The 57,454-nt window shown below is 70.4% G+C and carries 47 protein-coding genes and 1 pseudogene (2 of these 48 only partly in view); 24 read left to right on the top strand and 24 right to left on the bottom strand.

What is annotated here, in order from left to right:
- From QIY60_RS06150 to mce, 4 genes are all read right to left on the bottom strand, one after another.
- Positions 1–887, bottom strand: the 5' portion of a protein-coding gene (locus tag QIY60_RS06150; protein WP_283141522.1) for an ABC transporter ATP-binding protein. The gene continues 142 nt to the left of window position 1, outside the view; only the first 887 of its 1,029 coding nucleotides appear in the window; its start codon is at positions 885–887; its stop codon lies off the left edge, out of view.
- A gap of 104 nt (positions 888–991) precedes the next feature.
- On the bottom strand, positions 992–1,930 hold the full coding sequence (locus QIY60_RS06145; RefSeq protein WP_101390172.1) for a cellulose-binding protein: 939 nt from the start codon (positions 1,928–1,930) through the stop codon (positions 992–994).
- 114 nt (positions 1,931–2,044) lie between these two features.
- Positions 2,045–6,172 (bottom strand): polarized growth protein Scy, encoded by a 4,128-nt coding sequence (gene scy / locus QIY60_RS06140; RefSeq protein WP_283141521.1) that lies wholly within the window; start codon positions 6,170–6,172, stop codon positions 2,045–2,047.
- 169 nt (positions 6,173–6,341) lie between these two features.
- Positions 6,342–6,770 carry a methylmalonyl-CoA epimerase gene (gene mce / locus QIY60_RS06135; RefSeq protein ID WP_283141520.1) on the bottom strand — a complete coding sequence of 143 codons (429 nt, stop codon included), beginning with the start codon at positions 6,768–6,770 and terminating at the stop codon, positions 6,342–6,344.
- A 138-nt stretch (positions 6,771–6,908) separates the two neighbouring features.
- Here mce and QIY60_RS06130 point away from each other — a divergent pair, with 138 nt between their 5' ends.
- Together QIY60_RS06130 and meaB are read left to right on the top strand one after the other, a co-directional pair.
- A complete protein-coding gene (locus QIY60_RS06130; protein WP_283141519.1) occupies positions 6,909–8,111 on the top strand; it encodes an acetyl-CoA C-acetyltransferase in 1,203 nt (400 codons plus the stop codon).
- Positions 8,112–8,162: 51 nt separating this feature from the next.
- Entirely contained in the window at positions 8,163–9,119 is a 957-nt protein-coding gene (gene meaB, locus QIY60_RS06125; protein ID WP_283141518.1) for a methylmalonyl Co-A mutase-associated GTPase MeaB, read from the top strand.
- 158 nt (positions 9,120–9,277) lie between these two features.
- On the opposite strand, the gene QIY60_RS06120 is transcribed toward meaB, so the two are convergent.
- The 4 genes from QIY60_RS06120 to QIY60_RS06105 form a co-directional block, all read right to left on the bottom strand.
- The gene (locus QIY60_RS06120; protein ID WP_283141517.1) at positions 9,278–9,754 is read right to left on the bottom strand and encodes a MarR family transcriptional regulator; all 477 of its coding nucleotides are present in this window, start codon (positions 9,752–9,754) and stop codon (positions 9,278–9,280) included.
- Positions 9,755–9,911: 157 nt separating this feature from the next.
- Positions 9,912–10,694 (bottom strand): AIM24 family protein, encoded by a 783-nt coding sequence (locus tag QIY60_RS06115; protein WP_283141516.1) that lies wholly within the window; start codon positions 10,692–10,694, stop codon positions 9,912–9,914.
- Positions 10,691–11,341 (bottom strand): AIM24 family protein, encoded by a 651-nt coding sequence (locus tag QIY60_RS06110; protein ID WP_283141515.1) that lies wholly within the window; start codon positions 11,339–11,341, stop codon positions 10,691–10,693. Before QIY60_RS06110 ends, QIY60_RS06115 begins: the two co-directional genes overlap by 4 nt.
- Positions 11,341–11,979: an AIM24 family protein gene (locus tag QIY60_RS06105; RefSeq protein ID WP_283141514.1), complete on the bottom strand. Its 639-nt coding sequence runs from the start codon at positions 11,977–11,979 to the stop codon at positions 11,341–11,343. The genes QIY60_RS06110 and QIY60_RS06105 overlap by 1 nt, the downstream gene beginning before the upstream one ends.
- 167 nt (positions 11,980–12,146) lie before the next feature.
- Here QIY60_RS06105 and QIY60_RS06100 point away from each other — a divergent pair, with 167 nt between their 5' ends.
- The 4 genes and pseudogenes from QIY60_RS06100 to QIY60_RS06085 all read left to right on the top strand — a co-directional run bounded on the left by QIY60_RS06100 (position 12,147) and on the right by QIY60_RS06085 (position 16,672).
- Positions 12,147–12,491: a DUF3817 domain-containing protein gene (locus QIY60_RS06100; RefSeq protein ID WP_283141513.1), complete on the top strand. Its 345-nt coding sequence runs from the start codon at positions 12,147–12,149 to the stop codon at positions 12,489–12,491.
- Positions 12,488–12,559 (top strand): annotated as a pseudogene (locus tag QIY60_RS06095) (thiamine-binding protein); the annotation flags it as partial. The gene QIY60_RS06100 and the pseudogene QIY60_RS06095, both read left to right, overlap by 4 nt.
- Before the next feature lie 327 nt (positions 12,560–12,886).
- Positions 12,887–14,713 (top strand): cellulose synthase catalytic subunit, encoded by a 1,827-nt coding sequence (locus QIY60_RS06090; protein WP_283141512.1) that lies wholly within the window; start codon positions 12,887–12,889, stop codon positions 14,711–14,713.
- A 3-nt stretch (positions 14,714–14,716) separates the two neighbouring features.
- A complete protein-coding gene (locus QIY60_RS06085) occupies positions 14,717–16,672 on the top strand; it encodes a galactose oxidase early set domain-containing protein (RefSeq protein ID WP_283141511.1) in 1,956 nt (651 codons plus the stop codon).
- Positions 16,673–16,721: 49 nt separating this feature from the next.
- On the opposite strand, the gene QIY60_RS06080 is transcribed toward QIY60_RS06085, so the two are convergent.
- Positions 16,722–17,753 (bottom strand): glycoside hydrolase family 6 protein, encoded by a 1,032-nt coding sequence (locus QIY60_RS06080; RefSeq protein WP_283141510.1) that lies wholly within the window; start codon positions 17,751–17,753, stop codon positions 16,722–16,724.
- 135 nt (positions 17,754–17,888) lie between these two features.
- Here QIY60_RS06080 and QIY60_RS06075 point away from each other — a divergent pair, with 135 nt between their 5' ends.
- The 3 genes from QIY60_RS06075 to QIY60_RS06065 all read left to right on the top strand — a co-directional run bounded on the left by QIY60_RS06075 (position 17,889) and on the right by QIY60_RS06065 (position 20,680).
- Positions 17,889–18,398, top strand: a complete 510-nt coding sequence (locus QIY60_RS06075; RefSeq protein WP_283141509.1) for a MarR family transcriptional regulator — start codon at positions 17,889–17,891, stop codon at positions 18,396–18,398.
- A 169-nt stretch (positions 18,399–18,567) separates the two neighbouring features.
- Positions 18,568–18,906 (top strand): DUF3817 domain-containing protein, encoded by a 339-nt coding sequence (locus QIY60_RS06070; protein ID WP_283141508.1) that lies wholly within the window; start codon positions 18,568–18,570, stop codon positions 18,904–18,906.
- A gap of 73 nt (positions 18,907–18,979) precedes the next feature.
- Positions 18,980–20,680 (top strand): methylmalonyl-CoA mutase family protein, encoded by a 1,701-nt coding sequence (locus tag QIY60_RS06065; RefSeq protein WP_283141507.1) that lies wholly within the window; start codon positions 18,980–18,982, stop codon positions 20,678–20,680.
- A gap of 236 nt (positions 20,681–20,916) precedes the next feature.
- On the opposite strand, the gene QIY60_RS06060 is transcribed toward QIY60_RS06065, so the two are convergent.
- Both QIY60_RS06060 and QIY60_RS06055 read right to left on the bottom strand, forming a co-directional pair.
- The gene (locus QIY60_RS06060) at positions 20,917–22,293 is read right to left on the bottom strand and encodes a HAMP domain-containing sensor histidine kinase (RefSeq protein ID WP_283141506.1); all 1,377 of its coding nucleotides are present in this window, start codon (positions 22,291–22,293) and stop codon (positions 20,917–20,919) included.
- On the bottom strand, positions 22,290–22,997 hold the full coding sequence (locus QIY60_RS06055; RefSeq protein ID WP_283141505.1) for a response regulator transcription factor: 708 nt from the start codon (positions 22,995–22,997) through the stop codon (positions 22,290–22,292). Before QIY60_RS06055 ends, QIY60_RS06060 begins: the two co-directional genes overlap by 4 nt.
- A 63-nt stretch (positions 22,998–23,060) precedes the next feature.
- Here QIY60_RS06055 and QIY60_RS06050 point away from each other — a divergent pair, with 63 nt between their 5' ends.
- Both QIY60_RS06050 and QIY60_RS06045 read left to right on the top strand, forming a co-directional pair.
- Complete coding sequence (locus QIY60_RS06050; RefSeq protein ID WP_283141504.1) at positions 23,061–24,209, top strand: UDP-N-acetylglucosamine--N-acetylmuramyl-(pentapeptide) pyrophosphoryl-undecaprenol N-acetylglucosamine transferase; 1,149 nt, start codon at positions 23,061–23,063, stop codon at positions 24,207–24,209.
- The gene (locus tag QIY60_RS06045) at positions 24,206–25,192 is read left to right on the top strand and encodes a GDP-mannose 4,6-dehydratase (RefSeq protein WP_283141503.1); all 987 of its coding nucleotides are present in this window, start codon (positions 24,206–24,208) and stop codon (positions 25,190–25,192) included. The genes QIY60_RS06050 and QIY60_RS06045 overlap by 4 nt, the downstream gene beginning before the upstream one ends.
- Before the next feature lie 238 nt (positions 25,193–25,430).
- Here QIY60_RS06045 and QIY60_RS06040 read toward each other — a convergent pair whose 3' ends face one another.
- Entirely contained in the window at positions 25,431–26,057 is a 627-nt protein-coding gene (locus QIY60_RS06040) for a TetR/AcrR family transcriptional regulator (RefSeq protein ID WP_283141502.1), read from the bottom strand.
- A gap of 252 nt (positions 26,058–26,309) precedes the next feature.
- Here QIY60_RS06040 and QIY60_RS06035 point away from each other — a divergent pair, with 252 nt between their 5' ends.
- The 7 genes from QIY60_RS06035 to QIY60_RS06005 all read left to right on the top strand — a co-directional run bounded on the left by QIY60_RS06035 (position 26,310) and on the right by QIY60_RS06005 (position 37,065).
- Positions 26,310–27,278, top strand: coding sequence for a tetratricopeptide repeat protein (locus QIY60_RS06035; RefSeq protein WP_283141501.1), 969 nt, complete (start codon positions 26,310–26,312; stop codon positions 27,276–27,278).
- A gap of 651 nt (positions 27,279–27,929) precedes the next feature.
- Positions 27,930–28,613 (top strand): DUF6230 family protein, encoded by a 684-nt coding sequence (locus QIY60_RS06030; protein ID WP_283141500.1) that lies wholly within the window; start codon positions 27,930–27,932, stop codon positions 28,611–28,613.
- 96 nt (positions 28,614–28,709) lie between these two features.
- Positions 28,710–29,255: a DUF6114 domain-containing protein gene (locus tag QIY60_RS06025; RefSeq protein WP_283141499.1), complete on the top strand. Its 546-nt coding sequence runs from the start codon at positions 28,710–28,712 to the stop codon at positions 29,253–29,255.
- Positions 29,230–30,537 carry a hypothetical protein gene (locus QIY60_RS06020; protein ID WP_283141498.1) on the top strand — a complete coding sequence of 436 codons (1,308 nt, stop codon included), beginning with the start codon at positions 29,230–29,232 and terminating at the stop codon, positions 30,535–30,537. The genes QIY60_RS06025 and QIY60_RS06020 overlap by 26 nt, the downstream gene beginning before the upstream one ends.
- Before the next feature lie 370 nt (positions 30,538–30,907).
- Positions 30,908–32,488 (top strand): VCBS repeat-containing protein, encoded by a 1,581-nt coding sequence (locus QIY60_RS06015; RefSeq protein WP_283141497.1) that lies wholly within the window; start codon positions 30,908–30,910, stop codon positions 32,486–32,488.
- A gap of 321 nt (positions 32,489–32,809) precedes the next feature.
- The gene (locus QIY60_RS06010) at positions 32,810–36,709 is read left to right on the top strand and encodes a hypothetical protein (protein WP_283141496.1); all 3,900 of its coding nucleotides are present in this window, start codon (positions 32,810–32,812) and stop codon (positions 36,707–36,709) included.
- On the top strand, positions 36,706–37,065 hold the full coding sequence (locus tag QIY60_RS06005) for a DUF6086 family protein (protein ID WP_283141495.1): 360 nt from the start codon (positions 36,706–36,708) through the stop codon (positions 37,063–37,065). The genes QIY60_RS06010 and QIY60_RS06005 overlap by 4 nt, the downstream gene beginning before the upstream one ends.
- Positions 37,066–37,980: 915 nt before the next feature.
- Here QIY60_RS06005 and QIY60_RS05995 read toward each other — a convergent pair.
- Positions 37,981–38,454 (bottom strand): ATP-binding protein, encoded by a 474-nt coding sequence (locus QIY60_RS05995; protein WP_283141494.1) that lies wholly within the window; start codon positions 38,452–38,454, stop codon positions 37,981–37,983.
- A gap of 216 nt (positions 38,455–38,670) precedes the next feature.
- On the opposite strand from QIY60_RS05995, the gene QIY60_RS05990 reads away from it, so the two are divergent.
- Both QIY60_RS05990 and QIY60_RS05985 read left to right on the top strand, forming a co-directional pair.
- The gene (locus QIY60_RS05990; RefSeq protein ID WP_283141493.1) at positions 38,671–39,531 is read left to right on the top strand and encodes a helix-turn-helix transcriptional regulator; all 861 of its coding nucleotides are present in this window, start codon (positions 38,671–38,673) and stop codon (positions 39,529–39,531) included.
- On the top strand, positions 39,528–39,737 hold the full coding sequence (locus tag QIY60_RS05985) for a DUF397 domain-containing protein (protein WP_283141492.1): 210 nt from the start codon (positions 39,528–39,530) through the stop codon (positions 39,735–39,737). The genes QIY60_RS05990 and QIY60_RS05985 overlap by 4 nt, the downstream gene beginning before the upstream one ends.
- Positions 39,738–39,837: 100 nt before the next feature.
- Here QIY60_RS05985 and QIY60_RS05980 read toward each other — a convergent pair whose 3' ends face one another.
- The 4 genes from QIY60_RS05980 to pta all read right to left on the bottom strand — a co-directional run bounded on the left by QIY60_RS05980 (position 39,838) and on the right by pta (position 46,056).
- A complete protein-coding gene (locus QIY60_RS05980) occupies positions 39,838–41,064 on the bottom strand; it encodes a D-alanyl-D-alanine carboxypeptidase (protein WP_283141491.1) in 1,227 nt (408 codons plus the stop codon).
- Between the two features lie 153 nt (positions 41,065–41,217).
- Positions 41,218–42,648: a pyruvate kinase gene (gene pyk / locus QIY60_RS05975; protein WP_283141490.1), complete on the bottom strand. Its 1,431-nt coding sequence runs from the start codon at positions 42,646–42,648 to the stop codon at positions 41,218–41,220.
- 100 nt (positions 42,649–42,748) lie between these two features.
- Positions 42,749–43,972: an acetate kinase gene (locus QIY60_RS05970; RefSeq protein ID WP_283141489.1), complete on the bottom strand. Its 1,224-nt coding sequence runs from the start codon at positions 43,970–43,972 to the stop codon at positions 42,749–42,751.
- Positions 43,969–46,056 (bottom strand): phosphate acetyltransferase, encoded by a 2,088-nt coding sequence (gene pta, locus QIY60_RS05965; protein ID WP_283141488.1) that lies wholly within the window; start codon positions 46,054–46,056, stop codon positions 43,969–43,971. The genes QIY60_RS05970 and pta overlap by 4 nt, the downstream gene beginning before the upstream one ends.
- 350 nt (positions 46,057–46,406) lie before the next feature.
- Between pta and QIY60_RS05960 the strand changes: the two genes are divergently transcribed.
- A complete protein-coding gene (locus tag QIY60_RS05960) occupies positions 46,407–47,432 on the top strand; it encodes an ATP-dependent 6-phosphofructokinase (RefSeq protein ID WP_283141487.1) in 1,026 nt (341 codons plus the stop codon).
- A gap of 220 nt (positions 47,433–47,652) precedes the next feature.
- Here QIY60_RS05960 and QIY60_RS05955 read toward each other — a convergent pair whose 3' ends face one another.
- From QIY60_RS05955 to QIY60_RS05930, 6 genes are all read right to left on the bottom strand, one after another.
- Positions 47,653–48,297: a helix-turn-helix transcriptional regulator gene (locus QIY60_RS05955; protein ID WP_283145834.1), complete on the bottom strand. Its 645-nt coding sequence runs from the start codon at positions 48,295–48,297 to the stop codon at positions 47,653–47,655.
- A 143-nt stretch (positions 48,298–48,440) separates the two neighbouring features.
- Entirely contained in the window at positions 48,441–49,268 is an 828-nt protein-coding gene (locus tag QIY60_RS05950) for a carbohydrate ABC transporter permease (protein ID WP_283145833.1), read from the bottom strand.
- 5 nt (positions 49,269–49,273) lie between these two features.
- Positions 49,274–50,167, bottom strand: coding sequence for a sugar ABC transporter permease (locus QIY60_RS05945; RefSeq protein ID WP_283145832.1), 894 nt, complete (start codon positions 50,165–50,167; stop codon positions 49,274–49,276).
- Between the two features lie 35 nt (positions 50,168–50,202).
- Positions 50,203–51,558 (bottom strand): ABC transporter substrate-binding protein, encoded by a 1,356-nt coding sequence (locus QIY60_RS05940; RefSeq protein ID WP_283141486.1) that lies wholly within the window; start codon positions 51,556–51,558, stop codon positions 50,203–50,205.
- A 115-nt stretch (positions 51,559–51,673) separates the two neighbouring features.
- A complete protein-coding gene (locus QIY60_RS05935) occupies positions 51,674–52,366 on the bottom strand; it encodes a response regulator (protein ID WP_283141485.1) in 693 nt (230 codons plus the stop codon).
- Complete coding sequence (locus QIY60_RS05930; protein ID WP_283141484.1) at positions 52,363–53,955, bottom strand: sensor histidine kinase; 1,593 nt, start codon at positions 53,953–53,955, stop codon at positions 52,363–52,365. Before QIY60_RS05930 ends, QIY60_RS05935 begins: the two co-directional genes overlap by 4 nt.
- Before the next feature lie 163 nt (positions 53,956–54,118).
- Here QIY60_RS05930 and QIY60_RS05925 point away from each other — a divergent pair, with 163 nt between their 5' ends.
- The 3 genes from QIY60_RS05925 (at position 54,119) to QIY60_RS05915 (ending at position 56,712) form a co-directional block, all read left to right on the top strand.
- Positions 54,119–55,519 carry a cation:dicarboxylase symporter family transporter gene (locus tag QIY60_RS05925; protein ID WP_283141483.1) on the top strand — a complete coding sequence of 467 codons (1,401 nt, stop codon included), beginning with the start codon at positions 54,119–54,121 and terminating at the stop codon, positions 55,517–55,519.
- 72 nt (positions 55,520–55,591) lie between these two features.
- Positions 55,592–56,365: a DUF2127 domain-containing protein gene (locus QIY60_RS05920; protein ID WP_283141482.1), complete on the top strand. Its 774-nt coding sequence runs from the start codon at positions 55,592–55,594 to the stop codon at positions 56,363–56,365.
- A gap of 14 nt (positions 56,366–56,379) precedes the next feature.
- Positions 56,380–56,712, top strand: a complete 333-nt coding sequence (locus QIY60_RS05915; protein WP_283141481.1) for a hypothetical protein — start codon at positions 56,380–56,382, stop codon at positions 56,710–56,712.
- Positions 56,713–56,722: 10 nt separating this feature from the next.
- On the opposite strand, the gene QIY60_RS05910 is transcribed toward QIY60_RS05915, so the two are convergent.
- Positions 56,723–57,454, bottom strand: partial view of an aldo/keto reductase gene (locus QIY60_RS05910; RefSeq protein WP_283141480.1) — the 3' portion only. Its footprint extends 144 nt past the window's final position; 732 of the gene's 876 nt are visible here — the last part of the coding sequence; its start codon lies off the right edge, out of view; it ends in the stop codon at positions 56,723–56,725.

Genomic DNA, 57,454 nt, shown 5'->3' with positions numbered 1-57,454 from the left:
TCCACCGACCCCGCCGTCATCTGCATGAACGCCTCCTCCAGCGAGGCCTGCTGGCCGGAGAGCTCGTGCAGCACGATCTGGTGCTGGGCGGCCAGTTCGCCCAGCCGCTCGATCCTGCCGTTGTCGACTTCCAGGGCGCCGTCGGCGGTCTGGGTCACGGGGATCCCGTTCCGCGCCAGCACGTCGAGCAGGTGTTCCCATTGGGGTGAGCGCAGTCGTACGAAACTCCGCGAATTCTGCCTGATGAAATCCGCCATCGATGTATCGGCGAGCAGTCGGCCCTGGCCGATGACGATCAAATGATCCGCCGTCAGCGCCATTTCGCTCATCAGGTGAGACGAGACGAAGATCGTTCTGCCTTCCGCTGCGAGCGCTTTCATGAGATTGCGGATCCAGTGAATTCCCTCGGGGTCCAGACCATTGACGGGTTCGTCGAACATCAGGATCTCGGGGTCGCCGAGCAGCGCGGAGGCGATTCCGAGCCGCTGGCCCATGCCGAGCGAGAACCCCTTCGACTTCTTCTTCGCCACGGCCGTCAGACCCACCGTGTCCAGCACTTCCGCGACCCGGCGCTCCGGGATCCGGTTCGACTGCGCGAGACAGAGCAGGTTGTTGTACGCGCTGCGGCCGCCGTGCATCGACTTGGCGTCCAGGAGCGCGCCGATGTACTTCAGCGGCTCGTCGAGGTCGCGGTAGTGTCGGCCGTCGATGCGCACGGTGCCGCCGGTCGGGTTGTCGAGATCGAGCATCATGCGCATGGTGGTGGACTTGCCGGCGCCGTTGGGTCCCAGGAAGCCGGTCACCACACCCGGTCTGACCTGGAACGACAGGTCGTCGACCGCGGTCTTGGAACCGAAGCGCTTGGTGAGGCCGGCCAGCTCGATCATGTCGCCACGCTAAAGGCGGACAAAGCCCCCCGCCACCGGAGTGGCGAGGGGCTCTCGACCGTACGAACGCAGCCCACGGGGGAGGAGCTGCGGCACCTTCGGGACTAGCGGGACTGCTGCGCCGGGACGCCGCGCGAGACGGGCTCGTCGTCGACCGGGGAGCCGGCCGCCGCGACCGCCGCACCCGTCAGGGTCGCCAGCATCTCGCGGACGTTGGTCAGCTGCGCGTTGATCGAGTCGCGGCGGTTGGTGAGCGCCGCCAGCTCGCGCTCGGATTCCGAACGGATGCGGTCGGCCTTGGCGTTGGCGTCCGCCACGATGTCCTCGGCCTGGCGCTGGGCCGTCTCGACCGTCTGACGGGCCCGGCGCTCCGCGTCCGTACGCAGCTTCTCGGCCTCCAGGCGCAGCTGCTCGGCGCGGTGCTCGATCTCGGCGAGACGCTTCTCCGCCTTGGCCTGACGCGAGGCCAGGTCGCGCTCGGACTGCTCGCGGCGCTTGGCGAGGTTCGTCTCGAAGTCGGCCGCCGCCTGCGCGGCCTTGGCGCGGGTCTCCTCGAAGAGGGCGTCCGCCTCCTCGCGCTTGGACTGCGCGTCCTTCTGCGCCTCGGAGCGCAGCGTGGAGGCGTCACCCTTCGCCTTCTCGACGATCCGGACGCCCTCGTCCTCCGCCTTGGCCTTGCGCTCGGCGGCGAACGACTCGGCGTCGTTGCGCACCTGCTGGGCCGCCGACTCGGCCAGCTCGCGGTGCTGCTCGGCGGCGCGGCGGGCCTCCTCGCGCAGGTCCTTCGCCTCTTCCTCGGCGAGACGGAGGATCTTCTCGACCCGGGCACCGAGGCCCGCGTACGACGGCTCCGCGTCGTTCACCTGGGCCTGGGCGTTCTGCGTTTCGAGGTGCAGTTCCTCGATGCGCTTTTCCAGAGAAGTGATCCGTGCCAGAGCGCTGTCACGGTCGGCGACGAGCTTGGTAATGCGGTCGTCCACCTGACCGCGGTCGTAACCACGCCGCACGAGCTCGAAGCCGAAGGGGGAGGAAGTGTCGCTCATGGGGTTCCTGTCGAATGAGACCGGTGAGGTGATAGGGGGAATCCTAGGGGCCCAGGCGGCGTGTCATCGAGCGTATGCCCGTTTGATCTGGAGAATGTCCAGCCTTTTGAGTGGCTACGCCTCCGAGGACTTGCCACTCGAACGGTTGCCCCCGGCAGCCGCACCCGCCTTGGCCGCCTCCTTGCCGCCGGAGGACGGGGCCTCGAAAGATTCCAACGCCTCAAGTACGTCCTGGACACGGGAGATCTCGGCGTTGATGTCCGCACGCCGCCGGACCAGCACGTCCAGCTCGCGCTTGCCCTCGTCGACCGTGCGCCGGGCCTCCGCCGCCGCGTCGTCGCGCAGCTTCGTCGCCTCGCGGATCAGCTCGGCCTTCTTGGTCTCCGCCTCCTTGAGCAGCGCCTCGGCCTTCTTCACGGCCGCGATGCGCACCTTGCTCGCCTCGGAGTTGGCGTCCGAAAGCAGCTCCTTGGCCTTCGCCTCCGCCTGAGTCGTCTGCTCGGTGGCGGCCGTGACCAGCTTGTCGACGCGCTCGCCCGCCGTCTTCATCTGCTCGGCGCTCTCCCGCCGGGCCCGCTCGTGCAGCTCCTCGATCTCCGACTCGGTCCGCGCGCGCACCTCCTCGGTGCGCTCCCTTATGGCCGTCGCGTCCGCACGCGCCCCGGCCAGCAGCTCGTCCGCGTCCGTACGGGACTTCTCCACCAGGGAGTTGCCCTCCACGGTCGCCTCGGCGACGATCCGCTCGGCCTCCTTGCGGGCCGCGCCGACCATCGTGTCGGCCTGCTCCTCGGCCAGCGTCGCCGCGAGCAGCGCCTCCTCCTGGGCCTTGGCCATGAGCTGGTCCGCCTGCTCGGCCGCGTCCGCACGGCGCTTGGCCCCGGCCGTACGCGCCTCGTCGAGCAGCCGGTCGGCCTCCTCGCGGGCCTCCGTACGCGTCTTCTCCGCGGCCTCCTCGGTCCGGGCGCGGCTCTTCTCGGCCTCCGCGCGGATCCGCTCGGCGGCCTGCTGGGCCGAGCCCACGGTCTCGGCGGCCTCGGCGCGCAGCCGCTCCGCCTCCCCGTTCGCCTCGGTGAGCACCCGCTCGGCCTCGCCGCTCGCCTCCGCGACGAGCTTGTCGGCCTGCGCGGCCGCGTCCGCCCGGCGCTTGTCGGCGGCCTGACGGGCCTCGTCGAGCAGCCGCTCCGACTCCGCACGCGCCTCGGCGAGCGTCTGCTCGCCCTGCTCGCGGGCCTCGGCCACCGTCTGCTCGGCCTCGGCGGCCGCGGCCGCAAGGGTCGAACCGGCGTCCGCGCGCGCCTCGGTGGTGACCAGCTCCGCGTACGTGTCGGCCTCGGACGTGGTGCGCTCGGCGTGCGCGGTGGCCTCCGCGAGCAGCCGGTCGTGCTCCGACTGGCCCTCGTCGTGCAACTGCTGAGCCTCCGCCACCAGCCGCTCGGCCGTGGCCGTCGACTCGGCGGCGAGCCGCTCGGCCTCCGCGGCCGCCTCGGTGACCAAGCGGTCGGCCTGGCTCGCGGCGTCGTTGCGGATCCGGTTGGCGTCCTCCCGGGCGTCCGCCCGGGTGCGCGAGGCGTCCTGCTCGGACGAGGCCAGCGCGTCGGAGGCCTCGGTGCGCATCCGCTGCGCGTACTCCGACGCGTCCGAACGCGCCTTCTCCGCCTCGGCGATGGCGTCCGCGACGGTCCGCTCGGCCAGCTCCTTGGCGGCCTCCGACTCCTCCTGCGCCCGGGCGCGGACGCGCTGGGCGTCCTCGGCGGCGCGCTCGCGCTCGGCGTGCGCGTCGGCACGGACCCGGTCCGCCTCCTCCTGCGCCTCCGTCTTCGTACGCTCCGCCACGTGCTCGGCCGTCGAGCGCAGCCCGGCGATCTCCTGCTCGGCCTCCTCGCGCAGCCCCGACACCGAGTCCCGCACCTGCTGGGCGGTCTGCTCGGCGGCCGCCACCAGCTCGGTGGCGCGCCGGTCGGCCTCCTCGCCGAGCCGCTGCGCCTCGGCCTGCGCCTCCTCCACCCGCTTGCGGGCGGAGGCGAGCAGCTCCTCGCTCTGCTCGCGGGCCTGCGCCCGCTCCGAACCGGCCTCGGTACGCGCCGAGTCCAGCGTCTCCTCCGCCTCGCGGCGCCGGCGCGCGGCCTCCTCCTGGGCGGCGGCGAGCGCCTCGGCGGCCTCGGCGCCCACCCGCTCGGCGGCGGCCGCGGCCTCCGCGCGCATCCGGTCGGCGGTCTCCTGCGCCTCGGACTTGAGGCGCTCGGCCTCCGCGGCCGCCTCGGACCGCAGCCGTACGGCCGCGCCCTCCGCCTCGGCACGGGCGGTGGAGGCGTCGGCGGCGGCCTCGGTGCGCAGCCGCTCGGCCTCCTGCTCGGCCTGCGCCTGGAGCGTACGGACGCGCTCGGCGGCCTCGGTGCGCAGCCGCTCGGTCTCCTCGGCGGCCTCGCGCCGGATCCGCTCGCTCTCGCCGCGCGCCTCGGTCAGCGCCTGCTCGGCGGAGGCGTGCCGCTGCTCGGCCTCGGTGTGCAGCCGCGTCAACTCGTCGGCGGCGTCGGCCTGGCGGGCGGCGACGGCCCGCTCGGTCTCCTCGCGCAGCACGGCGGAGGCCTGCTCGGCGGCCGTCCTGACGGCCTCGCCCTGCTCCTCGGCCTCCGCGCGCATCCGCTCGGCCTCGGCCCGGGTGCGCTCCAGCGTCTCCTCGGCCTGCTTGCGCAGGGTCGTCGCGCGCTCCATGGCCTCGCCGCGGACCCGCTCCGACTCGGCCCCGGCCGAGGTGCGCAGCTCCTCCGCGTCGGCCTTCGCCTTGGTCAGCAGCTCCTCGGCGGTCCTGGCCGCCTCCTCGATCTGCTGGACGCCCTCGCGGCGGGCCTCGCCGCGGATGCGCTCGCCCTCGGCGACCGCCTCCGCCCGCAGCTGCTCGGCCTCGCCGCGCAGCCTGCGCGCCTCCTCCTGCAGCTCGACCGTCTTGGCCCGGTACTCCTTGGTGTCGTCCTTGGCCGCGCCCTTGAGCTGGTCGGCCTGCTCCTCGGCCTGCGAGCGCAGCCGGTCCGCCTCGGCGTCGGCCTCGCGGCGGATCCGCTCGGCCTCCTCGGACGCCTTGCGGGTGGTCTCCTGGGCGTCCGCGGACGCCTTGGTGAGCACCTCCTCGGCGGCCCGGGCGGCCTTGGCGAGCTGGGCGGCGGTGTCCTCGGCCGCGCTGGTACGGGCCTTCTCGGCGGCCTCGGAGACCGTCGCCTCAGCCTTGGCGCGCGCGTCGGCGAGCGCCTGCTCGGCCTCCGACTTGAGCGCCTCGGACTCCTTGGTCGCCTCGGCGACGAGCCGGGCGATCTCGGTCCTGGCGGTACGGGTGCGCTGCTCGTTGGCGGACTCGGCGCCCGCGAGCTGCCTGGCCGCCGAGTCCTTCGCCTCGGCCAGCACCTTCTCGGCCTCGGCCCGCGCCTCGCGCAGCGCCGACTCGGCCTCCTGCATCCGCTGCTCGGCGGCCCGGCTCAGCTCGGCCGCCTGCTGGCGTGCCTGGTCGGACTCGGCGGTGGTGGACGAGCGCAGCTGCTCGGCGTGGGAGGTGGCCTCCTGGGCCTGCGTGGAGGCGGCGTTGAGCAGCCGCTCGGCGTCCTTGCGGGCGCGCAGCAGGATCGCTTCGGCTTCCGTACGGGCCGACTCGGCCTCGGAGCCGAGCCGTTGCCGGGTCTCCTCGGCGACCCGGGCGGCCTCCGCGCGGGCGGCGGCCAGCGCCGCCTCGCTCTCGGCGCGCGACTCGTCCAGCAGGCGCCGGGCCTGCGACTCGGTCCGCGCCCGCAGCTGCTCGGCCCACGCCACGTTCTCGTTGACGTGCGACTCGACGGTCGCGCGCCGCTCGGCCAGCTCCTGGTCGAGCCGCTGGCGGCGGTTGACCGCCTCCGCGTGCAGCTCGGCCTGGAGCCGGGCCTGGTGCTCGGCGTGCTCCTGGAGGATGCGCTGGGTCTGGGCGCGGGCGTCGCGCAGCTCGCGCTCGGCGTCCGTGCGCAGCTGCTCGGCCTGCATCTGCGCGTTGCGCAGCAGCTGTTCGGCCTGGTAGCCGATGTCCGCGGCGTCGTAGGCAGGACGCGACGCGAGGTTGCGGCGCGCCTCGTGCAGCTTGGCGCGCAGCACCTCGACCTGGTAGCCGAGGTCCTCGGCGTGCTGAACGGCCTTCTCCCGCTCGGTCTTCAGCCGGTCCATCTCGGCCTCGAACCGCGAGAGGTGGTCGTCAGGCCGGTGGCTGTCCTGGCGTTCGTAGCCCCGCACTGCGCGGTCCCATCCGTCCCCTGGTCGCGAACACTGCCCGTACGAGCACCGTCCGACGACGGACGGGCCCCCGGTGAATGGTGTCAGATCGACAAGGGGGCGTGGGTCCCAGGCCCCGACCCGACCCCGGCCCGGAACCGCCCACTGTACCGGCCCCGGAATCCCGGGGTCAGTGCTCCGCTGCCGAGGTGACCAGTTCGGTCAGTACGCCGTGGCAGTCCTTGGGGTGCAGGAAGGTGATCCGGGAGCCCATGGAGCCGATCCGGGGCTCGTCGTAGAGGACCCGGACGCCCTTGCCGCGGATGGCCTCGGCGTCCCCGTCGACGTCGGCGGTGCCGAAGGCGATGTGGTGGACGCCCTCGCCGTTCTTGGCCAGCCACTTCCCGACCGCGGAGTCCTCCCGGGTGGGCTCCAGGAGCTGGAGGTAGGAGGCGCCGCCGTCCGACGTACCGTTGATCTTGAGCATGGCCTCCCGTACGCCCTGCTCCTCGTTGATCTCGGAGTGGAACACCTCGAATCCGTACGTAGCACGATAGAACTCGACGGTCCTGTCGAGGTCGAAACAGGCGATCCCGATGTGGTCGATGCGCGTCAGCATGGGACCAGTGCAGCGCTCCGGAGGTGGTTACGCAACGTGCGCGCGATCACACCGGCTGCCCGGTGACGCCGCCGGTACCGCTCAGTACATTTCCAGTAAACCCTCGTTCACTCCTCACCTCCCAAGGGGCTGTGCCTCATGTCTGGAACGACCGGTACCACTTCAGTGATCGTCGCGGGCGCCCGCACGCCCATGGGCCGACTGCTCGGCTCCCTCAAGACCTTCTCGGGCGCCGACCTCGGCGGCGTCGCCATCAAGGCCGCGCTCGACCGGGCCGGCATCGGCGGCGACCAGGTCCAGTACGTGATCATGGGCCAGGTGCTCCAGGCCGGTGCGGGCCAGATCCCGGCCCGCCAGGCCGCCGTCAAGGCCGGCATCCCGATGAACGTCCCGGCGCTCACGATCAACAAGGTCTGCCTCTCGGGCCTGGACGCGATCGCGCTCGCGGACCAGCTGATCCGCGCGGGCGAGTTCGACGTGGTGGTGGCCGGCGGCCAGGAGTCGATGACCAACGCGCCGCACCTGCTGCCGAAGTCCCGCGAGGGCTACAAGTACGGCGCGATCGAGATGCTCGACGCGATGGCGCACGACGGTCTGACCGACGCCTTCGAGAACATCGCGATGGGCGAGTCCACGGAGAAGCACAACACGCGTCTGGGTATCGAGCGCGCCCCGCAGGACGAGTTCGCCGCCGCCTCGCACCAGAAGGCCGCCGCCGCGCAGAAGAACGGCATCTTCGAGGCCGAGATCACCCCGGTCGAGATCCCGCAGCGCAAGGGCGAGCCGGTGATCTTCGCGAAGGACGAGGGCATCCGCGCGGAGACGACCACCGAGTCGCTGGGCAAGCTGCGCCCGGCGTTCGCCAAGGACGGCACGATCACGGCGGGCACCTCCTCGCAGATCTCGGACGGCGCCGCCGCGGTCGTGGTCATGTCCAAGGCGAAGGCGGAGGAGCTGGGCCTGGAGTGGATCGCGGAGATCGGCGCGCACGGCAATGTGGCGGGCCCGGACAACTCGCTCCAGTCGCAGCCGTCCAATGCGATCAAGCATGCACTGGGCAAGGAGGGTCTGGAGGTCTCGGACCTCGACCTCATCGAGATCAACGAGGCGTTCGCGGCGGTCGCGGTCCAGTCAATGAAGGACCTCGGCGTCTCCCCGGAAAAGGTGAACGTCAACGGCGGCGCGATCGCCCTGGGCCACCCCATCGGCATGTCGGGCGCGCGCGTGGTGCTCCACCTGGCCCTCGAACTCAAGCGGCGGGGCGGCGGTACGGGTGCGGCGGCGCTGTGCGGCGGCGGCGGCCAGGGTGACGCGCTGATCATCAAAGTCCCGGGCAAGTAAGCGCGGTTCCCGCTGTACGTACGTACTGACCCCGAACCGAACGGAGCGGCAATGGTGGACGTCCCCGAACTGGTGGCACAGGCGAGGGAGGGCCGGCCGCGGGCCGTGGCCCGGCTGATCTCGCTGGTCGAGGGGGCGTCCCCGCAACTGCGCGAGGTGATGGCGCAGTTGGCTCCGCTGACGGGCGGGGCGTACGTGGTGGGCCTGACGGGTTCGCCGGGTGTCGGCAAGTCGACGTCGACGTCGGCGCTGGTGACGGCGTACCGGCGGGCGGGGAAGCGGGTCGGGGTGCTTGCCGTCGACCCCTCCTCGCCGTTCTCCGGGGGTGCGCTGCTCGGCGACCGGGTCCGGATGTCGGACCACGCCTCCGACCCCGGGGTCTACATCCGCTCGATGGCGACCCGGGGGCACCTGGGCGGCCTCGCCTGGTCGGCCCCGCAGGCGATCCGCGTCCTGGACGCGGCGGGCTGCGACGTGATCCTGGTGGAGACGGTCGGCGTCGGCCAGTCCGAGGTCGAGATCGCCTCCCAGGCGGACACGTCGGTGGTCCTGCTCGCGCCCGGCATGGGCGACGGCATCCAGGCGGCGAAGGCGGGGATCCTGGAGATCGGCGACGTATACGTCGTCAACAAGGCGGACCGGGACGGCGCGGACGCGACGGCCCGGGAGCTGAACCACATGCTGGGGCTCGGCGAGGCGCGCGGTCCCGGCGACTGGCGGCCGCCGATCGTCAAGACGGTGGCGGCGCGGTCCGAGGGCATCGACGAGCTGGTCGAGGCGCTGGAGAAGCACCACGCGTGGATGGCGGAGCACGGGGTGCTGGGGGAGCGGCGCCTGGCCCGCGCGGCGCGGGAGGTCGAGACGATCGCGGTCACGGCGCTGCGGGAGCGGATCGGTGACCTGCACGGTGACCGCCGCCTGTCGGCCCTGGCGGCCCGGATCATCGGGGGCGAGCTTGATCCGTACGCGGCGGCGGACGAGCTGGTGGCGGGCCTTACGGGGGATTGAGCCAGGGGTTTGTCTGCGGGCCGGTGGGGGCTGGTCGCGCAGTTCCCCGCGCCCCTAAGAATGCCGCTGCGCGGCATCCCCTGGGCGCCCCGCAGGGGCGCTTTCAGGGGCGCGGGGAACTGCGCGAGCAACCCAGCACGGTCCGCGGACGCAAAACGTCAGAGCTTGCCGCGGTGGCCGCGCAGGTGTTCCGCCACCGGTGTCAGCGAGTCCCGCAGAGCCGACAGCGCCTCGCTCGACAGCAAGTCGATGAAGTGCTTGCGCACCGACGCCACATGGTGCGGCGCCACCTTCTCCATCGTCTCCACCCCTGTCTCGGTCAACACCGCGAACAGCCCCCGCCGGTCGGACTCGCAGTTCTCCCGGCGCACCAGACCCGCGTTCTCCATCCGCGTGATCTGGTGCGAGAGGCGGCTCTTGGACTGAAGGGTCGCGGCGGCGAGGTCGCTCATGCGCAGCCGCTGCCCCTCGGCCTCCGAGAGGTTGACCAGGATCTCGTAGTCGTTGTTGGTCAGGCCGAACGGCTGCAGGTCCTTTTCCATCTGGTGCGTCAGCATCCTGTTGACGTCCAGATAGGTACGCCAGGCGCACTGCTCGCTATCGGTCAGCCAGTTGGTGGCCGTCTCGGTCTCCATATGTGGATTCTACCTAAGAAGTTGAATTCTGAACGAAGCCTGGGAGTGTGGCGCCCCGCACGCACCGGCACAAGGGTGCGTCAGCCGCCCGGTCCAGGTCGTGGTCAGCGCCTGGCAAGGGTGCACGCGTTCGACGTCACACTCCGCAGACTACCGCTCACAGGCCGAAGCGACGCTGGAGGTCTCCGAGCTGGCCGGGAAGACGCGGTGCCGAACCCGCCGCCCCGCCCGCCCCGGCCGGCACCCCGCCGCCCGGAACGCCCGGCTCCGCGGGCACTTGCCCGGTTGTCTGCTCGGCCATCAGCACCTCGGTCGACTGGAGCAGCACCGTACCGGCGCCCACGAACTCGAACTGGTGCTCCTCGCCGGACGTTCCGCCGAGCCCCGTCAGTGACCGGATTCCGCCCAGTACGCCCGTCATGTAGCCGTGATCGTAGTGATGGCAGGGCGACGGACAGTCCGCCCAGCCGACCAGCGCCTGCGGGTCCACCCGGATCGGCGGCTCCATGAACACCACCGGTCCATTGGACGCCGCCACGAACTTCCCGGTTCCGATCAGCGTCAGGAAACCCGGCACGATCGACTGCTTGAGCGCCAGCGTCGGCTGGTAGGCGAGCAGGTTCCCGGCCCGGATGGTGAGGTTGCCGTCCTCCAGGTCGTACGAGTTGACGTCGAACGCCCGGTCCGCGAGCAGCATCTTGCCGGAGCCGTCCGCGACCACCCAGTCGCTCGCGTGCAGCGGCGAGTGGAAGCTGGTGCGCAGCAGCCGGTCGAGGCGGCCGTGGCCGATGCCGTTGAACTCGATGCGCCCGTAGTAGGCGATCATCTTGCCCTTCTGCAGGAACCACTGGCTCGACTTGAGCTCCACGCAGAAGGTGTACTTGTTGACGTTGTCGTCCGCGGGCAGGGAGTGCGGGTCGAAAACCACCGGGCCGGTCACAGCTTCTCCTCCGAGGCCTGGACGTACACCGCGCCGTTGCCGGACAGTTCGAGCTGGAAGGCCTCTCCCGAGCCCCGGCCCACCATGTCCCGCCAGCCCAGCGCCGTGGACAGCTTGTTGCGTACGTCGCCGTGGTGGGCCACGTACGCCTGCGGGTCGACGTGGACCGGGCGCTGCGGGGTGATCGGCAGCTCGATCACCCCGCCGTGCGCCATCACGGCGACCGCGCCGTGGCCCTTGAGCGTGGTGGTGAACAGGCCCTGGCCCGTCACCTGGCCCCGGACCATGCCCATGACCCCGCCCTGCGAGCCCATGAACATCGTGCCCTGCTGGAGGGTGCCGTCGAAGGCGAGCAGCCGGTCCGCCTCCACGTACAGGGTGTCCCCGGCGAGGTTGATGACCTGGATGTGGTGGCCGCCGTGGCCGAACATCACGGTGCCGCTGCCCTCGACCGTCATCAGCGGGGTCGCCTCGTTGGCCACCCGCCGGCCGATCATCGACATCAGGCCGCCCTGGCCGCCCTGCACGTTGGGCGTGAACGACACCTCGCCCTTGTACGCGAGCATCGCGCCGCGCTGGCTGAACATCTTCTGGCCGGGGGCCACCGTGGCCTCGACCATCTTGGAGTTGATCTCGCGGAAGGGCATCAGACGTCCCCTCCGATCGTGTTGCGCTCGCTGGGCTGCACGTACACCAGTCCCTCGCCCTCGAAGCGGATCTGGAACGCCTCGCCCGAGCCCTCGCCGAGCAGGGTGCGGAAGGTCACCCCGGACTGGAAGTGCTGCTGGAGGTTGCCCTGGTGGGCGATGTACGCGCCGGGGTCGACCGCCAGCGGGTACTGCGCGGAGACCCGCAGCACCACCGCGGGGCCGTCGGACACGATCGCCGCCTGGCCGTGGCCCTCGACCGTGGTCGTGAACAGGCCGTTGCCCTGGGTCGCCCCGCGCAGCCCGGTGAAGGTGGTGCCGGTGCGCAGCCCCGCGTCGGTGGCGAGCAGATTGCTCGCCTCGACCCAGAGCCTGTCGCCCTGGAGCGAGACCAGGTTGATCTCGGAGGCCCGGTCGGCGAAGTAGCAGGTGCCGTTGCCCTTCACCTCCATCACGGTCATGGATTCGCCGGTCAGGCGGCGGGTCACCATGCCGCGGATGCCCTCACCGCCGCCGGACATCTTCTTGAAGGCCATCTGGCCGTCGTAGGCGACCATCGAGCCGTTCTTCGCCTTGACGGCGTCCCCGGTCATGTCGACGGCCAGCACTTTGCTGCCTTGGAGTCGGAACGTTGCCACGGGCTGACGTTAGCGGCCCGGCCCCCACCCGACCAGGCCCCTCGGGAGCCGGGCCGGGCCCGTGGGGACCCCCGCCAAGATCCCGGCGCCACCGATGTCACAATGGAGAACGTTTGTGCTTGCGTTCACAAGCAACACCCTCCGACCCTCCCACCGAAGGTGCCCCCGTGGACATCAAGACCGCATCCGCCTTCCACCGCCTCCGGCTGGTCTCGGCCCCGGAAGCCGTCTCTTTCCTGCTGCTGCTCGTGTGCTCGGTGCTGAAGCGGACGACCGACGTCAACGCCGTCCCGGTGATGGGCGCGATCCACGGCATCCTCTTCATCCTGTACGTGATCTTCTGGGCCGACGCCTGGAACAAGGCGAAGTGGCCGGTGAAGACCGCCGCCCTGTTCTTCGTCCTGTCCGTGCTGCCGTTCGGCGGCTTCGTGGCCGAGCGCAAGCTCAAGCGCCAGGCCGAGGACGCCCTGATCGCCGCCCGCGCCCGCAAGGAAGGCGTGGTCGGAGCGTGATCGTCGCCTTCTCGGTCACCCCGCTGGGCGTCGGCGAGGACGTGGGGGAGTACGTCGCCGACGCGCTTTTCCCCTAGGGGTGCCACGTCGATGCGGTGACTTTCGGCTGCGGGCCGGCTGTGGCTGGTCGCTCCCCCAAGTTCTCGGCTTCGCTCGAACAGGGGGGACCCCCATCGCGGCGGAGCCGCACGATGTCACAGCCCCGCGCCCCTGACGGGGCACCCGGTACTGCACCGGACTTCCACGAGACCGCTGAGCCCCGAGCCGCTGTCCGAGCCCCCGGCCGCCCGCGCGGCACCGGGGGCTCTTCCATGCCGTCCCGCCCGGCAAACCGCTCGTACGAGAACCGCTCACTCGGAGTACTCCAGTCGACACGCCGAAGAATCTCCACTTTTGTGGGGATATCTACCTGGCTCGATCAGCTGGAGGGCACAGTGCGGTCGAAGAGTCCGTCGGAGCAGTACGACTACGAGACCCACAGCCGGCTCGCCGGACCGCTCACGGAACCGGACAGGGCGGCCTACCGGGTGCGGTACCGGAGTCTCCTCTCCGCCGAGCCCCGCCGAATACGCGCCGTGCTCCTGATGACGCTGGCGCCCGTGCTCACCGCGGTCCTCCTCGTCTACCTCGTCTGGCCCACCCACTGGGTGGAGCGCGAGGGCGGCGACGAGTGGCTGGTCGGCCTGGACATCGCGATGCTCGTCGCGATCGGGCTGATCGAGCTCTTCATGGTCGTCAACGTCGTCTCGATCGCCCACGCCACGATGGTCGCCCGGGACCCGATACCCGTCTTCCCCGAGCCCGGCACCCGGGTCGCCTTCCTCACCACATGGGTGCCCGGCAAGGAGCCCGTGGCCATGGTCCGGGCCACCCTGGAGGGCGCGGTCCGCCTCCACCACCCCGGCCCCCTCGACGTCTGGCTGCTCGACGAGGGCGACGACGAACGGGCCAAGGCGCTCTGCGAGGAGCTGGGGGTGCGCCACTTCACCCGCAGCGGCGTCCCCGAGTGGAACCGCAAGAAGGGCCCGCACAAGGCCCGTACCAAACACGGCAACTACAACGCCTGGCTCGCCATGCACGGCGCCGGCTACGACTTCTTCGCCTCCGTCGACACCGACCACGTGCCGCTCCCCGACTTCCTGGAGCGGATGATGGGCTACTTCCGCGACCCCGACGTCGCGTTCGTGGTCGGCCCCCAGGTCTACGGGAACTACGACTCGCCCGTCACCAAGGCCGCCGAGTCCCAGCAGTTCCTCTTCCACGCGCTGATCCAGCGGGCCGGCAACCGCTACCGCGCCCCGATGTTCGTCGGCACCAACAACATCGTCCGGATCACCGCACTGCGCCAGGTCGGCGGGCTCTACGACTCGATCACCGAGGACATGGCCACCGGCTTCGAGCTGCACCGCCGCAAGAACCCGAAGACCGGCCACTTCTGGCGGTCGGTCTACACCCCGGACGTACTGGCCGTCGGCGAGGGCCCGGAGTCCTGGACCGACTTCTTCACCCAGCAGATGCGCTGGTCGCGCGGCACGTACGAGACGCTGTTCAAGCAGTACTGGAAGGCGCTGTTCCGGGTCCCGCCCGGGCGGCTCCTCTCGTACACCCTGATGCTCGTCTACTACCCGATGACCGCCGTCAACTGGCTGCTCGGCATCGTCAGCTGCGTCCTGTTCCTCTGGTTCGGCGCCTCCGGCACCCAGGTCTCCGCCTCCGTCTGGCTGATGCTCTACAGCGACGCCGCCGCCCTCCAGATCGGGCTCTACCTCTGGAACCGCCGCCACAACGTCTCGCCCCACGAACCCGAGGGCTCCGGCGGCCTCGCCGGCATGGGGATGTCCGCGCTCTCCGCGCCCATCTACCTCAAGTCGCTCGGCTCGGCGGTGCTGCGCACCCGCGGCCGGTTCGTCGTCACCCCCAAGGGCGGCGAGGCCAGCCCCGACCGGCTGTGGACCTTCCGCATCCACCTCTTCTGGGCCGCGGTGCTCGTCGCGTCCCTCGCCGCCTCGGTCCACTACGGCCACACCCACGTGGCGATGCGGACCTGGGCGGTCCTCGCCCTCGCCATCGCGCTCGCCCCCGTCGCCGTCTGGGCCTGGACCGCCCGGCGCGAGCGCGCGGCCGCCAGGCAACGGGCCCTGGCCCGGCCGCCCGCCGAGCCCGAAGGGGCGGAGGCCGCCCTCGCCACCGCACCGGCTGCCACGACGACCGGAGGGAACTGAACCATGGCCTACCGGCCCTCGAAGCGCACCAAGAAGACGCTCCTCGGCGGCGGCGCGGTCGTGCTGCTCGCCGGGCTCAACGCCCCGGCCGCGCTCTCCTTCGCCGAGGAGCAGTACCACGCGTACCAGATCCGCCGGCCCGACTACATGCGCAAGTACGGCGCCTGGGACACCGTCGACATCCCCGCCAAGTACCGTACGAACGCGATCCACGCGGCCCTGCTGCACACCGGCAAGGTCCTGATCATCGCCGGGTCCGGCAACAAGCAGGAGAAGTTCGACGCGGGCTCCTTCGACACCGTGCTGTGGAACCCGAAGGACAACACCTTCAAGAAGGTCCCCACCCCCGAGGACTTCTTCTGCTCCGGCCACGCCCAGCTCCCCGACGGCCGCCTCCTGGTGGCGGGCGGCACCGCGCGCTACGAGGTCCTGGACGCCGAGGTGAAGCGGGCCGGCGGCGGGATGCGGGTCAAGAACGAGAACCCGGACAAGCCCGTCACCATCAAGAAGGGCACCAAGTTCCGCTCCCCGTCCGGCGTCGAGTACGTCTCCAAGTTCGACGTCACCGTGCCCCGGGCCAAGCGCGAGTTCGTGGTCAGCTACTACGCGACCGGCCAGATGAAGCCGTGGAAGACCAAGGTCACCGCGGCCGAGGCCCGCGTCTTCGTGGAGGCCACCGCCGACGGCCCCAAGTCCGTGGCCACCGACCAGGCCCAGTACGAGATCGAGGGCCTCAAGGGCGAGGACGCCGACAACACGTACGGCCTCGCCGAGAAGATCACCATGGACAAGCAGGACTTCCAGGGCATCCGGGCGGCCTACGAGTTCGACCCGAAGGCGGAGAAGTACCTACCCGTCGCCCCGATGCGGGAGGCCCGCTGGTACCCGACGCTCACCACCCTCCAGGACGGCAGGGTCCTCGCCGTCTCCGGGCTCGACGACGTGGGCACGATCCTCGCGGGCGACAACGAGATCTACGACCCCAGGACCAAGAAGTGGGGCAAGGGGCCCTTCCGGTACTTCCCCACGTACCCCTCGCTCTTCCTCACCAAGAGCGGCAAGCTCTTCTACTCCGGCGCCAACGCGGGCTACGGGCCCGCCGACAAGGGCCGCGAGCCCGGGCTCTGGGACGTCTCCACCAACACCTTCACCAAGATCAACGGCCTCGGCGACGGCGACCAGCTCGAAACCGCCAGCTCGCTGCTGCTCCCGCCCGCCCAGGACCAGCGGTTCATGCTGCTCGGCGGCGGCGGGGTCGGCGAGTCCAAGAAGTCCACGCCCCGCACCGCCCTGATCGACCTCAAGCAGGACAGCCCCGCGTTCAGGACCGGGCCCGCGCTCCCGCAGGGCACCCGCTACCTCAACAGCGTGATCCTGCCCGACGACTCCGTCTTCACCAGCGGCGGCTCCGAGGACTACCGGGGCCGCGGCGCCAGCAACATCCTCAAGGCCCAGTTCTACGACCCCGCCGCCAACGCCTTCCGCGAGGCCGCCGACCCCACGGTCGGACGCAACTACCACTCCGAGGCGCTGCTGCTGCCCGACGGCCGGGTCGCCACCTTCGGCTCCGACTCGCTCTTCGGCGACAAGGACAACACCAAGCTCGGCAAGTTCGAGCAGCGCATGGAGATCTACACCCCGCCCTACCTCTACCGGGACAAGGACAAGCGCCCCGCCCTCGGCGACGGCCCGCAGGCGGTCGGCCAGGACCGCCGCGCCACCTTCCCCACCGCCCACCCCGAGCGGATCGCCAAGGCCCGGCTGATGCGGCCGAGCGCCGTCACCCACACCACGGACGTCGAGCAGCGCTCGATCGACGTGCGCCTGACCAAGGACAAGAACGCGGTGACGGTCGAGGTGCCGCGCGACAAGGCGCTCGTCCCGCCCGGCTGGTACATGCTCTTCGTCACGGACGCCGAGGGCACGCCGTCCGAGGCGAAGTGGCTGCTGATCGACTGACCGCCCAGGCCGCTCGGGCCGCTCGGGCCGCTCAGGCCGCTCGGGCCGCTCAGGCGGTCGAGCGGCGGGCCAGGCCCAGGGCGTACTCCGGCCACCAGGCGCCCGCCGCCGGCCCGCCCCGGCAGGTCCCGTCCGAGTCGCCGGGCCGCTTGATCCACAGGTACGCGTCGAGCAGCGGGCTCCCGGTGCTGGTGGTCGGCGGGGTGCCAAGCGCCCGGCCGGGCGGGTTGCACCAGGCCTGGCCGGGGTCGTCGAGCAGCGGCCCGGCCCCGTTGCGGCTGGTGTCGATCACGAAGTGCTTGCCGCCGAGCCCCTGGGAGACCTTGGTGCCGTACGCCCGTACGGCGTCGTCGGTCTGGAAGTTGGAGACGTTCAGCGCGAACCCGTCGGCGCGGGCCACCCCGGCGCGGGTCAGCGGCGCGACCAGCTTCGTCGGGTCGGGGATCCACGCCGGGTTGCCCGCGTCCAGGTACACCTTGGTGTTCGGCAACTTCTTGAAGTGGTCGACCGCCTCGTTGAGCAGCTGGTAGCGCTCGTCCCAGTGCTCGGGGGTGGTGCAGCCGTCGATCATGTGGGCCACCGCGTCCGGCTCCAGGATCACGATCGCCTTCGCGTCCCCGATCGCCTCGGCGAACATGCCGAACCAGGTGCGGTACGCGGCCGTGTCCGCGGCCCCGCCCGCCGAGAGCCCGCCGCAGTCGCGGTGCGGGATGTTGTACGCCACCAGCAGGATCGTGCGCTGGTCCTTGGCGGCGCCCGCCACGGCCCGGCGGATCCCCGGCCCCGGGTTGTCCCACGCGGGCCAGTCCGCCATCGGCCGGTCCGCGATCCGCCGCAGCGCCTCGGCGTCGGCGGTGCGCCCCTGCGCCTCCCAGACCTTGATCTGCTTGGCGGCACTGCTGTCCGGGTCGACCCAGAAGGGCCCGCCGGGCGCCGGTTCGGCGCCCTCGCCCGTGGAGTGGTGCTGGGTGGCGGAGGTCGTGCCGGGACCCGGGTCGGGGGAGCCGGAGCAGCCGACCGCCAGGGTGAGCAGGGCGGCGGCGAGGAGGGTGCGGTGCCGGGCATTTCTGTGCCGGGACATGCGGCTCCCTGGGGTCACAGGCGTACACAGGACGCAAGCAATCGTGACATATCGGTCACTCTCCGCAAGGGAGCGCCACGGGCCGAACTGTGAGACGGGGCTGACCGGCATATGACCAGTCGGTAAGGTCGGTGCGTGCCGAAGCCGCTCAGCCTCCCGTTCGACCCCATCGCCCGCGCCGACGAACTCTGGCAGCGGCGCTGGGGGCCGGTCCCCTCCATGGGGGCGATCACCTCGATCATGCGCGCGCACCAGATCCTGCTCGCCGAGGTCGACGCGGTGGTCAAGCCGTACGGGCTGACCTTCGCGCGGTACGAGGCGCTGGTGCTGCTCACCTTCTCCAAGGCGGGTGAGCTGCCGATGTCCAAGATCGGCGAGCGGCTGATGGTCCACCCCACGTCGGTGACGAACACCGTGGACCGCCTGGTGCGGTCGGGGCTCGTCGACAAGCGGCCCAACCCCAATGACGGGCGGGGCACGCTGGCGTCCATCACGGACAAGGGTCGCGAGGTCGTCGAGAACGCGACGCGGGATCTGATGGAGATGGACTTCGGGCTCGGCGTCTACGACGCGGAGGAGTGCGGGGAGATTTTCGCCCTGCTGCGGCCGCTTCGCGTTGCCGCGCGCGACTTCGAGGATGAGTAGGGGTTGCCGGTCGGGTGCGGGTTGTCGTGGGTTGCTCGCGCAGTTCCCCGCGCCCCTAGGAGGGCCCTTCGGGCCCATTTAAGGGGCGCGGGGAACTGCGCGACCAGCCCCCACCGGCCCGCAGAGGGCGCCGCAAGATCGCGTCTGTGCGGCCGTTACGCTCGTTGTCATGAAAAAGAGCGTGCTCACCCGCTACCGGATCATGGCCTACGTCACCGGCGTCCTTCTCGTCCTGCTCACCCTCGGCGTGATCGCCAAGTATCTGCTGGACATGGACGGCGCGGCCGACTTCACCAAGATCGTGGGCATCGCGCACGGCTGGCTGTACGTGCTGTACCTCGTCTGCGCCTTCGATCTCGGCTCCAAGGCGAAGTGGCCGGTCGGCAAGCAGCTCTGGGTGCTCATCGCGGGCACGATTCCCACCGCCGCCTTCTTCGTCGAGCGCAAGGTCTCCCGCGAGGTAGAGGCCCTGGTCGCGGACCCGGCGCCGGCCGCGGCCCAGGCGTAACCCCACCGCCCACGGAGAACCGTGGGCGGTCGGCCATCGACATTTACTAGGACGTCCTAGTAAATTCGAAGGTATGGACGCTGACGCCATCGAGGAAGGCCGCCGACGCTGGCAGGCCCGTTACGACAAGGCCCGCAAGCGGGACGCGGACTTCACCACGCTCTCCGGGGACCCGGTCGACCCGGTCTACGGGCCCCGCCCCGGCGACACCTACGAGGGTTTCGAGCGGATCGGATGGCCCGGCGAGTACCCGTACACCCGGGGTCTCCACGCGACCGGCTACCGGGGCCGGACCTGGACCATCCGGCAGTTCGCCGGGTTCGGCAACGCCGAGCAGACCAACGAGCGCTACAAGATGATCCTCGCGGCGGGCGGCGGCGGCCTCTCCGTCGCCTTCGACATGCCGACCCTGATGGGCCGCGACTCCGACGACCCGCGCTCGCTGGGCGAGGTCGGCCACTGCGGCGTCGCCATCGACTCGGCCGCCGACATGGAGGTCCTGTTCAAGGACATCCCGCTCGGTGACGTCACGACGTCGATGACGATCAGCGGTCCCGCCGTGCCGGTGTTCTGCATGTACCTGGTCGCCGCCGAGCGGCAGGGCGTCGACCCGGGCATCCTCAACGGCACGCTCCAGACCGACATCTTCAAGGAGTACATCGCGCAGAAGGAGTGGCTCTTCCAGCCCGAGCCGCACCTTCGCCTCATCGGCGACCTGATGGAGCACTGCGCGGCCGGCATCCCCGCCTACAAGCCGCTGTCCGTCTCCGGCTACCACATCCGCGAGGCCGGGGCCACGGCCGCGCAGGAGCTGGCGTACACCCTGGCCGACGGCTTCGGGTACGTGGAGCTGGGCCTCTCGCGCGGTCTGGACGTGGACGTCTTCGCGCCCGGCCTCTCCTTCTTCTTCGACGCGCACCTCGACTTCTTCGAGGAGATCGCCAAGTTCCGCGCCGCGCGCCGGATCTGGGCCCGCTGGATGAAGGAGGTGTACGGGGCGAAGTCCGACAAGGCGCAGTGGCTGCGCTTCCACACCCAGACGGCCGGTGTCTCGCTGACCGCCCAGCAGCCGTACAACAACGTCGTACGGACGGCGGTGGAGGCGCTCTCCGCGATCCTCGGCGGCACCAACTCGCTGCACACCAACGCCCTGGACGAGACGCTCGCCCTGCCCAGCGAGCAGGCGGCCGAGATCGCCCTGCGCACCCAGCAGGTGATCATGGAGGAGACGGGTGTGGCCAATGTGGCCGACCCGCTCGGCGGCGCCTGGTACGTGGAGCAGCTCACCGACCGCATCGAGGCGGACGCGGAGAAGATCTTCGACCAGATCAAGGAGCGCGGGAGGCGGGCGCACCCCGACGGCAGGCACCCGATCGGGCCGATCACCTCGGGCATCCTGCGCGGGATCGAGGACGGCTGGTTCACCGGGGAGATCGCCGAGTCGGCGTTCCAGTTCCAGCAGTCGCTGGAGAAGGGTGACAAGCGGGTCGTGGGTGTCAATGTCCACCACGGCTCCGTCACCGGGGACCTGGAGATCCTGCGGGTCAGCCATGAGGTGGAGCGGGAGCAGGTCCGGGTCCTGGCGGACCGCAAGGGCGCGCGTGACTCGGCGCGGGTGAAGGCCGCGCTGGACGCGATGCTCTCCGCCGCGCGCGACGGGTCGAACATGATCGCGCCGATGCTGGACGCGGTGCGGGCGGAGGCGACCCTGGGGGAGATCTGTGGGGTGCTTCGGGACGAGTGGGGCATCTACACGGAGCCGGCGGGGTTCTAGGCGCCCCGGTGCCGTCTTTCGTCTGCGGGCTGTCTGTGGCTGAGCGCGCAGTTCCCCGCGCCCCTTAGGCAGTCGGCCACAGCCGGAGAACCCAGCTCAGCCACAGTCCTTCAGGGGCGCGGGGAACTGCGCGAGCAACCCAGCACGGTCCGCGGACGAAGACGGGTTTTGGGGGCGTGGGGAACTGTGCGCTCAGCCACCGACGGCCCGTGGGTGACGGGTCTCTCGAAGCGGGGCTAGGCGGGCCACGCCACGCGGAACTCCGCGCCCCCGCCCGGGGCGTTCCGGACTGTCAGGTCCGCCCCGTGCGCCCGCGCGATCTGGCGGGCCATGGCCAGGCCCAGGCCCGAGCCGGGGAGGGCTCGGGCGCGGTCGGCTCGGTAGAAGCGGTCGAAGACGTACGGGAGGTCCTCTTCCGCGATGCCGGGGCCGTGGTCCCGTACCGTCAACTCATGGGCGGACAGGGTCACTTCGATCTCCGCGCCCGGCGGGCTGAACTTCGCCGCGTTGTCCAGGAGGTTGGACAGCAGTCGGGCCAGCCGGGCCGGGACGCCGGGGAGGGTGGCGGACGCGTCCGCCAGGTCGAGGCGGAACGGGGTGGACGGCCAGTGCGCGCGGGCCGTGTCCACCGTGTGGGCCACCAGCGGGGCGAGGCGCACCTCCTCCAGGAGGGGGGTCGGCTCCTCGTCCCTGGCCAGGCCGATCAGGTCGTTCACCATGACCGTGACCTCCCGGATCTGGCGGCCGAGCGCCGCTGACGCCCTCGTGCGCTGAGCCTCCGTCAGGCGGTCGGCACGGGCCAGGAGTTCGGCGTTGGTGCGCAGCGCGGTGAGCGGGGTGCGCAGCTCGTGGGAGGCGTCCGCGACCAGTCGGCGCTGGGCGGTCACCGACTGCTCCAGCTCGCCCAGCATGGTGTTGAAGGACGCGGCGAGCCGGGTCACCTCGTCCTCCTTGCCCAAGGGGCCCGGCGGCAGCTCGATGCGGTGGCTGGGGTCGCGGGTGGCCGCGATGTGCTCGGCGGTCGCGGTGAGCCGGGCGACCGGGGCGAGGCCGGTGCGCGAGACCCAGTAGCCGAGCCCGGCCGCGAGCAGCACCCCGGCCGCGCCGACCCCGGTGAGCAGCCGGGCCGCCTGCCGTACGCCCTCCTCCACGGTGTCCGCGCGCAGGGCGACCTGGAGCGTCTCGCCGCGCGGCAGCGTGGTGGTGAGCATGCGGGCCGGGTGGCCGGAGACGTGGATGTTGGTGAAGTACGGGCGGCGCTGCCCGGCCGCGACCTCGCGGGCCTGGGGCGGGACCGGCAGCAGATAGGGCTTGGCCGGGTCGTCCGCCGGGTCCTTCGGGACGATCTGGGAGCAGGCCGGGGAGGAGAGGAAGCGGCACTCGCCGTTGATCACGCCGGGCGCGGCCCCCCGGTGCTGCTGGGCGGCCAGCGTCGCGGACTGGGTGAGGTTCAGATCGAGCTGGTGGAACAGCTCGTAGCGGATCACGAAGAACGCGGCCGCGCAGACGCCGAGCGCGACCAGCGCCACCGCCGCCGAGGCGGCCACGGCGAGCCGGGTGCGCAGCGGACGCCTGCGCCGCCAGCGGGCGCCGAGCCGACGGCGCGCGCTCACGCGGTGTCCAGCCGGTAGCCGACGCCGTGGACGGTGTGGACGAGCCGGGGCTCGCCGGCCGCCTCCAGTTTGCGGCGCAGATAACCCACGTACACCGCGAGGGAGTTGGAGTCGGGGCCGAAGTCGCGGCCCCAGACGAGTTCCAGGATCATCTCGCGCGGCAGGACCTGGCCGGGGTGGCGCATCAGCAGTTCGAGCAGGGCGGACTCGGTGCGGCTGAACTCCAGGGGGCGTCCGGCGCGGTGGCCGGTCCTGGTGGCGGGGTCGAGGACCAGGTCCGCGAAGACCAGCCGCTCCGGGTCCGGCTCCTCGGGCGCGGCCCTGCGCAGCAACGCCCGTACGCGCGCGATGAGTTCGTCCAGTGCGAACGGCTTGACGAGATAGTCGTCGGCGCCCGCCTCCAGACCGTCGACGCGTTCGCTCACCGAGTCGAGCGCGGTCAGGACGAGGACGGGGGTGCGGTCGCCGAGCGCCCGCAGTCGGCGGCAGACGGCCAGCCCGTCCAGGACCGGCATCATCACGTCGAGGACCACCGCGTCCGGCTGCCAGGCGGCGATCTCGGTGAGCGCCGCGAGCCCGTCGGCGGCGCCCCACACCTCGTACCCCTCGACGGCGAGGCCGTCCTCCACGGCGGCCCGCACCTCCGGCTCGTCGTCGACGACGAGGATGCGGGCCGGGGGCCGGGTGTGTGCGCTGCTGCTCATGGGCAAAGAGTGCCAAACGCCGCTCTTAGAAGCCTCTTAAGCCACCCCGCGAACCTTCGGGGCATGCGCACACCACTCTCTGTCGTGATCGGTGCGGGCGGCACCGGCGGCCACATCTACCCCGGGCTCGCGCTCGCCGAGGCGCTGCGCCGGGCCGTCCCGGACGCGGTGATCTCGTTCGTCGGTACGGAAAGAGGCCTGGAGGGCGAGCTCATCCCGGCCGCCGGATACCGGCTGCACACCGTCGACATGATCCCCTTCGACCCGGCGCTGGGCGCCCGCCGCTATCTGCTGCCCGCCGCACTGCTGAAGTCCGGCGCGCAGTGCCGGGCGATCCTGCGGGCGCAGGGCGCGCAGGTGGCGGTGGGGATGGGCGGCTATCCGAGCGCGCCCGTCATCGTCGGGGCCAGACTCGCCGGACTGCCCAGCCTGATCCACGAGTCCAACGCCGTGCCGGGGCGGGCCAACCAGTTCGCGGCCCGGCTGACCCGGAACATCGCGGTCGCCTTCGACCGCAGCCGGGCGCACCTGGCGGGCGGCGCCGACGCCGTCACCACCGGGATGCCGATCGCCTCGGCGCTTGCCGGGCTCGACCGCCCGGCGCTGCGGGCCGAGGCCCGGCGGGTGCTCGACGTGCCGCCCGGGGCGCGGCTCGTGCTCGTCAACGGCGGCAGCCTGGGCGCGGCCCGGCTCACCGAGGCGGCGGTCGGGCTCGCCCGGCGCTGGCAGGGGCGCGACGACGTGCACCTGCTGATCAAGACCGGCCCCGCGGCCCTCGATGAGACCCGGCGGCGGCTGACCGGGCTGTGGGGCGCGCGGGCCGTGCCGTACCTCGACCGGATGGACCTCGCGTACGCCGCCGCCGATCTGGTGGTGTGCCGGGCCGGTTCGGCGACGGTCGCGGAGCTGGCCAGCACGGGCGTTCCGGCGGTCCTCGTCCCGTATCCGCACGCGCCGGGCGACCACCAGACGCACAACGCGCGGGTGCTCTCGGAGGCCGGGGCGGGGCTGCTGCTCCCGGACGCCGAGACCACGGCGGACCGGCTGGCCTCGCTCGTCGAGCCGCTGCTCGCCGACCCGGCGCGGCTCGCCGCGATGGCGGGGGCGGCGGATCCGGGCCCCCACGCGCGGGCGGCGGAGCTGCTGGCGGCGCGGGTGCTGGAGCTGGCCGGGCACCACATTCATTCGTACGACAAGGAGCACGCAGCATGAACAACTGGCAGAACCGAACCGTCCTGGTCACCGGGGCCGAAGGGTTCATCGGCTCGACCCTCGTCGACCTGCTGGTCGAACAGGGCGCGCGGGTGCGGGCGTTCGTGCACTACAAGCCGTACGCCGAGAAGGGCCATCTGGCGCATCTGCTCGACCACCCGGCGGTCGAGATGATCGCGGGCGACGTGCGCGACGCCGGGCGGGTCTCGGACGCGGTCGCCGGGTGCGACACCGTCTTCCACCTCGCCGCGCTGATCGGCATCCCGTACAGCTACGACTCGCCGGGCGCGTACGTCCAGACGAACGTCGTCGGTACGGAGAACATCGCGGAGGCCTGCCGCCGGCACTCGGTGCGGCGCCTCGTGCACACCTCGACGAGCGAGGTGTACGGGACGGCGCGGACCGTGCCGATCGCGGAGGACCACCCGCTCCAGCCGCAGTCGCCGTACTCCGCGTCGAAGATCGGCGCGGACGTGCTCGCGCTGTCGCACTGGCACGCGTTCGAGCTGCCGGTGACGGTGGTGCGGCCGTTCAACACGTACGGGCCGAGGCAGTCGGCGCGGGCGGTGATCCCGACGATCCTGGCCCAACTCCACGCGGGGGTGCGGGAGATCCGGCTCGGCTCGCTCACTCCTACGCGTGACTTCACGTACGTGACGGACACCGCGCGGGGGTTCCTCGCGGTGGCCGAGTGCGAGCGGGCGCTGGGGGAGGTGGTGAACCTGGGGTCGGGCCGGGAGATCTCGATCGGGGACCTGGCGGAGTCCCTGATCGCGGCGTCCGGCCGGTCCGCGCGGATCGTGGTGGACCCGGCGCGGCTGCGGCCGTCGGGCAGCGAGGTGGAACGGCTGCTGTCCGACAACTCGCGGGCGCGGGAGTGGGCGGGGTGGGTGCCGGAGGTGTCTCTGGGGGAGGGGTTGAAGCGGACGTCCGAGTGGGTGGAGGGGAATCTGGGGCTGTTCGGGGCGGGGTACGCGGTGTGACCGCGGCTTGAGCCCCCACCCCGCCCCTTCCCGAAAGCCCTCTGGCGGGCGGCCGGATTCTTCGTCTGCGGGCCGGTGGGGGCTGGTCGCGCAGTTCCCCGCGCCCCTAAAAGCGCCCCTGCGGGGCGCCCCGAGGATGCCGCGCAGCGGCATTTGAGGGGCGCGGGGAACTGCGCGACCAGCCCCCACCGGCCCGCAGGTGAGCAGGGGTTCGGGGGCGTAGCCACCGAGGGGGCAATCAGGCCGTCGCCTGCAAGCCCGTGCAGATCAGGAGGGTGAAGTCGCGGGCCCACTCCTGGTCCACCGGCTCCGCGCTCACGAGAGCGCGATGCACCACCGCCCCCGCCACCACGTCGAAAATGAGGTCGGTGTGGCGCGCCGAGGCCGCCGCGTCGTCCTCGTACGGCAGCTCCCCCCGCACCTGCGCCCGCTCCCGGCCGATCAGTACGAGCCGTTTCTGACGGTCCACGATCGCCGAGCGGATGCGGCCGCGCAGGGCGTCGTCGCGCGTGGACTCCGCGACCACCGCCATCAGCGCCGTCTTCGTCTCGGGGCGCTCCAGGATGGACGCGAACTGGAGGACCACGCCCTCCACGTCCGCCGCGAGACTGCCGAGGTCGGGGAGTTCGAGCTCGTCGAAGAGGACCGCCACCGCGTCCACGACCAGCTCGTTCTTGCCCGCCCAGCGCCGGTACAGCGTCGTCTTGGCGACGCCCGCGCGGGTCGCCACGTCCCCCATCGTCAGCTTCGACCAGCCCAGTTCCACCAGCGCCTGCCGGGTCGCCAGCAGGATCGCCGCGTCGGCCTCGGGGCTGCGGGGGCGGCCGGGTCGCGCGGTTCTGCCGGGGCTGGATTCGGAACACATGACGTACGACCATACCGGCCGGTAAGGAATGCGCTGTGGGAGAGATCACGGCGCGTTCGAGGCCTTCTCCGGGCGCTCCCGCACCGACTCCAGTTACGCTACGACTCGTAGCGAAAGACTCGGACGGTCTTTGAGCGACAACCACAGAACAGCAATGCACGCAGGGCCGCAGGCGCCGGGTGGGGACCCGGGTGCGCCGGGATCCTGCCACCGGTTGAGCACACTCGCGCGCGGAAGGGGGAGGATGTACGCATGCAGCCTAGGAACATGTCCATGAGCGGCGTCGTCGACCTCGCCGCGGTGAAGGCGGCCGGTGAGGCCAAGGCCAAGGCGGAGCAGGCCCGAGTCGAGGCCGCCCGTCAGGGCGGGGGCACGGCCGTACCGCCGTCGGCCCTCGTGATCGATGTCGACGAGGCCGGGTTCGAGCGCGACATCCTCCAGCGCTCGGCCGAGGTGCCGGTCGTCATCGACTTCTGGGCCGAGTGGTGCGAGCCGTGCAAGCAGCTCGGCCCGCTCCTCGAGCGGCTGGCCGCGGAGTACAACGGCCGTTTCCTCCTGGCCAAGATCGATGTCGACGCCAACCAGATGCTGATGCAGCAGTTCGGGATCCAGGGGATCCCGGCGGTCTTCGCGGTGGTCGCCGGGCAGGCGCTGCCCCTCTTCCAGGGCGCGGCCCCCGAGGCGCAGATCCGCGAGACCCTCGACCAGCTGATCCAGGTCGCCGAGGAGCGCTTCGGCCTCACCGGCATCGCCGTCGACGCGGACGCGGACACCGCGCAGGCCCCCGCCGCGCCCGTGGCCGGTCCTTACGACGCCCTGCTCGAAGCGGCCGTCACGGCCCTGGACTCCGGCGATCTGGCCGGCGCGGTCCAGGCGTACAAGAACGTGCTCGCCGACGACCCCGGCCACCCGGAGGCCAAGCTCGGCCTCGCCCAGGCCGAACTGCTGCGCCGGGTCCAGGACATGGACCCGCAGCAGGTCCGCAAGGACGCGGCGGAGAAGCCGCAGGACGTCACCGCCCAGATCGCCGCGGCGGACCTGGACCTGGTGGGCGGACACGTCGAGGACGCGTTCGGCCGGCTCGTCGAGACCGCCCGGGTCACCTCGGGCGAGGACCGCAACGCGGCGCGGCTGCGACTGCTCGAACTCTTCGACGTGGTCGGTACCGATGACCCGCGGGTGACCAAGGCCCGGGGCGCGCTGGCGCGAGTTCTCTACTGAACCGGGGGCCCGGTATCCGGGCCGCTCCGGGGCCGCTGAGCTGTCATCGCGTGCGTGCGCACCGCGTATCCACCGCTGACGATTTGGCGACACGGAGACAAGCGGCGACCGCGTTTTACCAAAACTTGGTAAACGCGGTCGCTGTTACTGGCAGTAAATTGAACTGCTTCTTACGTCCGTATTGAGACGTCTATTTCCCCTTCTGTCCCGTGACTTGGGGGTACGAAGTGTGGCGGCCCGATGCCGGGCTGTCGTACCACGGTTATCCCTCCGTTACTGGCAAGTAACGAACCCCCTTGCGCCCCTCCTCCGAATGGACCACGATCGGCCACGCTCGGTCCAATAACGCACCAGCCCGACAGCCACTCGGGGCTGCGCGTTCCCTGGGTCCCCACCGAGCCGGCCGGCGGCCCTGCCGTCGACCGTGGACAGGGGGGTCTCCGCTCACCGGCGGGGCCTGTCCAGCAGGTTGTGCGTGATACGCGTCAGGCGCGACCAGTGGTTGTCGCTCGGGGGTGATCGCCGGTGATTCGGACGCGGTACGCGCCTGAAGGCTCGGGCGCTCCTTCCCGAGGACGTAGCACTTCTCCCATCCCTGGACAGCCTGCGAGGGTCCGTCCCGGAGATGTACGTCCGAGAAGGAGGAAAGTCATGGAGTCCCAAGTTCGTGGCGGGACCAGATGGAAGCGGTTCGCGCTGGTCATGGTGCCCAGCGTGGCCGCCACTGCGGCGATAGGCATCGGCCTCGCCCAGGGCGCGCTCGCGGCGTCGTTCAGTGTTTCCGGGGTTGACTTCAAGGTCACGGCGGATCAGCTGGTCGGCCACAACATGCTTCAGTACGGTTCCATCGCCAGCGGTGCGGGCCAGAACCACCCGGTGGTCGTGTCCGGCTTCAATCACGCCGAGATCACCAACATGTGCCAGTCGGTCGTGACGCCGCTTCCGATCAAGATCCCGGGCATCGGCGATCACGTCACGATGACGATCGAGGCGGGCGGCACCCCGGGGAAGCCCGTCGTGGCGGAAAACATCTACCTCGATGTGGCCCAGCTCGACACCGATGCGACGTTCAAGAACATCGACATCGGTGTCGCGGCGGGCGAGGGTCAGGGCACGGGTGACGAGCGCGTCGAGATCCAGCCCGGCAAGAAGGGCACGCCGGGCGAGAGCCCCAGCCAGTACGGCTTCGCGCAGCGCGCCAAGGAGGTCGTTCTGGACAGGGTGGAGCAGCGTGCGTGGGCGACCACGGCCGCCAGCTTCAAGCTCAACGGCCTCAAGCTGCGGCTGTCCGGTGGCGTCAACGAGTGCCAGCTCAGCAAGCCCAAGCCTCACTAGAGGCCTCACCCGGCGGTCGGCGAGAGCATGACTCTCCCGGTCGCCGGGATCCTCTTCTTTTCACACAGCAACAGCGGTACCAGGGAGCTGTTTTCCATGAGCGCCGAGACCACAGGTTCCCGAGGGTTCACCTACTGGCGGCTTCGTTTCCGGGCCTGGCGGGGCGGCCGACCGTTCTGGGCGGGCGTGTTCACGATGGCGGGCGGCGTGCCCATCATGTACTTCCCGTACGCCAACATGCACCTGGGCAACATCACGCTGGCCATGTCGACGACGGCGGGTGCGGGCTCACTGATCATCGGTGTCCTCCTGGTCACGCTCGGGCTGACCATGTGGTTCCACCACGTTGTACGGGTGTTCGCCGGTATCGCCGCCATCCTGCTCGCCCTGATCTCCCTGCCGGTCGCGAACTTCGGCGGTTTCGTCATGGGCTTCCTGTTCGCCCTGTTCGGCGGGGCGCTCGCGGTGGCGTGGGTGCCCGCGAAGCCGAGACGGCGTGATCTGCGCGCCCAGCGCTCCGGCGACCCCTCGGGCGACGAGCCGGACGGCGGGACCGTCCCCGGCCCGCGCGAGGAGGAGCCCGGAACGGCCGTCACCGAAACGACAGTTGACGCCAATGGCGGGAGGAACAGTGCGGGGTGACGAGACGCAGCTGGGCTCGACCGGAGGCGGCGACTCCCGTGAGAGAGGCGGTCCGCGCCACGCGGCCCCGAGGAAGTCGCTGCTGACCAAGCTGCACATGCCCGCGGGCAAGGCGATGGCGCTGGCCGCCATGCCGACGGCCATGTTCGTCGGGATGAGCCTCACGCCCAAGCTCGCGATGGCGGACGACAAGACGGACATCCCGTTCGCGCCCGGCCCGTGTGTGACGCGCTCCGACCAGCCGAGCGAGTCGCCCAGCCCGTCGTCGAGCAAGTCGACCACGCCGACGCCGAGCCCGTCGTCCTCCTCCTCTCCCTCGTCCTCGGACAAGGACAAGGAGCCGACCCCGACGACGACGCCGTCGGCGGACAAGGCGAAGCAGACCCAGCAGCAACCCTCGGGGAAGACGTCCACGACGCCTCCGGCACCCGCGCCCACCAAGTCCACGAACCCGCTGGACCCGTTGGGGCTCGGGGACGTGCTGGGCGACATCCTGGGTGTACACCCGAGCACGTCGTCGGCACCGGTGACCCCGAAGCCGTCCTCGACTGCGACGTCCACGCCCACGACGAAGCCGACGACCAAGGCTCCGACGCCGACGACGGCGCCGAGCAAGCCGTCGACGAAGCCGGTCACCAAGCCCGTGGACAAGACGGCCGACGCGATCCGCGAGGCGGCCAGGCAGGCGGGCCAGAAGGTCGAGGACCTGGCGGACAGCGCGAAGGGCCTGGACGCCAAGAAGGACACCGACGTCCCCGACGGCGCCAAGCAGCCCTTCCCGTGCCCCACGGCGGACCCGAAGGCCCTGGCCAACGCCAAGCTGGATGCGGGCGTCCCGCTGCTGCCGGACAAGCCCTGGATCCTCAAGACGTCGGTACTGACGCTGAAGGGGCTCAACTACGAGGGCATCGTCGAGGTCAAGACGGGCAGCGGCAAGATCAAGAAGGTCCTGAAGTTCACGGCGTCCTCGGTGACGATCAGGGACCTGCACCAGTTGGTGTACGGCCCTGAGGTGAACGGCAAGCCGACCACCGCGCACGTCAAGGCCCGCGCGGGTTCCGACTCGACGATCGACGACGGCACGGTGACGATGTACACGGAGGAGCTGAAGGGCAACCTCTTCGGCATCATCCCGGTCACGTTCAGCCCGCAGACCCCGCCCCCGCTGAACGTCCCGCTCGCCATCTTCACGAACGCGACGGTCCACCAGGCGGGCCAGTTCGGCGGCACCCTCAAGGTGCCAGGCCTGCAAAATTACATTACGGACGGCAGCCCCGAGTAGCCGTACGCCTAAAGATCCTTTTCGGGAGCCGCAGTTAGCCGTGGCCCGCACCGATATTCGGTGCGGGCCACGGCTGTTTGGTGGTCAGGGAGACATTCGCAACTGGCTCAAATGGGAGTCACAAATATTCACAACCTTCACTAGAGTAACGGGAGTTGAAGTAGTGGACCGGGTGCGGGGGCGCCATGTGTGGGTCTGCTCCGACTTTGTCTGCCGTGTTTCGTGGGGAAACGTGTCTGCTATGCGTAATAGGCCTGTCCGGCGACCTGCTGCCTGCACCGTCCTGTTTGCGGCGCTCGGTGCGCTGCTCGCAACTCCCGCGTCGGCTGACAACGGTGCTGCGCGTCCGAGGATTCCGGTCAAGCCGGTCGTGTCCAAGGTGGTGCCGCCGTCGGCGAAGCTGCCCGCGGATCAGGTTCGCCGGGTGGCGGCGGCTCGTCTTGCGGGGGCTGCGAGCGCGCCGGTGACGCCCCGGCTCGATGTGGACCGGGACGGCATCAGCGACCTCCTAGTGCGAGGGCTGGACGACAGCCTTTATCTGAAGGGGTGGAAGCAGGACAAGAACCTGCTGTACGAGACTCCGCGCGGAGGGTTCAGGGATCTCATCGAGCCCGGCGACGTCGACGGTGACGGACATCCGGAACTGCTGGTCCTTTCCCCGTCGGGAACGCTCACGCTGGAGTCGAACCTGACCGAGAGCGGCTGGGGAACCTTTGGTGTGGTGCCGTGGTCGGAGAACGGCTGGAACATCTACAACAAGCTCTTCGTGCCGGGTGATGTCACGGGGGACAATAAGAACGACCTGCTGGCGCGGACTCCCTCCGGGGACCTGTACCTCTACACGGGCACCGGAAATCTGGCGTCCCCGTACGCGTCGAGGGGCAAGGTCGGCCCCGGCTGGAACATGTTCGACCAACTGGTTGGCGTGGGTGATGTGAACGGTGATGGGCGGGGTGATGCGGTGGCCCGTATGCCGTCGGGCGACCTGTACTTCTATGCGGGCACCGGACTTGCTGCGGATCCGCTGAAGGCCCGCGTCAAGATCGGATCAGGCTGGGACGGCTATAACCAGCTGCTGGCCATGGACGACAGCACCGGCCATGTCGACCTGCTCGCGAGGGACGTCTTCGGCGCGCTGTGGCTCTACCCCTTCGACGCTACGGGTGCTTTGGGAACCCGGGTGCGGCTAGGTGAGGGCTGGGAGGGTGCGACCCTCGCCAACTCCGGTGGCAATCCCTTCTTCGGGAAGAACGAGCTGATCGGCCGGGACAGTGCGGGTCAGCTCAACTACTACCTCCCCAAGGGAGACGGCCAGCTGAACGCGCGTCAGCCGATGGACGGGGACATGTCGGCAGTGGGGCTGGAGAAGCTTTCCTCCGCCTCGTCGCTGGACAACACCTCGCGCTGGTCGACGCTGACCCTGGTGGGCCCTGACGGCCATCTCACAGTCGGGTTCCGGGATGTTGGTGGTGGCTGGAACGTCATGACCGCGTTCGCGGGTATCGGAGATGCGAGCGGCGACGGCAACGGGGACCTTTTGGCCCGCGACAGCAACGGACATCTGTGGCTGTACCCGGGTAACGGTGATAGCGCCTTCAGCGGCCGCATCGACATCGGCGGCGGCTGGAACATCTACGACAAGTTGGTCGGCGGCGGCGATGTGAACGGCGACGGCCTGCCCGACCTCTTGGCCCGTGACACCAGCGGGCATCTGTGGCTGTACCCGGGCAACGGGCGCGCTAACTTCGGCGACCGTGTGGACATCGGCGGCGGCTGGAACGCGTACAGCCTGCTGGCGGTCCCCGGCGACATCACTGGTGACGGCCGGGCAGACCTGATCGGCGTCGACGCCTCCGGTACTGCTTGGCGCTACGACGCCAACGGCATGGGCAACTTCAAGGGCCGCGTGGGTATGGGCAGCGGCTGGAACATGTACAAGGCCCTGTACTAGTCCGCCACGGCCGGGGGCTTTCCAAGAAGCGGTCCGGAGAGCCCGCGCGCTCGACGTCCAGCCCGGCCGAGATCTCGGGGCGTCATATCGCGCTGCCCGGCCTACGGGCCCAGCGCGCTGGATGTGGGAAGTGGCCTGCGTATCAGACGCAGGGGCCTGCGACGCCGCAGACAGCCCGAAGCGTGAAAGTCCTGATGGTTCATTCGTGAATGGCTTGACCAGCCATTTCCTAATCAATCCACGACAAAGGGGAGTTGTCCAGTGAAACGAAGGGCTCTGTTAGGCGGGCGGCGGGCAAGACGCGCCGCGCTAGTAAGAGGGATGAGCGGCACCGCTTTGATGACGGCCGCAGCCGTGCTCGGCGGTGTGATGGGCGCCATGCCGGCCCGGGCGGACGGCGTGGAGGGGGACTATCCCCAAGACCCGTACAAGAGGTCGCTTCGTATCAGCGTGGGCCAGGAAGCCCGCCAGGACCGGTGTCGGCTCGGCAATATCCTGCACTACACCGGGCCGACGCTGAAAGCGGTGGTCAGCACCAAGCTGGCGGGACCGGACTCCGGTATCCACGAAGCGCTCACCAGCGCCGGCGGCTGGGGAGGCGCGGAACTCTACGCCGCCCAGTCCAAGGACGACGACGCCGGCTACGTCTACAAGACCACTTTCAACCGGCGCCAGGACAAGCTCGACGAGGACAACAAGCCCTACGCCTACGCGAACTCCTCGGGCGGGCGGCCGTGGCACGCCCCGGCGTTCGGGGCCGACATCGCCGCCTTCACGGAATTGGGGCGGGGCTGGTCCATCCCCCATCTCTGGGACAACCCCACACCGCGACCCGGCGCCGCCTCGCTGGCAAAGGCCAAGGAGGTCTACGACGCCTTCGACACCCAGGGCGACGACTGGGCCACATCGTACAAGGAATGGGCTGGCGGTGGAGATGGCATCGGAGTCATCGGCAGCAAGCCCGGCTCGGCCAACGACATCGCCACATTTCTGCGGTTCGGTGGCTTTGCGACCAAGGCCCCCGAGCCGGACTCGGCCGAGTTCCGCACCGAGGTCGAGTTCCTCAAATCGGCTTGGGCCTCCTGCGACAGCCAGAATCCCATTGATCAATACCGGGTGCTGACCGGCGTTACCACCGAGGCATACACCGAATGGGAGGCCGAGTACGCCTCCCAGGCCACCCAGCGCCAGCAGATCGTCACCGCCGAGGCGGCCGCCTCCAAGGAAGCACGCACCGCCGCCGATCTCATGATCGAGGCGATCCGCCAGTCCTGGCAGGTCGACCAGATCCTGTTCTGGCAGCAATGGTGGCGCGACCACGCCGACCGCCTGGACAAGCCGTCTCTGACCGAGCAGAAGGACGCCTCACGGCGCCTGGTGACGGCCAGGGAGAAAACGACCCAGCTGGTCAAGGACGCGGATGCCGCCGTCGCCGGGGCCAAGACGGTATCCGAGCAGGCAAGTGCCTCGCAGGCAGCGGCTTGGGCGATCGCGGACCAGAACAAGGTGCCGCGCGGCCGGGGCCTGATGTACGCCCAGCAGTCCGCGCAGGTCGCCAAGGCGTCCTACGCCGCCACCCAGGCAGCCGCCAAGACCGTGCTGACCGCCTCGAAGGCCGTCCAGGCCAATATGGCCGACAGCCAGGCCCTGTACGCGCTCGCGCAGACCCAGTCGCACGCGATGAACACCGAGTTCCGCAAGGCCGCGGCCCTGGAGGCGGCAGCCCAGGCCAAGGCGGCCGCCGACTCGGCGGAGAAGCTGGCCAAGGAAGCCGCGGCCAACGCCACCACTGCGAAGAATGCCCAGGCAACTGCGGAGAAGGCGGAGAAGACCGCGCAGGCCGGCGCCGCCGAGGCCAAGAAGCAGCGCGGCATCGCCGAGGCGGAGAAGGCGAATGCCGAGCGTGAGGCGGGTACCGCGGCCAGCGAGCGCAAGAAGGCGGGGGAAGCTGAGGCGCGGGCGCAGACGGAACGGGATGCGGCAGGACGGGCCCGTAGCGAGGCTGAGGCTTCGGGTTCGACTGCCAGTGCGAAGCGTGCCGCGGCCGAAGCGGCCGAGGAGCGTGCCACGGAGGCCCGGGACACGGCCGTCGAGGCCGAGAAGCAGAAGAACGCGACGGCTGCGCGCGCTGCGGCATTGGAAGCCGCAGCGGCGGCTGCCCAAGGTACGGATGCAGCAGCCGAGACCCGCCAGGCAGCAACTGAGGCACGCACTGCGGCAAACGATGCGTCGGCGGCTGCTGTGCGAGCCCGCACAGCAGCGAACGACGCATCGACAGCGGCTGTAAATGCGCGCGCGGCGGCCACTCGTGCGAAGGACGCGGCGACGCGGTCCAACGCGGCGGCGGATTCCGCCTGGTCTGCCTATCGGACCACCAGTGCTGCGGCCGCGACCTCGCATGCGGCAGCAGCGGTGGCGATCGACGCGGCAGCAACCGCTAAGGCGAACGCTGACAAGGCGGATGCCGAGGCGAAGAAGGCGCAGGCTGCTGCCAAGAAGGCCCGCGAAGAGGCGGACGCGGCGAAGGACGAGGCCGGCAAGACCGCGGCATGGTCGGCGAAGACCGCGGGCTTCGCGCAGGCGGCCGCACTGGCGGCCCAAGGGGCTCGGGACGCGGCCACCGCCGTGACCAAGGCTGCTGACGAGGCGATCTCGATCGGATCTCCTTACCAGGAGCTCGACGCCTCGGCTGCCTTCGCCGTCCTCGTCGGCCAGAGTTCCAAGACCCTGGCCGAACAGCAGGCATCAGCAGCCGAGGCCAAGAGCAAGGAGGCCGCGAAGGCCGCCGCCGATGCCAAGGCTCTTGCGGAGAAGGCTGCTGGAGATGCCAAGATCGCAGCCCAGGCAGCAGCGACAGCAGCAGCCGATGCGGCCAGGGCGGTGGCGGCGGCAGCAGCTGCCCGCGCATCGGCAGCGGAAGCCGATACGGCGGCCAAAGCCGCTAAGAAGGCCGACGACAACGCCCAGAACTATGCCGTGCAGGCTGGCACCGACGCACTGTACGCGGGTATGGCGGCGAATGACGCGAGCAAGGCGGCAGTTCAGGCAGACCGTGACGCCACAGACGCCGAGAAGGACGCCGCCAGCGCCAACTCGGCTGCCACGGCCGCCGAGTCCGACGCGGCCAGTGCTCGTGACACGGCCTCGACCGCCGAACGTGACGCTACAGCTGCAGAAGACGCCGCCAAGAACGCGGACGGCGCCGCTCAGGACGCCGACAGCGTGGCCGATCGTGCCGAGGAGCAGGAACGAAAGGATCTCGAAGCCGCACGCAAGGCGGCCATGGAGAGCGGCGACCAGGGGGTGGAAGGAGATCCCGGCGCTGATCTCGCTTCCGAGGAAGAGACCATCCTCCTCAAGCAGTGCGGGCAGGAGTGCGTGGACGAGTTCCGAGCGGCACGCGCTGCCGCTGGGATGAGCGTCGTCGACTGGTTGAAGACCAATGGGGCTGGCATCCTTATCGGGCTCATCGGCGTAGACAACATCAAGCGATGCTTCGGGAAGCGTGACATCGAGAGCTGCCTGTGGTCCCTGCTGGATTTAGGGACGCTGGTCACAGCAGGTGCCAAGATCCCGGCCGTCGGCAAGGCCATCGTCCGAGTCAGTACCGGTATCGGTAAGTTCTTCGAAAAGGCCGAATGGGGTAAGCGAACCCTCGAACGGCTTCGCACGATCATCGCGAAGGCAAAGAAGGAGCCGGAGCCCAAGCCGGAACGCCCGCCAGTTTGTAAGCCGAAGGCTGGGCTGACCATCGCATCCTGGGGCTTGAAGTCAGGCGTCTCCCCCCTCGCTTCAGTGAGCTCCGGTGAGAAGCCTTGCGATGTCACGTTCCCAGACCCGAGACGTCCCCGCCTTGGTAGTGATGGCAAGTATCATCTCCGTGAAGGCGACGTCAATCAGGTCATCGATCTTCCGTCGGACGTCAGCCGTACGATCACCGACATCGACCGGATCAAGGACGGGGTCCTTTGGGAGGAGAAGACTGCCGTCTCCCCCAGCATTGTCGACATCGATAAATGGGTCGATAAGCAGGTGGAGAAGAAGATTCGCAGCTACATCGAGGCGCGCCAATACATCAAGGGGTATGAAGATTCCCCGATCGGGCTGGCATTCACGGAGTCTGGAGTGAACACGGCTCTTCGTACGCCGGTCGAACAACGCATCAGGGAACTGCGGGCGGAGTTTCCTGAGATCAACATCCGTCTATGGTGGCCTTCATGAGCTATATCTTCGATGTACGGGAGACAACGGTCTGGAGCCCAGCGAACCAGGTAGGGAAATTGTATGTCGGCATGCTTAACGCGGCAGCGGATGTGCTGAGGCTGCCCAGCGGGCTGGGGGATGACCTCGGCGACATGTACGAGATCGACCCTGCTCGGTTCGGTTCCCTGGTCCATGAAATGCTCTCTACGCGGGCCGCCAGCGATCATCAATACCTGTGGATGCTGCTGGATGGCATCCTGCCGATCTCCATCGCCATGCTCGAGCGGGGCGGAGTTCCGGTCGTGGCACGCGGGGAGATGGAGGAGAAGTACCTCGCCATGGTTCACGCGATGAAACTGCCGATGGCGGCCTGAAAGGACAGCGACGGTTGTGGGCCCCACACACCCTTGAAAGGGACTGTGCCCCGTACCTGACCAGTACGGGGCAGTCTCGCATCTTCAGCTGGGAGTCTCATCCCCCTGCGGCTGCGTCGGCTGCCGGGAATCTCACCCCCTTTGCGGTTGGGTGACGCACCGAGGGCAACGGTACGGTGGCCATGGGCAGGGCCTGCACATCCGCCGAGCCACCGAGGCTGAGTTCGCAGTACTGCGTGAGCGGCATGGCATCGAACCGGACAAGGCGCAGTGGACGTGGATGCTTGAACCGGGCGACGGGGGTAGTTTCGTCGTAGGTGGTAAGCCGGGCTGGCGGGAAGCTGAGTTCGACCTTATGGATCGTGAGTCACTCTTCGACTCCTCCAAGTCGTGGCCGCCGGAGTACCCGGTTGAGTGGGGCACGGTGGACTGATCGGAGAAAGAGCGGACAGAAGTGTGGAGCTGCACGCGAGCAGATCGCGTGCAGCTCCACCCCCCTTTGAGTCTCGGCACGCCGAACGCACCTGTGCCTTTACCTCTGCGGTGGTCCCGCTGACCCGGTGAATCCGGCGGCACCCTCTTTGCCGCTGAGCCTGGCGGGCACCGTGTTACCCAATCCTGCCCGGATTGCTTCCGCGATAGCCTCCGCCAGTGGAGCCGGGATCATGCCCAGCTCCACCCCCGGAGTTCCCCTGCCGCTAACGATGGGCCTGAGCCGTTCCCACATGCCCTCCGTGGCGCCAAGTTCGTCTAGCGCCTTCCTGAGGGCTTCGGTGGCGTCAGAGGCGCGGGTCCACCCGTCTCGCCATTGCTGCATTTCCATCAGGATGCCCCCCCACTCGCCGCGAGCGCTGTCGCGGATGAGGGGTGTCCAGGCGCGGGTGGCGCGGATATGGTCGCTCATGTCGTCTGCTCCTACGAGATTGGTCGACGTGCCCCGGCGACCGATGCCACGGTCGTCGGGGCGTTTTCGTTGGGTTCGGGCTGCGATGGTCTGATGTGTAACTCGAACCAGACCTCCTTTCCGGTCGGGGTCGAGGCTGTGCCCCATGCGTGGGCCGTGTGCTCGATCAGGAAGAGGCCCCGGCCGCTCTCGGCCAGGAAATCCGGTTCCCTCATGACCGGCAGAGCGCGTGCCGTGTCGCTCACTGTGGCGCGGATTCGGTCGCCGTGGTGGTGGACGGTGAGCAGGCACTCCGTGGAGCCGGCGTGTTTGCCGACGTTGGCCAGTAGCTCCGTGAGGCAGAGAGTCGTGGAGTCGGCGAGGTCGTTGAGTCCCCACGAGTCGAGGTGCCCACGCACTATGCGGCGGACAGTCGAGAGGGCTTCCGGGCAGGCATGCAGTCTGTGCTCGTAACGCTTGGGGTGGTGTTCGGCCATGGGATCCATGGCGCCTCCAGGGGCATGACGAGATGCAGATGATCACTCAGCGTGTGCGATCCCTTGCGCCTAGAGTGGCCCCCAACTCCACGTTGTGCAAGCTGAATTGAGAATCAGTAAATTTGCATCTATCACGCGGCCTGGCAGGTAGTAGCGTGCGAACTTGTAGCGCACGCGATCACTGCGGGTGCAGACTGGGCCCATCGACGTGCAGGGCAGGGGGAGATGAGCGCACCCACGGTACGGCGCCGCCGACTCGGCGCCACGCTGCGTCAGCTCCGCGAGGACAAGAGCCTGAAGCTCGAAGAAGTCGCGGCGAAGACGGGGTTCACGGGCGCCAAGCTCTCGCGTGTCGAAACCGGGCGCGTCGCCGCGAAGCCCGCAGATGTGGAGAAGCTGCTCGATGTGTACGGAGTGCGCGACCGCAGTCGGCGTGAAGGGCTCGTCGGCCTGGCCCGTGAGGGCGGCAAACGCGGGTGGTGGCAGACGTACAAGGACATCCTGTCGCCGGTCTACAGCGACTTGATCAGCCTGGAGGCCGAGGCGTCCGGGGTGCGTACGTTCCAGCCGTTGCTGATTCCAGGACTGCTGCAGACCGCTGCGTACGCACGAGCGGTGATCGCCGCGATCAACATGACCGCTACCCCGGACAAGGTCAACGCGCTGGTGGACGTGCGCATTGCCCGCCAGTCGGTTTTGAACAGGCCGGATCCACTGGCCCTTTGGGCGATCATTCACGAAGCAGCCCTGAAGCCGGTGGTGATGGGCGGTTCCGGCGCGGGCATCATGCGAGATCAGTTGCAACGTCTGCTCGATCTCGCGGAACTTCCGCATGTGAACGTACAAGTGATGCCGGCGGACGCTGCCCCGCACCCCGGGGCCGCCGGTGGGTTCACGATCCTGGGATTCCCCGAGCGGTCAGACCTCGATGTGGTGTTGCTGGAGAACCTTTCGAACAGTCTCTACATCGAGGATGCCACTGACGTAGAACTGTACGGAGAAGCGTTCGAGCGGCTCAGGGCTGCGGCCCTGCCCTTCGACCGCTCGCTGGAACTCATCGAGCAAACGAAGGAACAAGCCAAGTGAGCAAGAACATTTCCGATTCCTCTGCGCTCGACGTCGCATGGGTCAAGTCCAGCTACAGCGGCGGGAACAGCGACTGTGTGGAGACGGCCGAGGTGGGCGTAGCCCACGTCGCCATACGTGACTCGAAGCGTCCCGCTGGACCGGCTTTGGTGATCGGACGGGCTGTGATGCAGGACTTCGTCGACGGGCTCAGGGGCGGGGCGTAGAGCCCCGACGCCCCTTGGTGGTCCAGCGCGATCAAGCGCAGCCGGTGGGGGCGCCCCTCCCGGCCGAGCCCGGCCGGAACGGGGCTGCACCGGCCACCCCCTACCCCCTCCGCCGCATCCTCTCCGGCCTCCGCTTCAACACCACATAAGCCACCCCCGCCGCCACCGCGGCCCCCGCGCCCAGCCCCGTCCAGCCCAGGACGCCCATCCCGGACGAGTCCGTCTTCGTCGCCGCCGTGGCCGCGGGCTTGGCGGCAGCAGAGGGCTTGGGGGCGTCCAGTGTGCCCACCGGCTTCGCCTTGCCCACCGCCGCGAAGCCCCAGTCCAGCAGCGCGCGCGTTTCCGTGTAGATCTTGTCGCGCTTGTTCTCCTGGGGGTTCATCACCGTCACCAGGATCGTGTGGCCGTCTCGGGTGGCCGCCTCCGCGAGGGTGTTGCCCGCGTGGGTGGTGTAGCCGTTCTTGCCGCCGATCAGGCCCGGGTACTTGGCCACGCCGTCGATGCCCGACAGCATGCGGTTGGTGTTGGAGATGCCGAACGGCTTGCCCTTGGTGTTCGGGCCGCCCGGGAACTTCGCGTCCGCCGTCGCGCAGTACTCCTTGAAGTCCTTGTTGCGCAGGCCCGAGCGCAGGAACAGGGTCAGGTCGTACGCCGAGGAGACCTGGCCCTCCGCGTCGTAGCCGTCGGGGCTGCGGACGTGGGTGTCCTTGGCGCCCAGCGCGTCCGCCTTCGCCTGCATGTCCGTCACCGTCTTCGGGACGCCGCCGTTCATCGACGCCAGGACGTGCACCGCGTCGTTGCCCGAGCGGAGGAACACGCCCCGCCACAGGTCCGCCCCCAGATACGTCTGGCCGGGCACGATGCCCACCGCGCTGCTGCCGTCGCCCATGCCCGTGAGCTCCGCCGGTTCCACCTTGTGGCTCGCCGTGCCCGGGACCGCCGGCAGCACCGTGTCCGCGAAGAGCATCTTGAGGGTGGAGGCGGGCGGCAGCGGCCAGTGGGCGTTGTTGGCGGCCAGGACCTGGCCCGTGTCCGCGTCCGAGACCATCCAGGAGAGCGCGGAGAGGCCGGCGGGCAGCGCGGGGGCGCCCTCGCCGGTCTGCGGGCCCGGGCGGCCCAACTGCTCGCCGCCGAGCGTGGACATGGACGCCGGGGGCTGCTTGGGGGCTCCGGCGCGCGGTACCCCGGGGCTCGGCTTCCCGGGCGACGGCGTGCCCGGCTTCACCGGGTGGGCCGCCGCGGGGGCGATACCGGAGACCGCCGCCGCCACGGTGAGGGCCACTGCCGCCAGCGGGCGGTTGAACTGCACAGTTATCGGGGCACGCATGAACGCGAACGTACCCCACGGAATGTGTAGATCCTGTTGCGGGCACTCCGCGACTGGGCAACGGACACCACGGACGGCCGTTCGCGCGCGAGGGCGGCACCACGGAGGATTCCGTCGTGCCGCCCTCGACCCGTACGTACTACTGACGACGCGTCAGCCCTGCTGGCCGCCGCCCAGGTGGTGCACCCGCACCATGTTCGTCGTGCCGGGGACGCCGGGGGGCGAGCCCGCCGTGATGACCATCGTGTCGCCCTCGTTGTACCGCTTGAGCTTCAGCAGCTCCGCGTCGACGAGGTCGACCATCGCGTCCGTGTTGTCCACGTGCGGGACGACGAAGGACTCGACGCCCCAGCTCAGCGCCAGCTGGTTGCGGGTGCCGGCGTCCGTGGTGAAGGCCAGGATCGGCTGGGCCGCGCGGTAGCGCGAGAGGCGGCGGGCCGTGTCGCCCGACTTCGTGAACGCGACCAGCGCCTTGCCGTCCAGGAAGTCCGCGATCTCGCAGGCCGCGCGGGCCACCGAGCCGCCCTGGGTACGCGGCTTCTTGCCCGGCACCAGCGGCTGGAGACCCTTGGAGAGGAGCTCCTCCTCGGCGGCCTCGACGATGCGGGACATCGTCTTGACCGTCTCGATCGGATAGGCGCCGACCGAGGACTCGGCGGAGAGCATGACCGCGTCCGCGCCGTCCAGGATCGCGTTGGCCACGTCGGAGGCCTCGGCGCGGGTCGGGCGCGAGTTGGTGATCATCGACTCCATCATCTGGGTCGCCACGATCACCGGCTTGGCGTTGCGGCGGCACAGCTCGATGAGGCGCTTCTGCACCATCGGGACCCGCTCCAGCGGATACTCGACGGCGAGGTCGCCACGGGCCACCATCACACCGTCGAACGCCATGACGACGCCCTCCATGTGCTCGACGGCCTGCGGCTTCTCGACCTTGGCGATGACCGGCACGCGGCGGCCGACCTCGTCCATGACCTTGTGGACGTCCTTGACGTCGTCGGCGTCGCGGACGAAGGAGAGCGCGACCAGGTCGCAGCCCATCTTCAGGGCGAACCGCAGGTCCTCGACGTCCTTCTCGGACAGGGCCGGGACGTTCACCGCCGCGCCGGGCAGGTTGATGCCCTTGTGGTCGGAGATGACACCGCCCTCGATGACGATGGTCTTGACCCGGGGGCCCTCGACCTCGGTCACCTTGAGCTCGACGTTGCCGTCGTTGATCAGGATCGGGTCGCCCTTGGAGACGTCGCCCGGCAGCCCCTTGTAGGTGGTGCCGCAGATCGACTTGTCGCCCGGGACGTCCTCGGTGGTGATGACGAACTCGTCACCGCGCACCAGCTCGACGGGGCCCTCGGCGAAGGTCTCCAGGCGGATCTTCGGTCCCTGGAGGTCGGCGAGCACGCCCACCGCGCGGCCGGTGTCCGCGGCGGCCTTGCGGACACGGTCGTACCGTTCCTGGTGCTCTGCCTGGGACCCGTGGCTGAAGTTGAAGCGGGCCACGTTCATGCCGGCCTCGATCAGAGCAGTCAGCTGCTCGTAGGAGTCGACGGCGGGGCCCAGTGTGCAGACGATTTTGGAACGGCGCATGAGGCGATCCTATCGGTTTGTTTCGCTCCGGAATATTCCGTCTGGTGGAATGTACAAATGGGCGGAGGTGCGCTCAGGCGTGGCCTCCGGCCGGTCCCTCTCAGGCTCCGGACCGGACCAGCGCGTACGTCTGCGTCGCGATCTCCAGCTCCTCGTCCGTGGGTACCACCGCCACGGCCACCCGCGCGTATTCCGGCGAGATCAGCCGCGGCGCGTCGGACCGTACGGCGTTGAGCTCGCCGTCGACCGCGAGCCCCAGCTCCTCCAGACCCCTCACGGCGGCCGCGCGCACCGGCGCCGCGTTCTCGCCCACCCCGGCGGTGAAGGCGACCGCGTCGACCTTGCCCAGGACCGCGTAGTAGGCGCCGATGTACTTCTTCAGCCGGTGGATGTAGATGTCGAAGGCGAGCGCCGCGCGCTGGTCGCCCTCGTCGACGCGGCGGCGGATCTCGCGCATGTCGTTGTCGCCGCAGAGCCCGACCAGACCGCTCTTCTTGTTGAGCAGGGTGTCGATCTCGTCCGTGGACATCCCGGCCACCCGCTCCAGGTGGAAGGTCACCGCCGGGTCGATGTCGCCCGAGCGGGTGCCCATGACCAGGCCCTCAAGGGGCGTGAGGCCCATCGAGGTGTCCACGCACGCCCCGCCCCGGACCGCCGACGCCGAGGCGCCGTTGCCCAGGTGCAGCACGATCACGTTGACCTCGGAGGGGTCCTTGCCGAGCAGCTTCGCGGTCTCGCGCGAGACGTACGCGTGCGAGGTGCCGTGGAAGCCGTAGCGGCGGATGCGGTGCGCGTCGGCGGTCTCCACGTCGATCGCGTACCGGGCCGCGTGCTCCGGCATCGTGGTGTGGAAGGCGGTGTCGAAGACGGCCACCTGCGGCAGGTCCGGGCGCAGGGACTGCGCGGTGCGGATGCCGGTGATGTTCGCCGGGTTGTGCAGCGGGGCGACCGGGACGAGCCGCTCGATCTCCGCCATGACCTCCTCGGTGACGACGGTCGGCGCGCTGAACTTCAGCCCGCCGTGCACCACCCGGTGGCCGATCGCGGCGAGCTCGGGGGAGTCCAGGCCGAGCCCGTCCTTGGCGAGCTCCTCGGAGACCGCCTTCAGGGCGGCCGCGTGGTCCGCGATCGGGCCGGTCTGCTCGCGGGGCTCCCCGCCGGTGGCCAGCGGGGTGTGCTTCAGCCGCGACGTCTCCTCACCGATCCGCTCGACCAGGCCCACCGCCAGGCGGGAGGAGTCGTTCATGTCGAGGAGCTGGTACTTCACCGACGAGGAGCCGGAGTTGAGCACGAGCACGCGGGACGGGGTGGTGGGGGTGGTCATGCGGAGGTCTCCTGCCCCTGTGCCTGGGCCTGGATGGCCGTGATGGCGACGGTGTTGACGATGTCCTGGACGAGGGCGCCGCGCGAGAGGTCGTTGACCGGCTTGCGCAGACCCTGGAGCACCGGGCCCACGGCCACGGCGCCGGCCGAGCGCTGCACGGCCTTGTAGGTGTTGTTGCCGGTGTTGAGGTCCGGGAAGATCAGGACGGTGGCCTGCCCGGCCACCTCCGACTCCGGCAGCTTGGTCGCGGCCACCGACGGCTCCACGGCCGCGTCGTACTGGATCGGGCCCTCGATCCGCAGGTCCGCTCGCGCCTCGCGGACCAGCTTGGTGGCCTCGCGGACCTTGTCGACGTCGGCGCCCGAGCCGGAGGTGCCGGTCGAGTACGAGAGCATCGCGATCCGCGGGTCCACGCCGAACTGGGCCGCGGTGGCGGCCGCCTGGACCGCGATGTCCGCGAGCTGCTCGGCGTTCGGGTCCGGATTGACCGCGCAGTCGCCGTACACCAGGACCTTGTCGGCGAGGCACATGAAGAAGACGGACGACACGATCGAGGCGTCCGGCTTGGTCTTGATGATCTCGAAGGCCGGGCGGATGGTGGCGGCGGTGGAGTGCACCGAGCCGGAGACCATGCCGTCGGCCAGGCCCTCCTGGACCATCAGGGTGCCGAAGTAGTTGACGTCCGCGACCACGTCGTACGCGAGCTCCACCGTCACGCCCTTGTGCGCGCGCAGCTGGGCGTACCGCTCGGCGAAGCGCTGGCGCAGCTCCGAGGTCTGCGGGTCGACGATCTCGCACTTGGTGACGTCGATGCCGAGGTCGGCGGCCTTCTTGCGGATGACCTCGACGTCGCCGAGCAGGGTGAGCTCGCAGACGTCGCGGCGCAGCAGGACGTCGGCGGCGCGCAGCACGCGCTCCTCGGCGCCCTCGGGGAGCACCACCCGGCGGCGGTTCGCGCGGGCCTGCTCCAGGAGCTCGTGCTCGAACATCATCGGGGTGACGCGGCCGCTGCGGGCCACCGACATCCGGGCCAGCAGGTCGGCGGTGTCGGTGTGCCGCTCGAAGAGGCCGAGCGCGGTCTCCGCCTTGCGCGGGGTCGAGGCGTTCAACTTGCCTTCGAGGGCGAAGAGTTCACCGGCCGTCGGGAAGGAGCCGCCGGTCACGGCGACCACCGGGGTGCCGGGCGCGAGCCGGTCGGCGAGCTTGAGGATGGCCTCGCCGGGCCGCTCGTCCAGGGTCAGCAGGATGCCCGCTATCGGGGGCGTCCCGGCGCTGTGCGCGGCCAGCGAGCCCACCACCAGGTCGGCGCGGTCGCCCGGGGTCACCACCAGGCAGCCCGGGGTCAGGGCGTTGAGGAAGTTCGGCAGCATCGCACCGCCGAAGACGAAGTCGAGCGCGTCCCGGGCGAGCCCGGCGTCATCGCCGAGCAGAACCGTTCCGCCGAGTGCCGAGGTGATCTGGGCGACGGTCGGCGCGGCCAGCGCCGGCTCGTCGGGCAGTACGTAGCAGGGCACCGGGAGGCGGGCCTTGAGGCGCTCGGCGATGGCCTCGCGGTCCTGCGGGTTCACCCGGTTGACGACCATCGCGAGCACGTCGCAGCCCAGTGCCTCGTAGGCGCGGTGGGCGTTGCGCGCCTCGGCCCGCACCGACTCGGCGGGCTGGCCCTTGCCGCCGACCACCGGGATCACGGACGCGCCGAACTCGTTGGCCAGCCGCGCGTTGAGCGAGAGCTCGTCCGGGAGCTGGGTGTCGGCGAAGTCGGTCCCGAGGACCAGGACCACCTCGTAGTCGCGGGCGACCTTGTGGAAGCGCTCGACCAGCTGGGAGACCAGCTCGTCGGTGCCGCGCTCGGCCTGGAGCGCGGAGGCCTCGTGGTAGTCCATCCCGTACACCGTCGCGGCGTCCTGGGACAGCCGGTAGCGGGCGCGGAGCAGGTCGAAGAGGCGGTCGGGGCCGTCGTGCACGAGGGGGCGGAAGACGCCCACCCGGTCCACTTGGCGGGTCAGGAGCTCCATGACTCCCAGCTCGATGACCTGGCGGCCGTCTCCCCGGTCGATCCCGGTCACGTACACGCTGCGCGTCACGCGTGCTCTCCCGTTCTGTCTCTGTCGTTGCTGGTGGGCGGCTCGGGCGGGGGTCCCGGGCGGGTGGTTGCGGCGGTGGCTCCCGCGGGCGAAAAAAATCGCGACGGGGCAGCCTTGCCCTCTTGACAATACCTCTGAGGGTGGTTAAAGCGCCCGCCGGGCGGAGGTGGGGACGAAGGTCGCGGAGGTGGGGACGAAGGTCCCGGACCCAAGGGACGAAAGGCCTCCGGCCGGAGCAGCGTGGCGGCGCTGGGCGGGCGGGGCTCGTGAGGTGCGTGTGACAATCGGGTCGTCGGCCCGGTTCCTCGCGCCGGCGGGCACGGCACCACAGAGCAGGAGACTGAGTCACGATGCGCATCGGAGTCCTCACCGCGGGCGGCGACTGCCCCGGCCTGAACGCAGTGATCCGGTCGGTCGTGCACCGCGCCCTGACCGGCCACGGCGACGAGGTCATCGGCTTCGAGGACGGGTTCAAGGGCCTGCTCGACGGCCACTTCCGCCCGCTCGACCTGGACTCGGTCAGCGGCATCCTCGCGCGCGGCGGCACCATCCTCGGCTCCGCCCGCCTGGAGCGCGCCCGGCTGCGCGAGGCCGCCGAGAACTGCGCGGAGCTGGCCCGCCGTTACGGCATCGACGCGCTCATCCCGATCGGCGGCGAGGGCACGCTGACGGCGGCCCGGATGCTCTCCGACGCCGGGATGCCGGTGGTCGGCGTGCCGAAGACCATCGACAACGACATCTCCGCGACCGACCGCACCTTCGGCTTCGACACGGCCGTCATGGTCGCGACCGAGGCCATCGACCGGCTGAAGACCACCGCCGAGTCGCACCAGCGCGTGATGGTCGTCGAGGTGATGGGCCGCCACGCGGGCTGGATCGCGCTGGAGTCCGGCATGGCCGGCGGCGCCCACGGCATCTGTCTGCCCGAGCGGCCCTTCGAGGTCGACGACCTGGTCAAGATGGTCGAGGAGCGCTTCGCGCGCGGCAAGAAGTTCGCGGTGATCTGCGTCGCCGAGGGCGCGCACCCCGCCGAGGGCGCCATGCCGTACGAGAAGGGCGCGATCGACCAGTACGGTCACGAGCGGTTCGCCGGCATCGGCAACCGGCTGGCCATCGAGCTGGAGCGGCGCCTGGGCAAGGAGGCCCGCCCGGTCATCCTCGGCCACGTCCAGCGCGGCGGCGTGCCCACCGCGTACGACCGGGTCCTCGCCACCCGGTTCGGCTGGCACGCGGTGGAGGCGGTGCACCGGGGCGACTTCGGCAACATGACGGCGCTGCGGGGCACGGACGTGGTGATGGCGCCGCTGGCGTCGGCGGTCACCGAGCTGAAGACGGTGCCGGCGGAGCGGATGTTCGAGGCGGAGTCGGTGTTCTGAGGGTTCCCCCACCCCGCCCGTTCCCTTAACCCGCCGGGGGATCTGCCCCCCGGGGCGCGCTGTTCGGCTGCGGGCCGGTGGGGGCTGGTCGCGCCCGCGCGGCGGAGCCGCAAATGTCACAGCCCCGCGCCCCTTAAATGCCGCTGCGCGGCATCCGCTTCTAGGGGCGCGGGGAACTGCGCGACCAGCCCCCACCGGCCCGCGGACAAAGACCGGGCACTTACACCAGCGCCCAGAAGTGGTCCACTATCCGCTCCAGGAACTCGCGGCCCGCGTCGCCCGCCGTCGGCTCGGTGGTGGAGCCGGTCGACCCCCAGCTCATCGTCGACACCATCCGGCCCTGGTAGTCGGTGTGCAGCTGCTCCAGGACGCCCTGGAGGTGGTGGCGCGGGAGCGGCAGCAGCTTGGACGCCGGGCGGACGTACGCCTGCCAGCGCGTGGTGACCGCGCTGCGCAGCAGCTCCGCCAGGTCCTCGTGCTGGCCGGTCGCCGTGACGTACTCGCGCAGCGACAGGCCGAGCGCCTGAGTCAGTGCCTCGGACTGGCGCTCGTTGCCGCGCCACCGGCCCGTCTCCTCCATCCGGAGGTACGCCCCCGCGTCGAGTCCCACCCGCCGGGCCAGGTCCTCCGGGCTGAGCCCGCGCGCCATCCGGTGCTCGCGCAGCGTGGCGGCCGCGGCCATCAGATCGCCCGGCGAGCACCACAGCACCCCCGCCAGCGCGGTCAGCTCACGGGAGTCGGGCGTGCCGAAGCCCCGTTCCCAGGAGGAGACGGTGTCGGGGGAGACCCGCAGCCCGTACTGGGCGTACAGGCCGTAGGCGACATGGCCGGGCGCCATGCCCAGCGCCTCGCGCAGACGGCGCATGGCGGGGGCGTTGAACGGCGGGGTGGGGTGCACGCGCACACCGTAGGTGCACAGGGTGACGGCTGACCACGGTGTGTTCACCCAAATCTGTCAGTCCGTAGGAAGGTACGGCTCCATTTATCGGGTGGATCACAACCCGTCCCTCACCCCTTGACCGCCCCGCCCAACGCGAAGCCGCCGCCGAGCCGCTGGGCGATGACCACGTAGAGCAGCAGCACCGGCGTCGAGTAAAGGATGGAGAACGCCGCCAGCTGGCCGTAGACCACCGAGCCGTAGTTGCCGAAGAAGGTGAAGATCGAGACCGAGGCGGGCAGCCGGTCCGGCGAGAGCAGCAGCATGAAGGGGACGAAGAAGTTCCCCCACAGCATGATGAAGGTGTAGATCGTCACCACCGTCACGCCGGGACCCATCAGCGGCAGCACCACCCGCCACAGCGTCTGCGGCATCGACGCCCCGTCCGTCCACGCCGCCTCCTCCAGGACCCTGGGCACGCCGTCCATGAAGTTCTTCATCAGCCAGATGGCGAACGGGAGCTGCGCGGTCGCCAGGAACAGGGCCGTGCCGTACACCGTGTCGATCAGGTCGACCTGCACGAACAGCCCGTACACCGGGACCATCACCGCGGTGATCGGCAGACAGGTGGTGAACAGGACCGTCAGGAGGTACGGGCGGGTCAGCCGGGAGCGGTAGCGGGAGAGCGGATAGGCGGCGAGCACCGCGCACACCACCGTCAAGGCGGTCGCGCCGCCGCACAGCACCAGGCTGTTGAGCATCGGCGTGAAGGTGATCTCGTCGGTCCACACGGCGGAGAAGTTGTCCAGGGTGGGGGAGCCCGGCACCCGCACCCGCAGGTCCGCGTCCGTGTCGAGCGAGGAGAGCAGCAGCCACAGCAGCGGCAGCGCGAACGCGGCGGCGACCGCGAGCAGCGCGGCGTCGGCGGCCAGCCGCTCCCGGATCCGGCGGCGTCCCAGCACCCTCACACCTCCACCTTCATCAGCCGCAGATAGACGACGGAGAACAGCGCCCCCACCAGGAGCAGCAGCAGCGCCACCGCCGTCCCGTACCCGATCAGGCTCTTCAGGAACGCCTGGTCGTACATGAACACCGGGAGCGTCTGGCTGCGCCGGCCCGGGCCGCCCCGGGTCATCGCCCAGATCAGCCCGAACACGGAGAGCGTCTGGAGGGTGTTGAGCATCAGGTTGGTGCCGATGGAGCGGCGGATCATCGGCAGCGTGATGTGCCACAGGCGGCGCAGCCCGCTCGCGCCGTCCACCTCCGCCGCCTCGGTGATCTCCTGCGGGATCTCGGCGAGCGCGGCCGAGTAGATCAGCATGGAGAAGGCGGTGCCGCGCCAGACGTTGGCGAAGGAGACGGCCAGGATCGGCAGGCCGAACAGCCAGTTCTGGGTGGGCAGATGGAGCTGGTCGAGGATGGCGTTGAGGGTGCCCTCGCGGCGGAAGAAGGCGTACAGCAGGAATGCCGCGACGATCTCCGGCAGCACCCAGGCCGCGATCACCAGCGTCCCGGTGAGCGTGCGCACCGGCCGCGACGCGCGCCGCATCAGTGCGGCCAGAGCGAGGCCCAGGGTGTTCTGCCCGAGGATCGAGGAGACCACGGTGAACACCACCGTCAGCCATACGGCGTTGCGGAATCCCGGGTCGGCGAACGCCCGCCGGAAGTTGTCGAACCCGACGAAGCTGGTGCCGGACGAGCCGGTCAATTGCATGTCGGTGAAGGCGATGTAGACGCAGTAGCCGATGGGCCCGGCGAGGAAGACCAGCAGGAGGAGGGTGGCGGGGGCGAGGGGGAGCCAGCGAAATATAGCCCCTCCGGCGTTTGAGGAGCGGGGGTCTGGGGGCAGCGCCCCCAGCGCACGGCCCGCACGGTTGCCACGACGCGCGCCGGTCACCTCGAAGTCACCGCGCCCCCGGCGATCGTCCGCAATTGCCCGTCGTACGTCTTGGCCGCCTGCGCCGCCGTCGAGTCGCCGGTCGTCACCGCCTCCATCGCCTCCCCGATGGCTGTCGACACCTGCGGATACACGGGCAGCGCCGGGCGGTAGTGCGTGTACTTCACCAGGCCGGTGAAGAAGTCGATGCCCGGCATGGACTTCAGATACGCGGGGTCCTTCGCCACGTCGTCGCGCACCGCGATCTGCGCGTCCACCACGTCCCACTTGACCGCGTTGGCCGGGGTCTGCATCGCCTTGAGGAACTCCCAGGCCAGCTCCGGGTTCCCGGCCTTCCGCGGGATCGCCCAGGTCCAGCCGCCGGACAGGGAGACCCGGCCGGGCGCCTGCCCGTCCTTCGTCGGCATCGCGGCCTGCCCGAGCACGGTCGGCCACCGCGGCCACTCCTTCGCGCCCTTGGGCCCCCAGAACTGGCCCAGCCACGAGCCGTCCAGCGCGATCGCGAGCTTGCCCTCGGGCAGCCACTCGGTGGCGACGCGGGTGTTCACATTGGGGTCGAGCGCGTCGGAGACGTCCGGGCCGAGCTTCTCCCCGTACACCGTCCGGACGAAGTCCAGCGCGTCCTTGAAGCCCTGCGAGCCGGTGACCCACTTCTTGGCGGCCGGGTCGTACAGCGGGTTCTCGCCGGTCCCGTACAGCAGCATCTCGAAGCCCTGCATCACCGCCGCCTCGCCGAGCGCCTTGCCGGTCAGGACGCTGAGCGGGATGACGCCGGGGACCTTCTTCTTGACCGTGCGCGCGGCGTCGAGGATGTCCGCCCAGTTCCGGGGCTGCCAGTCGACGGGCAGTCCCGCCTTGGCGAAGAGCTGCTTGTTGAACCACAGGCCCCGGGTGTCGGTGCCGTCCGGGACGCCGTACGTCTTGCCGTCCTCGGCCTTGGCGGCCGCCTTCGCCGTGGGGACGAAGCGGCTCCAGGATTCCCACTGGGCCAACCGGTCGTCCAGTGGTCTCAAGTACCCGGCCTTGATGTCGGAGTTGATGCGGAAGGTGTCCTCGTAGACCAGGTCCGGCGCGGTCTTCGCCGAGCGCATCATCTGCTGGGCCTTGGTGGCGTAGTCGTTGTCCGGCGCCTGGATGGGGACGAGCTTGACCTTCTTGCCGGGGTGGTCCTTCTCGAACTGCTCCTTCACCGACTGGAGGAAGTCGTCCTTGAAACGCACCTTGTTGTCGGTGTTCCGGTTGTAGGCGATCTTCACGGTGGCGGAGTCGCCGCCGGAGCCGCCGCAGGCGGCGAGCGAACCGGCGGCGAGCGCGGTGGCGAGGACCAGCGGGGCAACGGCGGTGGGGCGCACGGCACGACCTCCTCGGGCCACGAGTGGCTGCCCGGTGAACGTAAAGCCGCCCCGGGGCATGGTCAATGGGGCCCGTCGGCCACCGTGATCGACTGACGAGTCGTCAAGTCGCTTGTCAGTGGCGGGAGTCCACCCAGCGGTACTGGAGCTCCGGGCGCCCGATCTGCCCGTACTGCGGGGTCCGCTCGGCGCGGCCCGTGGTGACCAGGTGCTCCAGATAGCGGCGCGCGGTGATGCGCGAGATGCCGACCGCCTCGGCGGCGGCCGACGCGGTGACGCCCGTCGGCGAGGACCGCAGGGTGCGGGTCACCGCCTGGAGCGTGGGCGCGCTGAGCCCCTTCGGCAGGGCCGTGGGCTGCGGGGCGCGCAGGGTGGACAGGGCCCGGTCGACCTCCTCCTGCCCGCTGGCCTCCCCGGCGGTCGCGCGGAACTCGGCGTACCGCACCAGCCGGTCGCGCAGGGTGGCGAAGGTGAAGGGCTTCAGGACGTACTGGACGACGCCGAGCGAGACGCCCTCGCGCACCATCGTCAGATCGCGGGCCGAGGTCACCGCGATGACGTCGGCGCCGTGCCCGGCGGCCCGCAGCGAGCGCACCAGCTGGAGGCCGTGCCCGTCCGGCAGGTAGAGGTCGAGCAGCAGCAGGTCGACCTCGACGCGGTCAAGCACCCGCAGCGCCTCGGCCCGCGAGTGGGCGGCCCCGGCCACCGCGAAACCGGGCACCCGGCCGACGTACAGCTGGTGCGCGTCGGCGGCGACCGGGTCGTCCTCGACGACCAGCACTCTGATGGGGCCTTCGGCGGAGGTCATGCCGGGACCGCCTCGCTGCGCAGCGGCAGCCGTACGGTGAACTCGGCGCCCCCGTACGGTCCCTGCGCCAGCTCCACGCTTCCGCCGTGCCGTGCGACCGTCATCCGCACGAGCGCCAGGCCGATGCCGCGCCCCGGGCTCTTGGTCGACCAGCCGCGCTCGAAGACGGCGTCGACGGCGGCCGGGTCGACCCCGTGCCCGCTGTCCGCGACCCGCACCACCAGCTCCTCGTCCTCGGTGGTGAGGGTGACCGCGACCCGGGCGCCCACGCTGCCCTGCGCCGCGTCGACCGCGTTGTCCACCAGGTTGCCCAGGACGGTGACCAGGTCGCGGGGCGGCAGGGTGGGCGGCAGCAGCCCGTCCTCGATGGCGCTGCCCTCGGTCAGCGCCAGCTCGACGCCGTGCTCGTTGGCCTGGGCGGCCTTGCCGAGCAGCAGCGCGGCGAGGACCGGCTCGCCGACGGCGGTGACGACCTGGTCGGTGAGGGCCTGGGCGAGCTCCAGCTCGGCGGTCGCGAACTCCACGGCCTCCTCGGTCCGGCCCAGCTCGATCAGCGAGACCACCGCGTGCAGCCGGTTCGCGGCCTCGTGCGCCTGTGCCCGCAGCGCCTGGGTGAAGCCGCGCTCGTTGTCCAGCTCCCCTGACAGCGCCTGGAGCTCGGTGTGGTCGCGCAGGGTCACCACGGTGCCCCTGCGGCCGCCGCTGGAGACCGGGCGGGTGTTGACCACCACGATCCGGTCGGCCGTCATATGGACCTCGTCGGCCCTCGGCTCGCTCGCGAGCAGCGCCCCCGAGAGCGGCGCGGGCAGCCCGAGCTCGGCCACCGACCGGCCCACCGCGTCCTCGCCGAGCCCGAGCAGCTCCCGGCCGCCGTCGTTGATCAGCGCGATCCGGCGCTGCCCGTCCAGCATCAGCAGCCCCTCGCGCACCGCGTGCAGCGCTGCCTGGTGGTAGTCGTGCATCCGGCTCAGCTCGGCCGCGTTCATCCCGTGGGTGTGCCGCCGCAGCCGCACGTTGATCACGTACGTGCCGAGCCCGCCGAACGCCAGCACCCCCGAGGCGACCGCGAGCAGCGCCGCCACCTGCTTGCGCACCTGCTCGCTGATCTTGTCGATGGTGATGCCCGCGCTGACCAGGGCGGTGATCCGGCCGTGGTCGCGCACCGGCGAGACGACCCGCACGGACGGCCCGAGCACACCCATGTGCTTCTCGCTGAACGTCTCGCCGCGCAGCGCGGGCCGGATCTCGCCGAGGTACTTGCGGCCGATCTCGCCGGGCACCGGATGCGTCCAGCGGGTCCCGTCCGGCGCGAGGACCACCACGAAGTCGACGCCGGAGGTGTGCCGCAGGGTCTCCGCGTACGGCTGGAGGACCGCCGTCGGATCCTTGGAGCGGACCGCCTCCACCACCGCGGGCGAGGCGGCGACGGCGGTCGCGATGGCGGTGGTCTGGCGCCGGGCGGTCTCCTCGGCCTGGGCCCGGTCCTGGACGTACGAGTAGAGCGCACAGCCCGCCACGATCGCCGCGACCAGCACCACCTGCATGGCGAAGAGCTGGCCCGCGAGGCTGCGGGGACGGGGTATGCGCATGCCGGACAGTGTGCACCCCCGCACATCACCATAAGGACAAGCGGCGTGAACGAAATGCACGCAAGGGTGACCGGCGTCACAGTCTGATGGATAGTCGCGGGGATCCATCGGGACATGGACGCACGTACGCGGGACGCGTACGGAACCAGTAGGAGGCACCCCCGTGACCGCAGCAGCCGCCCGGCGGGACCGTACGCACTATCTCTATCTCGCCGTCATCGGCGCCGTGCTCATCGGCATCACCGTCGGCTTCGCCGCCCCCGGGGTGGCCGTCGAGCTCAAGCCCATCGGCACCGGCTTCGTGAACCTGATCAAGATGATGATCTCGCCGATCATCTTCTGCACGATCGTGCTCGGCGTCGGATCGGTCCGCAAGGCCGCCAAGGTCGGCGCGGTCGGCGGACTCGCGCTCGGCTACTTCATGGTGATGTCGACCGTGGCGCTCGCGATCGGCCTGGTCGTCGGCAACATCCTGGAGCCCGGATCCGGGCTCCACCTCACCGAGGCGACGCGGCACGCGGGCGCCAAGCAGGCGGCGGGGGCCGGCGAGTCCACCGCCGACTTCCTGCTAGGGATCATCCCCAAGACGATGGTCTCCGCCTTCACCGAGGGCCAGGTCCTGCAGACGCTGCTGATCGCGCTGCTCGTCGGCTTCGCGCTCCAGGCGATGGGCTCCGCGGGCGAGCCCGTGCTGCGCGGCATCGGGCACATCCAGAAGCTGGTCTTCCGGATCCTGTCGATGGTGATGTGGGCGGCGCCGGTGGGCGCGTTCGGCGCCATCGCGGCGGTGGTCGGCGAGACCGGGACGGACGCGCTGAAGTCGCTGGCCGTCATCATGGTCGGCTTCTACATCACCTGTGCGCTCTTCGTCTTCGTGGTCCTCGGTACGCTGCTCCGCCTGCTCGCCGGGGTGAACATCTTCCGGCTGCTGAAGTACCTGGGCCGCGAGTTCCTGCTGATCCTCTCCACCTCGTCCTCCGAGACGGCGCTGCCGCGGCTGATCGCCAAGATGGAGCACCTGGGCGTGAGCCGGTCGGTCGCGGGCATCACCGTGCCCACGGGCTACTCGTTCAACCTGGACGGCACCGCGATCTACCTCACGATGTCCTCGCTCTTCATCGCCAACGCGATGGGCAGCCCGCTCAGCGCGGGCCAGCAGATCTCGCTGCTCCTGTTCATGATCGTCGCCTCCAAGGGCGCGGCCGGAGTGACCGGCGCGGGCCTGGCGACCCTGGCCGGCGGCCTCCAGTCGCACCGCCCCGAACTCGTCGACGGCGTCGGTCTGATCGTCGGCATCGACCGCTTCATGAGCGAGGCGCGGGCGCTGACCAACTTCGCGGGCAACGCGGTCGCCACGGTCCTGGTGGGCACCTGGACCAAGGAGATCGACACGGCGCGGGTCGAGGAGGTCCTGGCGGGCCGGGTCCCGTTCGACGAGGTGACGTTCGCGGCGAGCGACCCGCACGGGCCGGTGCCGGAGCAGCCGGAGAAGCAGGAGGTCACGCTCGCCAAGGACGCCGTCGCCGCGGACGTCCCCGAGCCGAGGGAACCCGCCACCCCCTGACGGCGTCCGGACAGGTGTCCACTACCGTGCGGGGCGTCCGTCCGGAAGCGGGTGACGGGGAGAGCGAGCGGAATGCAGATCGACTGGGACCGGCGCACGTGCGCGCGCCGGGGGCACGTGACGTACGAGCCGAGCGAGGCGGAGCTGCGCGAGCGGCTGCGCGCCCACACCGGGCTCGGCGAGGCCTGGCGCTGTCTGCGCTGCGGCGACTTCGCCCTCGGCGCCCCGCACGGCTCGGGGCCCGCCGACGACGCGCCGCTGGTGCCGCGCGGCAAGGTGCTGCGGGACCTGTTCATCCTGCGGTTCCTGGCCGTGGAGCGGCTGGTGCGCGGGGTGTTCATCGTCCTGGTGGCGGCCGCGGTGTGGAAGTTCAGCAACAGCCAGGACTCGGTGCGCCGGCTCTTCGACGAGAACCTGGACGTCTTCCGCCCGGTGTTCCAGCACTTCCACTACGACCTCGACCACTCGCCCGTCGTGGACACCATCCAGAAGTCCTTCGGCTACAAGCACTCCACGTTGGTGGCGGTGGCGGCGGCGCTGCTCGTGTACGCGCTGATCGAGATCGTCGAGGCCGTCGGGCTGTGGCGGGCCGACCGCTGGGCGGAGTACCTGACCGTGGTCGCCACGGCGATGTTCCTGCCGCTGGAGATCTACGAGCTCACCGAGAAGATCAGCTACCTCAAGATCGCCACACTGGGACTCAACGTCCTCGCCGTGCTCTACATCCTGCTCTCCAAGCGCCTGTTCGGCCTGCGCGGCGGGCGGGCAGCCTTTGAGGCGGAGAGGCACAGCGCGTCGCTGATGGAGGTCGAGGCGACGGCCGGCCTCGCGGTGGGGACGACGTGAAGGGAACCCGGACGATGAGCAAGAAGTTCGCAGTGGTACTCGCCCTGCTCCTGGGCACGGCCCTGGTGACCCCGGCGGCGGCCGAGGCGGCGCCGAGCGCGGTGGTGCGGACGATGGCGGTGACGGCACCGGCGGCGCCCGACGCCCGGACACCCGCGCAGGCGCACCACACGTACGGCAAGTCGTCCCACGTGACCCTCGCCAAGCCCAAGAAGAAAAAGAAGAAGAGCTTCCTCAAGAAGCTGGGCATCGCGCTGCTCGTGATGTTCCTGCTCTTCGTGGCGGTCGTGGTCCTGGTGATCTGGCTGATCGTGCGGCGCATCCGCAGGCGCCGCACGAGCCACTGACAGGCGCCGGTCAGGGCAGCAGCGCCCGCTCCTCGTCGGTGAGGACCAGATCGGCGGCCGCCGCCGAGTCCCGTACGGACTCGGGGCGGCTGCCGCCCGGAATGGGGATCACGTTCGGGGAGCGGTCCAGCAGCCAGGCCAGCGCGATTTGCTGCGGGCTGACGCCACGGGCGCGGGCGACGGCGTGGAACCCGTCGTACGAGGCGTCGGCGGCGATCGCGGACGCCCCGTCCAGCGAGCTCCGCGAGATCCCGCCGAGCGGACTCCACGGCAGGAACGCGATCCCCAGCTCGGCGGTGAGCCGCAGCTCGGGCTCGGCGTCGCGGACGGCGGGGGAGTAGCGGTTCTGCACCGCCACCAGCCGGTCCCCGAGGATCTCGTGGGCCTGCCGGATCTGGTCGGCGTCGGCGTTGGAGATCCCGGCGAGCCGGACCGTACCGTCGTCGAGGAGCTCGCGCAGGGCGCCGAGCGAGTCCGCGAACGGGACGGCCGGGTCCGGCTTGTGCAGCTGGTAGAGGCCGATGGCCTCGGTGCCGAGCCGCCGCAGCGACTCCTTCGCGGCGCGCTTGAGGTGCTCCGGCCGCCCGTCGACGCTCCAGTCCCCGTCGTCGGTCCGCCCGCGCCCGCCCTTGGTGGCGACGAGGACGTCGGCCGTGTCGCCGCCGTACGAGGCGAGGGCGCGGGCGAGGAGCAGCTCGTTGTGGCCGGGCTCGCCGCCGGGGGCGTAGTACGAGTCGGCGGT

Source organism: Streptomyces sp. BPTC-684 (assembly GCF_030028635.1).
Lineage (GTDB): Bacteria > Actinomycetota > Actinomycetes > Streptomycetales > Streptomycetaceae > Streptomyces > Streptomyces noboritoensis.
The sequence above is the reverse complement of the archived record's forward strand: the minus strand, read 5'-3'. Positions and strand labels throughout refer to the sequence as shown.

Excerpts from the sequence above, each read along its gene's own strand:
- QIY60_RS06145 (WP_101390172.1), bottom strand. The coding sequence starts at position 1,930 with ATGAGCGACACTTCCTCCCCCTTCGGCTTCGAGCTCGTGCGGCGTGGT.
- mce (WP_283141520.1), bottom strand. The coding sequence starts at position 6,770 with ATGCTGACGCGCATCGACCACATCGGGATCGCCTGTTTCGACCTCGAC.
- QIY60_RS06130 (WP_283141519.1), top strand. The coding sequence starts at position 6,909 with ATGTCTGGAACGACCGGTACCACTTCAGTGATCGTCGCGGGCGCCCGC.
- meaB (WP_283141518.1), top strand. The coding sequence starts at position 8,163 with ATGGTGGACGTCCCCGAACTGGTGGCACAGGCGAGGGAGGGCCGGCCG.
- QIY60_RS06120 (WP_283141517.1), bottom strand. The coding sequence starts at position 9,754 with ATGGAGACCGAGACGGCCACCAACTGGCTGACCGATAGCGAGCAGTGC.
- QIY60_RS06110 (WP_283141515.1), bottom strand. The coding sequence starts at position 11,341 with ATGCCCTTCCGCGAGATCAACTCCAAGATGGTCGAGGCCACGGTGGCC.
- QIY60_RS06085 (WP_283141511.1), top strand. The coding sequence starts at position 14,717 with ATGGCCTACCGGCCCTCGAAGCGCACCAAGAAGACGCTCCTCGGCGGC.
- QIY60_RS06080 (WP_283141510.1), bottom strand. The coding sequence starts at position 17,753 with ATGTCCCGGCACAGAAATGCCCGGCACCGCACCCTCCTCGCCGCCGCC.
- QIY60_RS06070 (WP_283141508.1), top strand. The coding sequence starts at position 18,568 with ATGAAAAAGAGCGTGCTCACCCGCTACCGGATCATGGCCTACGTCACC.
- QIY60_RS06065 (WP_283141507.1), top strand. The coding sequence starts at position 18,980 with ATGGACGCTGACGCCATCGAGGAAGGCCGCCGACGCTGGCAGGCCCGT.
- QIY60_RS06055 (WP_283141505.1), bottom strand. The coding sequence starts at position 22,997 with ATGAGCAGCAGCGCACACACCCGGCCCCCGGCCCGCATCCTCGTCGTC.
- QIY60_RS06050 (WP_283141504.1), top strand. The coding sequence starts at position 23,061 with ATGCGCACACCACTCTCTGTCGTGATCGGTGCGGGCGGCACCGGCGGC.
- QIY60_RS06045 (WP_283141503.1), top strand. The coding sequence starts at position 24,206 with ATGAACAACTGGCAGAACCGAACCGTCCTGGTCACCGGGGCCGAAGGG.
- QIY60_RS06040 (WP_283141502.1), bottom strand. The coding sequence starts at position 26,057 with ATGTGTTCCGAATCCAGCCCCGGCAGAACCGCGCGACCCGGCCGCCCC.
- QIY60_RS06035 (WP_283141501.1), top strand. The coding sequence starts at position 26,310 with ATGCAGCCTAGGAACATGTCCATGAGCGGCGTCGTCGACCTCGCCGCG.
- QIY60_RS06030 (WP_283141500.1), top strand. The coding sequence starts at position 27,930 with ATGGAGTCCCAAGTTCGTGGCGGGACCAGATGGAAGCGGTTCGCGCTG.
- QIY60_RS06025 (WP_283141499.1), top strand. The coding sequence starts at position 28,710 with ATGAGCGCCGAGACCACAGGTTCCCGAGGGTTCACCTACTGGCGGCTT.
- QIY60_RS06020 (WP_283141498.1), top strand. The coding sequence starts at position 29,230 with ATGGCGGGAGGAACAGTGCGGGGTGACGAGACGCAGCTGGGCTCGACC.
- QIY60_RS06010 (WP_283141496.1), top strand. The coding sequence starts at position 32,810 with ATGAGCGGCACCGCTTTGATGACGGCCGCAGCCGTGCTCGGCGGTGTG.
- QIY60_RS06005 (WP_283141495.1), top strand. The coding sequence starts at position 36,706 with ATGAGCTATATCTTCGATGTACGGGAGACAACGGTCTGGAGCCCAGCG.
- QIY60_RS05995 (WP_283141494.1), bottom strand. The coding sequence starts at position 38,454 with ATGGATCCCATGGCCGAACACCACCCCAAGCGTTACGAGCACAGACTG.
- QIY60_RS05990 (WP_283141493.1), top strand. The coding sequence starts at position 38,671 with ATGAGCGCACCCACGGTACGGCGCCGCCGACTCGGCGCCACGCTGCGT.
- QIY60_RS05980 (WP_283141491.1), bottom strand. The coding sequence starts at position 41,064 with ATGCGTGCCCCGATAACTGTGCAGTTCAACCGCCCGCTGGCGGCAGTG.
- pyk (WP_283141490.1), bottom strand. The coding sequence starts at position 42,648 with ATGCGCCGTTCCAAAATCGTCTGCACACTGGGCCCCGCCGTCGACTCC.
- QIY60_RS05970 (WP_283141489.1), bottom strand. The coding sequence starts at position 43,972 with ATGACCACCCCCACCACCCCGTCCCGCGTGCTCGTGCTCAACTCCGGC.
- QIY60_RS05960 (WP_283141487.1), top strand. The coding sequence starts at position 46,407 with ATGCGCATCGGAGTCCTCACCGCGGGCGGCGACTGCCCCGGCCTGAAC.
- QIY60_RS05955 (WP_283145834.1), bottom strand. The coding sequence starts at position 48,297 with ATGCGCCGTCTGCGCGAGGCGCTGGGCATGGCGCCCGGCCATGTCGCC.
- QIY60_RS05935 (WP_283141485.1), bottom strand. The coding sequence starts at position 52,366 with ATGACCTCCGCCGAAGGCCCCATCAGAGTGCTGGTCGTCGAGGACGAC.
- QIY60_RS05930 (WP_283141484.1), bottom strand. The coding sequence starts at position 53,955 with ATGCGCATACCCCGTCCCCGCAGCCTCGCGGGCCAGCTCTTCGCCATG.
- QIY60_RS05920 (WP_283141482.1), top strand. The coding sequence starts at position 55,592 with ATGCAGATCGACTGGGACCGGCGCACGTGCGCGCGCCGGGGGCACGTG.
- QIY60_RS05915 (WP_283141481.1), top strand. The coding sequence starts at position 56,380 with ATGAGCAAGAAGTTCGCAGTGGTACTCGCCCTGCTCCTGGGCACGGCC.